The 53,261-nt window shown below is 64.5% G+C and carries 60 protein-coding genes (2 of these 60 running past the window's edge); 37 read left to right on the forward strand and 23 right to left on the reverse strand.

All coding sequences use genetic code 11. The features are described 5' to 3' along the window. From AC0L3B_RS28155 to AC0L3B_RS28165, 3 genes are all read left to right on the forward strand, one after another. Positions 1–1,474, forward strand: the 3' portion of a protein-coding gene (locus AC0L3B_RS28155) for a CheR family methyltransferase (RefSeq protein WP_473381447.1). Its footprint begins 1,694 nt before the window's first position; only the last 1,474 of its 3,168 coding nucleotides appear in the window; the start codon falls outside the window, past its left edge; its stop codon occupies positions 1,472–1,474. Beyond that, positions 1,474–2,220 carry a Crp/Fnr family transcriptional regulator gene (locus AC0L3B_RS28160; RefSeq protein ID WP_085351355.1) on the forward strand — a complete coding sequence of 249 codons (747 nt, stop codon included), beginning with the start codon at positions 1,474–1,476 and terminating at the stop codon, positions 2,218–2,220. Before AC0L3B_RS28155 ends, AC0L3B_RS28160 begins: the two co-directional genes overlap by 1 nt. A gap of 138 nt (positions 2,221–2,358) precedes the next feature. Beyond that, positions 2,359–2,571 carry a hypothetical protein gene (locus AC0L3B_RS28165; RefSeq protein WP_473381448.1) on the forward strand — a complete coding sequence of 71 codons (213 nt, stop codon included), beginning with the start codon at positions 2,359–2,361 and terminating at the stop codon, positions 2,569–2,571. Between the two features lie 46 nt (positions 2,572–2,617). Here the strand turns inward: AC0L3B_RS28165 and AC0L3B_RS28170 are convergent, their stop codons facing one another. Beyond that, positions 2,618–2,902 (reverse strand): hypothetical protein, encoded by a 285-nt coding sequence (locus AC0L3B_RS28170; RefSeq protein WP_204511416.1) that lies wholly within the window; start codon positions 2,900–2,902, stop codon positions 2,618–2,620. 310 nt (positions 2,903–3,212) lie between these two features. Here AC0L3B_RS28170 and AC0L3B_RS28175 point away from each other — a divergent pair, with 310 nt between their 5' ends. The 6 genes from AC0L3B_RS28175 to AC0L3B_RS28200 all read left to right on the forward strand — a co-directional run bounded on the left by AC0L3B_RS28175 (position 3,213) and on the right by AC0L3B_RS28200 (position 6,993). Further along, entirely contained in the window at positions 3,213–3,419 is a 207-nt protein-coding gene (locus AC0L3B_RS28175; RefSeq protein WP_018455208.1) for a hypothetical protein, read from the forward strand. Positions 3,420–3,421: 2 nt separating this feature from the next. Further along, entirely contained in the window at positions 3,422–3,622 is a 201-nt protein-coding gene (locus tag AC0L3B_RS28180; protein ID WP_026232903.1) for a hypothetical protein, read from the forward strand. Between the two features lie 80 nt (positions 3,623–3,702). Next, on the forward strand, positions 3,703–4,779 hold the full coding sequence (locus tag AC0L3B_RS28185) for a flavodoxin family protein (RefSeq protein ID WP_247336171.1): 1,077 nt from the start codon (positions 3,703–3,705) through the stop codon (positions 4,777–4,779). Next, positions 4,776–5,681, forward strand: a complete 906-nt coding sequence (locus tag AC0L3B_RS28190) for an NAD(P)/FAD-dependent oxidoreductase (protein WP_473381449.1) — start codon at positions 4,776–4,778, stop codon at positions 5,679–5,681. Before AC0L3B_RS28185 ends, AC0L3B_RS28190 begins: the two co-directional genes overlap by 4 nt. An 18-nt stretch (positions 5,682–5,699) precedes the next feature. Continuing rightward, the gene (locus tag AC0L3B_RS28195; RefSeq protein ID WP_085351359.1) at positions 5,700–6,644 is read left to right on the forward strand and encodes a cation diffusion facilitator family transporter; all 945 of its coding nucleotides are present in this window, start codon (positions 5,700–5,702) and stop codon (positions 6,642–6,644) included. Positions 6,645–6,804: 160 nt separating this feature from the next. After that, positions 6,805–6,993 (forward strand): hypothetical protein, encoded by a 189-nt coding sequence (locus tag AC0L3B_RS28200; protein ID WP_018455203.1) that lies wholly within the window; start codon positions 6,805–6,807, stop codon positions 6,991–6,993. A gap of 21 nt (positions 6,994–7,014) precedes the next feature. Here AC0L3B_RS28200 and AC0L3B_RS28205 read toward each other — a convergent pair whose 3' ends face one another. Beyond that, positions 7,015–7,272, reverse strand: coding sequence for a hypothetical protein (locus tag AC0L3B_RS28205; protein WP_240543306.1), 258 nt, complete (start codon positions 7,270–7,272; stop codon positions 7,015–7,017). 285 nt (positions 7,273–7,557) lie between these two features. Here AC0L3B_RS28205 and AC0L3B_RS28210 point away from each other — a divergent pair, with 285 nt between their 5' ends. After that, positions 7,558–7,932, forward strand: coding sequence for a hypothetical protein (locus AC0L3B_RS28210; RefSeq protein WP_018455201.1), 375 nt, complete (start codon positions 7,558–7,560; stop codon positions 7,930–7,932). A gap of 3 nt (positions 7,933–7,935) precedes the next feature. On the opposite strand, the gene AC0L3B_RS28215 is transcribed toward AC0L3B_RS28210, so the two are convergent. Next, entirely contained in the window at positions 7,936–9,267 is a 1,332-nt protein-coding gene (locus AC0L3B_RS28215) for a polysaccharide deacetylase family protein (protein WP_473381450.1), read from the reverse strand. A gap of 190 nt (positions 9,268–9,457) precedes the next feature. Beyond that, the gene (locus AC0L3B_RS28220) at positions 9,458–10,231 is read right to left on the reverse strand and encodes a polysaccharide deacetylase family protein (protein WP_204511408.1); all 774 of its coding nucleotides are present in this window, start codon (positions 10,229–10,231) and stop codon (positions 9,458–9,460) included. A gap of 116 nt (positions 10,232–10,347) precedes the next feature. Here AC0L3B_RS28220 and mgtE point away from each other — a divergent pair, with 116 nt between their 5' ends. The 4 genes from mgtE (at position 10,348) to AC0L3B_RS28240 (ending at position 14,333) form a co-directional block, all read left to right on the forward strand. Beyond that, on the forward strand, positions 10,348–11,769 hold the full coding sequence (mgtE, locus tag AC0L3B_RS28225; protein ID WP_018455198.1) for a magnesium transporter: 1,422 nt from the start codon (positions 10,348–10,350) through the stop codon (positions 11,767–11,769). A gap of 222 nt (positions 11,770–11,991) precedes the next feature. After that, positions 11,992–12,309 (forward strand): helix-turn-helix domain-containing protein, encoded by a 318-nt coding sequence (locus tag AC0L3B_RS28230; protein WP_018455197.1) that lies wholly within the window; start codon positions 11,992–11,994, stop codon positions 12,307–12,309. Positions 12,310–12,481: 172 nt separating this feature from the next. Continuing rightward, positions 12,482–13,300, forward strand: a complete 819-nt coding sequence (locus AC0L3B_RS28235; RefSeq protein ID WP_018455196.1) for an aldo/keto reductase — start codon at positions 12,482–12,484, stop codon at positions 13,298–13,300. A gap of 49 nt (positions 13,301–13,349) precedes the next feature. Next, on the forward strand, positions 13,350–14,333 hold the full coding sequence (locus tag AC0L3B_RS28240) for a hypothetical protein (protein WP_473381451.1): 984 nt from the start codon (positions 13,350–13,352) through the stop codon (positions 14,331–14,333). 1,181 nt (positions 14,334–15,514) lie between these two features. On the opposite strand, the gene AC0L3B_RS28245 is transcribed toward AC0L3B_RS28240, so the two are convergent. The 3 genes from AC0L3B_RS28245 to AC0L3B_RS28255 all read right to left on the reverse strand — a co-directional run bounded on the left by AC0L3B_RS28245 (position 15,515) and on the right by AC0L3B_RS28255 (position 19,640). Continuing rightward, positions 15,515–16,567: an HlyD family secretion protein gene (locus tag AC0L3B_RS28245; RefSeq protein WP_473381452.1), complete on the reverse strand. Its 1,053-nt coding sequence runs from the start codon at positions 16,565–16,567 to the stop codon at positions 15,515–15,517. Positions 16,568–16,627: 60 nt separating this feature from the next. Continuing rightward, positions 16,628–17,815, reverse strand: a complete 1,188-nt coding sequence (locus tag AC0L3B_RS28250; protein ID WP_473381453.1) for a glycosyltransferase family 2 protein — start codon at positions 17,813–17,815, stop codon at positions 16,628–16,630. Positions 17,816–18,926: 1,111 nt separating this feature from the next. After that, the gene (locus AC0L3B_RS28255; RefSeq protein ID WP_018455192.1) at positions 18,927–19,640 is read right to left on the reverse strand and encodes a DUF599 domain-containing protein; all 714 of its coding nucleotides are present in this window, start codon (positions 19,638–19,640) and stop codon (positions 18,927–18,929) included. Positions 19,641–19,764: 124 nt separating this feature from the next. Here AC0L3B_RS28255 and AC0L3B_RS28260 point away from each other — a divergent pair, with 124 nt between their 5' ends. From AC0L3B_RS28260 to AC0L3B_RS28275, 4 genes are all read left to right on the forward strand, one after another. Further along, positions 19,765–20,427 (forward strand): glutathione S-transferase family protein, encoded by a 663-nt coding sequence (locus AC0L3B_RS28260; RefSeq protein WP_085360925.1) that lies wholly within the window; start codon positions 19,765–19,767, stop codon positions 20,425–20,427. 324 nt (positions 20,428–20,751) lie between these two features. After that, on the forward strand, positions 20,752–20,955 hold the full coding sequence (locus AC0L3B_RS28265) for a hypothetical protein (RefSeq protein ID WP_007611353.1): 204 nt from the start codon (positions 20,752–20,754) through the stop codon (positions 20,953–20,955). A 159-nt stretch (positions 20,956–21,114) separates the two neighbouring features. Beyond that, positions 21,115–22,080: a hypothetical protein gene (locus AC0L3B_RS28270; RefSeq protein ID WP_026232899.1), complete on the forward strand. Its 966-nt coding sequence runs from the start codon at positions 21,115–21,117 to the stop codon at positions 22,078–22,080. A gap of 42 nt (positions 22,081–22,122) precedes the next feature. Next, positions 22,123–22,563, forward strand: coding sequence for a DUF1489 family protein (locus AC0L3B_RS28275; RefSeq protein ID WP_018455188.1), 441 nt, complete (start codon positions 22,123–22,125; stop codon positions 22,561–22,563). On the opposite strand, the gene panC is transcribed toward AC0L3B_RS28275, so the two are convergent. Next, positions 22,560–23,411 carry a pantoate--beta-alanine ligase gene (gene panC, locus AC0L3B_RS28280; protein ID WP_026232898.1) on the reverse strand — a complete coding sequence of 284 codons (852 nt, stop codon included), beginning with the start codon at positions 23,409–23,411 and terminating at the stop codon, positions 22,560–22,562. The two genes, AC0L3B_RS28275 and panC, sit on opposite strands and share 4 nt — an antisense overlap. 281 nt (positions 23,412–23,692) lie before the next feature. Between panC and AC0L3B_RS28285 the strand changes: the two genes are divergently transcribed. From AC0L3B_RS28285 to AC0L3B_RS28300, 4 genes are all read left to right on the forward strand, one after another. Further along, positions 23,693–24,616, forward strand: a complete 924-nt coding sequence (locus tag AC0L3B_RS28285; protein ID WP_018455186.1) for a division plane positioning ATPase MipZ — start codon at positions 23,693–23,695, stop codon at positions 24,614–24,616. Positions 24,617–24,961: 345 nt separating this feature from the next. Next, on the forward strand, positions 24,962–25,822 hold the full coding sequence (locus AC0L3B_RS28290; RefSeq protein WP_007603233.1) for an alpha/beta fold hydrolase: 861 nt from the start codon (positions 24,962–24,964) through the stop codon (positions 25,820–25,822). Between the two features lie 121 nt (positions 25,823–25,943). Then, positions 25,944–26,693, forward strand: a complete 750-nt coding sequence (locus AC0L3B_RS28295; RefSeq protein WP_473381454.1) for a vWA domain-containing protein — start codon at positions 25,944–25,946, stop codon at positions 26,691–26,693. 70 nt (positions 26,694–26,763) lie between these two features. Continuing rightward, entirely contained in the window at positions 26,764–27,489 is a 726-nt protein-coding gene (locus AC0L3B_RS28300) for a DnaJ domain-containing protein (RefSeq protein ID WP_018455184.1), read from the forward strand. Positions 27,490–27,713: 224 nt separating this feature from the next. On the opposite strand, the gene AC0L3B_RS28305 is transcribed toward AC0L3B_RS28300, so the two are convergent. Beyond that, positions 27,714–29,561: a serine hydrolase gene (locus AC0L3B_RS28305; RefSeq protein ID WP_473381455.1), complete on the reverse strand. Its 1,848-nt coding sequence runs from the start codon at positions 29,559–29,561 to the stop codon at positions 27,714–27,716. 384 nt (positions 29,562–29,945) lie between these two features. Between AC0L3B_RS28305 and AC0L3B_RS28310 the strand changes: the two genes are divergently transcribed. The 5 genes from AC0L3B_RS28310 (at position 29,946) to AC0L3B_RS28330 (ending at position 34,720) form a co-directional block, all read left to right on the forward strand. After that, the gene (locus tag AC0L3B_RS28310) at positions 29,946–30,284 is read left to right on the forward strand and encodes a phasin family protein (protein ID WP_007603238.1); all 339 of its coding nucleotides are present in this window, start codon (positions 29,946–29,948) and stop codon (positions 30,282–30,284) included. Positions 30,285–31,065: 781 nt separating this feature from the next. Beyond that, a complete protein-coding gene (gene clpS / locus AC0L3B_RS28315) occupies positions 31,066–31,398 on the forward strand; it encodes an ATP-dependent Clp protease adapter ClpS (protein WP_018455182.1) in 333 nt (110 codons plus the stop codon). Positions 31,399–31,688: 290 nt separating this feature from the next. Beyond that, complete coding sequence (gene clpA, locus AC0L3B_RS28320) at positions 31,689–34,094, forward strand: ATP-dependent Clp protease ATP-binding subunit ClpA (RefSeq protein ID WP_018455181.1); 2,406 nt, start codon at positions 31,689–31,691, stop codon at positions 34,092–34,094. Between the two features lie 81 nt (positions 34,095–34,175). Beyond that, positions 34,176–34,472: a hypothetical protein gene (locus AC0L3B_RS28325; RefSeq protein ID WP_245288412.1), complete on the forward strand. Its 297-nt coding sequence runs from the start codon at positions 34,176–34,178 to the stop codon at positions 34,470–34,472. Then, complete coding sequence (locus AC0L3B_RS28330) at positions 34,412–34,720, forward strand: cupin domain-containing protein (RefSeq protein WP_018455180.1); 309 nt, start codon at positions 34,412–34,414, stop codon at positions 34,718–34,720. Before AC0L3B_RS28325 ends, AC0L3B_RS28330 begins: the two co-directional genes overlap by 61 nt. 46 nt (positions 34,721–34,766) lie before the next feature. On the opposite strand, the gene AC0L3B_RS28335 is transcribed toward AC0L3B_RS28330, so the two are convergent. The 5 genes from AC0L3B_RS28335 to AC0L3B_RS28355 form a co-directional block, all read right to left on the reverse strand. Continuing rightward, positions 34,767–36,188 (reverse strand): MFS transporter, encoded by a 1,422-nt coding sequence (locus AC0L3B_RS28335; RefSeq protein ID WP_473381456.1) that lies wholly within the window; start codon positions 36,186–36,188, stop codon positions 34,767–34,769. A gap of 146 nt (positions 36,189–36,334) precedes the next feature. Continuing rightward, positions 36,335–36,556, reverse strand: a complete 222-nt coding sequence (locus tag AC0L3B_RS28340; protein ID WP_162496372.1) for a hypothetical protein — start codon at positions 36,554–36,556, stop codon at positions 36,335–36,337. Between the two features lie 26 nt (positions 36,557–36,582). Continuing rightward, positions 36,583–37,608 carry an aldo/keto reductase gene (locus AC0L3B_RS28345; RefSeq protein ID WP_085351373.1) on the reverse strand — a complete coding sequence of 342 codons (1,026 nt, stop codon included), beginning with the start codon at positions 37,606–37,608 and terminating at the stop codon, positions 36,583–36,585. Between the two features lie 116 nt (positions 37,609–37,724). Continuing rightward, a complete protein-coding gene (locus tag AC0L3B_RS28350; protein ID WP_473381457.1) occupies positions 37,725–37,961 on the reverse strand; it encodes a hypothetical protein in 237 nt (78 codons plus the stop codon). A gap of 98 nt (positions 37,962–38,059) precedes the next feature. Beyond that, positions 38,060–39,016, reverse strand: coding sequence for an AraC-like ligand-binding domain-containing protein (locus AC0L3B_RS28355; protein ID WP_018455176.1), 957 nt, complete (start codon positions 39,014–39,016; stop codon positions 38,060–38,062). Positions 39,017–39,213: 197 nt separating this feature from the next. On the opposite strand from AC0L3B_RS28355, the gene AC0L3B_RS28360 reads away from it, so the two are divergent. Beyond that, the gene (locus AC0L3B_RS28360) at positions 39,214–40,230 is read left to right on the forward strand and encodes a carbon-nitrogen hydrolase family protein (protein ID WP_473381458.1); all 1,017 of its coding nucleotides are present in this window, start codon (positions 39,214–39,216) and stop codon (positions 40,228–40,230) included. 27 nt (positions 40,231–40,257) lie between these two features. Beyond that, positions 40,258–41,298 carry a phenylacetaldoxime dehydratase family protein gene (locus AC0L3B_RS28365; RefSeq protein ID WP_247404152.1) on the forward strand — a complete coding sequence of 347 codons (1,041 nt, stop codon included), beginning with the start codon at positions 40,258–40,260 and terminating at the stop codon, positions 41,296–41,298. Between the two features lie 5 nt (positions 41,299–41,303). Here the strand turns inward: AC0L3B_RS28365 and AC0L3B_RS28370 are convergent, their stop codons facing one another. Next, on the reverse strand, positions 41,304–41,942 hold the full coding sequence (locus tag AC0L3B_RS28370) for an HAD family hydrolase (RefSeq protein ID WP_085351376.1): 639 nt from the start codon (positions 41,940–41,942) through the stop codon (positions 41,304–41,306). A gap of 233 nt (positions 41,943–42,175) precedes the next feature. Between AC0L3B_RS28370 and AC0L3B_RS28375 the strand changes: the two genes are divergently transcribed. Both AC0L3B_RS28375 and AC0L3B_RS28380 read left to right on the forward strand, forming a co-directional pair. After that, on the forward strand, positions 42,176–42,472 hold the full coding sequence (locus AC0L3B_RS28375) for a hypothetical protein (RefSeq protein ID WP_085351377.1): 297 nt from the start codon (positions 42,176–42,178) through the stop codon (positions 42,470–42,472). Between the two features lie 76 nt (positions 42,473–42,548). Further along, the gene (locus AC0L3B_RS28380) at positions 42,549–42,749 is read left to right on the forward strand and encodes a hypothetical protein (RefSeq protein WP_018455171.1); all 201 of its coding nucleotides are present in this window, start codon (positions 42,549–42,551) and stop codon (positions 42,747–42,749) included. Between the two features lie 42 nt (positions 42,750–42,791). Here AC0L3B_RS28380 and AC0L3B_RS28385 read toward each other — a convergent pair whose 3' ends face one another. Then, positions 42,792–43,832: a TRAP transporter substrate-binding protein gene (locus AC0L3B_RS28385; RefSeq protein WP_473381465.1), complete on the reverse strand. Its 1,041-nt coding sequence runs from the start codon at positions 43,830–43,832 to the stop codon at positions 42,792–42,794. A gap of 115 nt (positions 43,833–43,947) precedes the next feature. Here AC0L3B_RS28385 and AC0L3B_RS28390 point away from each other — a divergent pair, with 115 nt between their 5' ends. From AC0L3B_RS28390 to tsaA, 4 genes are all read left to right on the forward strand, one after another. Then, positions 43,948–44,892 carry a lytic transglycosylase domain-containing protein gene (locus AC0L3B_RS28390; protein ID WP_162496378.1) on the forward strand — a complete coding sequence of 315 codons (945 nt, stop codon included), beginning with the start codon at positions 43,948–43,950 and terminating at the stop codon, positions 44,890–44,892. A 106-nt stretch (positions 44,893–44,998) separates the two neighbouring features. Beyond that, the gene (locus AC0L3B_RS28395) at positions 44,999–45,739 is read left to right on the forward strand and encodes an AzlC family ABC transporter permease (RefSeq protein WP_473381459.1); all 741 of its coding nucleotides are present in this window, start codon (positions 44,999–45,001) and stop codon (positions 45,737–45,739) included. After that, a complete protein-coding gene (locus tag AC0L3B_RS28400; RefSeq protein ID WP_085395617.1) occupies positions 45,736–46,086 on the forward strand; it encodes an AzlD domain-containing protein in 351 nt (116 codons plus the stop codon). Before AC0L3B_RS28395 ends, AC0L3B_RS28400 begins: the two co-directional genes overlap by 4 nt. A 31-nt stretch (positions 46,087–46,117) precedes the next feature. Beyond that, positions 46,118–46,609, forward strand: a complete 492-nt coding sequence (gene tsaA, locus AC0L3B_RS28405) for a tRNA (N6-threonylcarbamoyladenosine(37)-N6)-methyltransferase TrmO (RefSeq protein WP_018455166.1) — start codon at positions 46,118–46,120, stop codon at positions 46,607–46,609. Between the two features lie 109 nt (positions 46,610–46,718). Here tsaA and AC0L3B_RS28410 read toward each other — a convergent pair whose 3' ends face one another. From AC0L3B_RS28410 to AC0L3B_RS28425, 4 genes are read right to left on the reverse strand one after another with little or no spacing between them, the layout of a single operon-like run. Beyond that, positions 46,719–47,147: an HIT family protein gene (locus tag AC0L3B_RS28410; RefSeq protein WP_018455165.1), complete on the reverse strand. Its 429-nt coding sequence runs from the start codon at positions 47,145–47,147 to the stop codon at positions 46,719–46,721. 52 nt (positions 47,148–47,199) lie between these two features. Continuing rightward, positions 47,200–48,444 (reverse strand): GNAT family N-acetyltransferase, encoded by a 1,245-nt coding sequence (locus tag AC0L3B_RS28415; protein WP_247399073.1) that lies wholly within the window; start codon positions 48,442–48,444, stop codon positions 47,200–47,202. A gap of 54 nt (positions 48,445–48,498) precedes the next feature. After that, complete coding sequence (locus AC0L3B_RS28420; protein ID WP_473381460.1) at positions 48,499–49,245, reverse strand: glycerophosphodiester phosphodiesterase; 747 nt, start codon at positions 49,243–49,245, stop codon at positions 48,499–48,501. Positions 49,246–49,250: 5 nt separating this feature from the next. Then, a complete protein-coding gene (locus AC0L3B_RS28425) occupies positions 49,251–49,718 on the reverse strand; it encodes a RidA family protein (protein WP_007611287.1) in 468 nt (155 codons plus the stop codon). Positions 49,719–49,952: 234 nt separating this feature from the next. On the opposite strand from AC0L3B_RS28425, the gene AC0L3B_RS28430 reads away from it, so the two are divergent. Together AC0L3B_RS28430 and AC0L3B_RS28435 are read left to right on the forward strand one after the other, a co-directional pair. Continuing rightward, positions 49,953–50,798, forward strand: a complete 846-nt coding sequence (locus AC0L3B_RS28430; RefSeq protein WP_473381461.1) for a cell envelope integrity EipB family protein — start codon at positions 49,953–49,955, stop codon at positions 50,796–50,798. Positions 50,799–50,863: 65 nt separating this feature from the next. After that, complete coding sequence (locus tag AC0L3B_RS28435; protein WP_085351382.1) at positions 50,864–51,265, forward strand: RidA family protein; 402 nt, start codon at positions 50,864–50,866, stop codon at positions 51,263–51,265. 9 nt (positions 51,266–51,274) lie between these two features. Here the strand turns inward: AC0L3B_RS28435 and AC0L3B_RS28440 are convergent, their stop codons facing one another. The 3 genes in view from AC0L3B_RS28440 to AC0L3B_RS28450 are tightly spaced (each overlapping or abutting the next) and all read right to left on the reverse strand, a layout consistent with a single transcriptional unit that may run on beyond the window. Next, on the reverse strand, positions 51,275–51,682 hold the full coding sequence (locus AC0L3B_RS28440) for an ACT domain-containing protein (RefSeq protein ID WP_085351383.1): 408 nt from the start codon (positions 51,680–51,682) through the stop codon (positions 51,275–51,277). Next, entirely contained in the window at positions 51,682–52,971 is a 1,290-nt protein-coding gene (locus AC0L3B_RS28445) for a DNA polymerase IV (protein WP_473381462.1), read from the reverse strand. The genes AC0L3B_RS28440 and AC0L3B_RS28445 overlap by 1 nt, the downstream gene beginning before the upstream one ends. Continuing rightward, positions 52,968–53,261, reverse strand: partial view of a DUF3572 domain-containing protein gene (locus AC0L3B_RS28450; RefSeq protein WP_027518410.1) — the 3' portion only. The gene runs 18 nt beyond the window's last position; only the last 294 of its 312 coding nucleotides appear in the window; its start codon lies off the right edge, out of view; it ends in the stop codon at positions 52,968–52,970. The genes AC0L3B_RS28445 and AC0L3B_RS28450 overlap by 4 nt, the downstream gene beginning before the upstream one ends.

The following is a 53,261-nucleotide window of genomic DNA, read 5'->3' on the forward strand; positions in this document are numbered from 1 at the left end:
GCTCCAACTCGTCCACCGCGATCTCCGCCTGGACCTGCGGGCGGTGCTCAGCCGCGCGGCGGAGACCAACGAGCCCGCCCATGCCGAACAGGTGCAGCTCGGCGCCAACGGCCAGCACATTCCCGTCGACATCACGGTGGAGCCGATCCAGGAGAGCGGCAGCGGCGATCGCAATTTTGTCGTCCTGTTCAAGGACGGCCCGGTGCGCGCCATCGATGCCGGCGCAGGCAAGCCCAATGCGTTGGTGCAGACCGAGCATGTCGAGCGTATCGAAGGCGAGCTGCGGGCGACGCGGGAGCGCCTTCAGGCGACCATCGAAGAGCTCGAAAGCACCAATGAGGAGCTGAAGTCCTCGAACGAGGAATACCAGTCCCTCAACGAGGAGCTCCAGTCCGCGAACGAAGAACTCGAAACCTCGCGCGAGGAATTGCAGTCGGTCAACGAGGAGCTGACCACCGTGAACGGCGAGCTGGCTCACCGCGTCCAGGAATTGACGCGCGCCACCAGCGACCTCGAGAATTTCCTGGAGAGCACGCAGATTGCCACCGTGTTCCTCGATAACGATTTGCGCGTGATGAACTTCACGCCGGCGATCACGCAGGTTCTGCATCTGGTCGAGACCGATAGAGGCCGCCCCATCGCGCACATCAAGGCGCGCATCCCGATCGAGGACCTCTATGACGACATTCGCGGCGTGCTGCGGACGCTCGTTATCGCCGAGCGCGAGCTGAGGGCGCCGGACAGCGGCACGCGCTACATCGTGCGCATCCTGCCCTATCGCAGCATAGACAATTTTATCGCCGGGGTCGTCATCACCTTCGTCGACATCACCGCCATGACCCGCGCCGAGGAGCGGCAGCGCCTGCTCCTGGCCGAGCTCCAGCATCGGGTCCGTAACACGCTCGGCGTGGTGCGCTCGATCGCCCGTCGCACGGCCGATACGAGCTCGACGGTCGAGGAGTTTGCCTCTCATCTCGACGGCCGGCTCAACGCTTTCGCCCGTACCCAGGCGCTGGTGACCCGCGATCCCGAGGGCGGCGTCGATCTCGAATACCTCGCCGTCGAGGAGATGCTGGCCTATAATGCCAGGGAGGGCGAGCAGGTACGTGTCAGCGGTCCCCCGGTGCGTTTTCAGTCGAAGGCAGCGGAAACCTTTGCCCTTGCCATTCACGAGCTCGCGACCAACGCACTCAAATACGGCGCCCTGAGCCGGCCGACCGGTCGCATCGAGATTTCCTGGCGCCTCGAGCAGGGCACCGACCCGGCGGAGCTGGTGTTCGAGTGGCGGGAGCGCGGTGGGCCGCCGGTTGCGCCGCCGCCGCACAAAGGATTTGGGACCGAGCTTCTGGAGCGCACACTCGCGTTCGAGTTCAAGGGGCAGACCAGGTTGGCATTCAGTCCCAAGGGATTGGAATGCACGATCACCATTCCCCTCAGCAAGCGGGCGTTTCATACACCTGCGGTGGCCAGCTGATGCCCTTGTCGACGCTAGATCGCAGCCAGGTGGACCCGGTCATTCGCCGGCTGAACGTGCTGAGGCCCTTGTCGACGGAGGCCCGCACCTCGCTCGAATACGCGATGCTCGAGGGAATCCAGCGCGCAGGAGCGGGCGAGGATCTGATCTCGGAGGGCGATCCGGTCGACAGCGTGCGCCTCGTGCTGTCCGGCTGGCTCTGCCGCTACAAGACGCTGGAGGACGGCCGGAGACAGATCGTCAATTTTCTCTTTCCCGGCGAAAGTTGCGACGCGCACGCGTTCCTGCTCTCGGTGATGGATCATTCCATCGCGGCGATGACGCCGGTCGTCTACACCGAAATCAAGCGCGCGCGGTTCGAGAGTCTGGTGGCGGGGGACCGTGGGCTCGCGGAAGCGTTCTGGTGCGAGACGCTCGTCAACAACGCGATCCAGCGCGAATGGGCCATCAACCTCGGCCGCCGGGTGGCCTTTGAACGCGTGGCCCATCTGTTCTGCGAGATCATCGAGCGGCTGCGTCCTGTCGGCATGGTCGAGGGCAATTCCTGCGTGATGCCGGTGACGCAAATGGATCTTGCGGACGCCACCGGCCTGTCGGTGGTCCATCTCAATCGCACGGTTCAGGAGTTGCGTGCTTCCGGTCTGATCGTGCTGCGCGATCGCACGCTGACCATCACCGATCTCGATGCGCTCAAGGATGCGGCGCTGTTCTCCCCGAGCTATCTGCAACTCTATCGACGGAGCTAAGCGTTTGCTCGCTTCGGGAACGGTCGTACTTGATCCAGGTTAGTGTTCGCGGATGTTTTTTGAGCGGATGGCTGGTTTTGAGTAATTGACGTAACTTACGTAAAGGCAGTTTCGTCCCGAATCCTGTATTGTCGTTCCATGAACGACGTCCTGCTTGCCCGCGCTGAGCGCGCGTTCGAAGCAAGCCGCGCCCTCCGGGCGCAGCGCAGAGCGGTCGCGGACCAGCTTGATGACGCCACGCGCGAGGTGCGCCGGGTGGTGATGGAAAGCGCGATGCTGCGCTCGGAGCTGAAGGCCCTTCGCGACAACCGGGAAGAGCAGGATCTCAGATACCGCGTGCCGCCGGCATAGGAGCCGACGACACCAACGTGCAGCATGCGCCGGGATAGGGCCCCAATCAACGCCGCTTCGCTGCTTTGGATCGCCTGTTGTAAGGCGAGCGGTTGACGGGCTTCAGCGAAATGCCTTCGCGTTGTGCCTTGCTGCGAATGGCCGCGACCGGACGCTGCAGCTTGATGCTCATGACGCCTGTGGGGGTGTTTCCTTTTGCGAGCTGTTTCAGCTTGCTCACGTCCGCGGGTGTCCACCGTTCGCGCGTCCGGCGCTTGTACGCGGGATTTGCCTTGCGTGGGCCTTTGCGGCCGATCGGTGAGCCCGGCCGTTTCCATGCTGCTTTCGCCATGATGATCCTCCTTCAAGTCCTTCATCAATCAGCGAATCAGCATTTCGGTTCCGGCGCAGACGAGATGGCGCCAGCGCGCGAAGGGAATGCGCGCATCCGTCGCTGCTCGGCCGCCTCGTTTCGCACCAGCAAAATCACGCACCGTTAACTTATTGAAATGCCGGAACCTGCGGTTGCGGCCGAAGCTGCCAACACTGCCGGGCTGGGCCGCCCCAACCGGCACGAAACTCTGGCCCCGGCGCCGACCTCCCGCCGGGGCCAATTCCTCCCATCCCAATTCCTTCCATCTGAAGGGCTTTGTGAAAGTACAATGACCGCGAAACGCAACCGCAGGAAACAGACCCAATCGCTCCAGGAGCGGTTGGCGGCATTCGCCCAAACCGCTCGCGAGCGCGCGCGCAGCCTGCCGCCCGGCAAGGAGCGCGACATGCTGCTTCAGCGCGCCAAGCAGAACGAGGTGACCTCGAACCTGACGGACTGGCTGAGCGAACCCGTGTACCCGAGACGGGGAGGGTGACGATGCGGAGCATCAAGCACTACCGCGCGTTCCAGATCGATCCGGACGGGCATGTGTTTGGATGCATCAACCTGGTCTGCGACGATGATGAGCAGGCCAAGCGCGAGGCCGCCTCGCTCGTGCTGGTGCACCGCATCGAACTGTGGCGGCTGGACCAGCGCATCGCGCAGTTCGATGTGCCGCCGGAAGTTGTCCGCCAGTAGAGCAGCGACACGAGAGCGAGAAGGAACCGCGCGCTGCGCCCCGGGTTGGTCGAACTGTACCGACCTCGCGAGGAGCCAGCATGACGGAAGCCGACATTCGCAAGGGGATGCCGCCCGTCAAGCTCTCGCGCGAGGCCTTCGAGCACCGCTACAGGAGCCGGTTCGTCGATCCCGCCTTTGCACCGCTCCAGCGCGAGCTCGACGCCATCGTCGGCGCAGCCTGGGATGCCTACAGCAATTCACGCAAGGCCCCGCTGACGCGAAAGGCGGGCGCGGGATTCTCCGATCCCGATTACGACATCGCCATCGACTGGCTCGATGCGCGCGCGAAGATCCTGGCGGCGCAGCGACGCCATGACGATGCGGACGAGACGCCGCGCATCCTCATCATCAACGGCTCGGCCCGCAGCGAGCACACCTGTCCCGGCGAGATGTCCAAGACCTGGCGTCTGGTCGAACTCGCCGAGCCGGTCTTTGCCGAGCTTGGGTTTGCCGTCGACATCCTGGACCTGTCGCGCCTGGCCTCGGAGTTCGGCAAGACGATCCATCCCTGCAAATCCTGCGTCGGAACCGCGATGCCGCTCTGCCACTGGCCGTGCAGCTGCTATCCAAACTATTCGCTGGGGCAGACCGACGACTGGATGAACGATATCTATCCGCTGTGGGTCGCGGCCCACGGCATCCTGATCGTGACGCCGGTGAACTGGTATCACGTACCCGCCGGACTGAAGGCGATGATGGACCGCATGGTCTGCGCCGACGGCGGCAATCCCGATCCGACCTCGACCCACGGCAAGAAGGCGGCCGAGGCGAAGGCGCTGGAGCTGAAGGGCTGGCCTTATCCGCGCCATCTCGCCGGCCGTCATTTCGGCCTCGTCGTTCACGGCGATGCGGTCGGTGCCGAGGGCGTGCGCCGGGCCTTGTCGGATTGGTTGACCGATATGCAGTTGATCTCGGCGGGCCGCTTCGCCGAGCTCGATGGCTATGTCGGCTACATGGAGCCATACGCCACCTCGCACCGCGACCTCGATGACGACAGGGCATTCCAGACGGAGGTGCAGAACGTCGCGCGCGCACTCGGCAACGCGGTCCGCCTGGCGCGGAGCGGACAGCTTCGCGAGCCCGGTGCGGGCCTGTCGGATCCAAACCCCAAATGATGGCGAATGATCAGCCGTATGATTGCCTGATCGTCGGCGGCGGCCCGGCCGGGCTGATGGCTGCGATCTACCTCGCGCGATTTCGGCGCCGCGTCTGTGTCGTGGACGCAGGCGCGAGCCGGGCGGCGCTGATCCCGCGCAGTCACAATGTGCCGGGCTTCGTCCACGGCCTCTCCGGCACTGACCTGCTCGCGCGCATGTCCGCGCAACTGGGCGAGCTCGCGGTCACGCGCGTTGATGCCGAGGTCACCAGCTTGCGACGACACGATCACGGTTTTCAGGCGATCTGGAACGGCGGCGCGCATACGGCCGCCACCGTCATCCTTGCCTGCGGCATCGTCGACGCCCATCCGCCGTTCGACGAATGGCGCGCGGCCGTCGCGGACGGGCTGTTGCGCTACTGTCCCGTTTGCGACGCCTTCGAGGCGATCGACCGTCGCATCGGCATCGTCGGTCCGCTTCACCGCGCCGCCGGCAAGGCGCTCTTCATGCGCGGCTACTCGCGCGACGTGACGCTGCTGGCAACGGGCGAGGATGACGGGAAGCCCGCGGCAGCGGAGCTCAATGAAGCCGGTGTCGAGATCGTCGTCGCGCCCGGCCTGCGCCTGAGGCGGCGAGACGACGGCGTTGAAGCCGTCTTCGCCGATGGCCGGACGGCGCAATTCGAGATGGTCTACCCGGTGATGGGTGCGGAAGTGCGCTCGCATCTCGCGATGACGCTTGGGGCCGAACACACCGCAGACGGCTATCTGAAAGTCGACGACCATCAGCGCAGCTCGGTCGACGGGCTCTACGGCATCGGCGACGTCGTCACCGACCTGCACCAGATATCGGTCGCGTTCGGCCACGCCGCGCTCGCCGCCTGCACGATCCACAACAGCCTGCCGCGGCGGCTGGCATGAGGAACGGGGTATCGGACATTGGCAACAGAATCATCCTCGAAGACCGCGGTCTATGCGGCGCTCTTCGGCAATGTCCTGGTCGCGGTCACGAAGATCGGCGCCGCCGCGTGGACGGGAAGTTCGGCCATGACGAGCGAAGCGGTGCATTCGCTCGTCGATACGACCAATGAGATCCTGCTGCTCTACGGCTACCGGCGCGCGAGCCGCTCGCCCGACGAATCCCATCCGCTCGGCTATGGGCGCGAGCTGTATTTCTGGAGCTTCATCGTTGCGCTGCTGATCTTCGCCCTGGGCGCCGGTGTCTCGCTGTATCAGGGCATTCTGCATGTCGCCGCACCCGAGCCGATCGAAAGTCCGATCGTCAGCTTCGTGGTGCTCGGGCTGTCGTTCCTGTTTGAAGGCGGTTCCTGGCTGGTTGCCCTGCGGCGCTTCAGCTCCGACGGCCAGCGGTTCGGGTATTACCAGGCTTTCGTTCGCAGCAAGGATCCTCCGGCATTCATGGTGCTGCTCGAGGACAGCGCGGCGCTGGTCGGCATCGCCATTGCCGCGGCGGCCACTGCCGCGGCCGTATGGCTGCGCCAGCCGGTCTGGGACGGGATCGGTTCGATCATGATCGGGATATTGCTGGCGATCGTGTCGATCGGTCTCGCGCGCGAGAGCAAGAGCCTGCTGATCGGCGAGCCCGCCGATCCGGAGCTTGCGCGATCCGTCCTCGATATCGCAAGGCGGTCGCCCGGCGTGCTCAGGGCCAACGGCCTGCTGACGGTGCAGCTGTCGCCGGTCGAGGTCGTTGCGGCCCTCAGCATCGAATTTGCGGATGACAAGCGCGCCGACGACATCGAGCGATGCGTCGTTTCGATCGAGACCGAGATACGCAAACGTCATCCGAGCGTGGCGGCGCTGTTCATCAAACCGCAGACCGATGCTCGCTATCGGGCGGTGCGCGCGAGGCGGTACGGCTAGCTTCGCGAAGTTCCCCCGAGGTCGCAATCGGCACGACGGCAGGAACGATCACAACATCCCGCTGGTTGACCGGTGCGGGTCGGCGGCATGGACGAGTGCGTCGCCATGTGCCGCTCCTGCGCGCAATCCTGCCGTGCGATGGCGGCCTGAGGACAAGCCCATGCTGGAAGAGAAACTCACGGAAGCCATCGTCGAGGAGCTGAAGCGGCAGGCGGCGAACCGGCCGCAATCGCTGAAGGTCGAACGGGCGCACGACGCGAAAGCCTCGGAGGAGCTGATCGTCAACGGCAAGATCGACTTGGCCGCGCTGGTCATGGTGATCGCCGGATCGGTCGCCGGCGGGCCTTAGGTCCGGCCGTCAACGGCGCCCTCAGCCATATTCCTCGCCGATGCCGTATTCCCGGTAGATCTCCAGCGGATCGAGGTCGGGAAAAAGCCGGCATTTGGCCTGGGCGAGATGCAGGGTCACCGCCGCCGGCTCCTTGCCGTTCGCGAGCATCTTGCGGATGTCGTCCATATGCGCGCTCGGCTGGTGCTTGGTGTCGAGCTGCTCCAGCGCGACCAGCGCAGTCGCCAGCGCCTCGGTCAGAACCCAGTCGTCGTGGCCGGTGATTCCCTTCTTCGGCATCGGCAGACCCCACATGTGGCGACCCCAGTCTATCGGGACTTCCGCCAAATCTCCAAGGAGCCGTTGCAGCCAACAGGCGCGCGGACGGCTCGACGGCCGGGGCTCCGGCTTGCATTATGGCCGGGCGTGGCTAAAAGGCGGCATCGCCGGGGCAAGAGTATCTTTGTTGAAACAAAGTTGGCGTAGACGGGGCTGCATGGCATTCAGGCCGGCTGTTCCGGTCTGGGCTCCTGATCCCCGCATTTGCAACACGGTCGGTTGCGCCACTTCAAGGCTTAAGCCCGCATGGTCTTTTTAAGCTTCGTCTATCGCTTCGTGACCAACTTCGCATTCATGGCGATGGTCTATTTCAGCCTGAATTTCATGGAGAAGTACCAGAACCGGGCGATTATCGCGATCCTGGTGCTGGTCTATACCGGCATGCGCGCAGCTTCGACGCTGCGGGCGTTCTACTTTTACCAGAAGATCGAGAAGCTGGAAGCCGAGACCAAGCGCCTTCAGGCTCCGCTCAATGACGGCACTGGCGGAACGAGTGTGCGCAAGCAGGTCGTGGTTGACGTCGCCCGGCTGCGGCGCGACGGCGAGGTCAAGTCCTATATGGACCTGTTCTTCCTGGCGCTGATCGTATTGCTCTGCGTCGCCAACATCATGCGACAGTAAGCTCTACTGCGCGCGCTTCTTCAGGCTTGCCACACGGGTCGGGCGCGGCGCTGTGCTCTTGGGCGCGGCGCTCTTGGGGGCAGTGCTCTTGGCTGCAGTGCCCTCGGTCTCTGCGGCGTGGTTCGGTGTGCCATGAGCAGCGCGCGCGGTGCGGCGAGCGTGCCACTTGCCGGCTTTGACCTTGGCCGCAGGAGGCGTCTCGGCCGCCATTGCCAGGCGCGTCGCGGCGCGCCGCGACAAGGTTGTCGACAGCAGCACCTCGACCGAGCCTTCCGGGATCGCAAAGAGATCGCGGCCAGGCACGGGCAGGGTGGCCGCGACATTGGCGAGCGCCATGGTCTTGCGCGGCAGCAGCGGTTGGTGCGCGGCCTGTGCGTTGAGGTCGGCCAGCGAGGGTGCCGGAAGCGTCTTGGTCTGCGCGAACACGAAGTTCGGCACGGCCGGCCAGCGCGCGATCGGTGTGGTCTCGGTCGGCGGATGCAGCAGCCATTCCACCGGCGTTGTCGGCGTCGCCAGCTGCTCGGCGGTCGCGGGCACCACGTGCACGATGCGATAGCCGCGCGCCTTGAGGTCGCGGATGATCTTCGGCAGCGCCGCCACCGTGCGGGCCTGGATGTCGTGCAGCAGCAGGATGCCCTTGCCCTTGGCCTCAAGCCGCTGGATTGCGAGCTGATAGACGCGATCGGGCGACACATGGCGCCAGTCGTCCGCCGGGAAATCGGCGCTCCAGACCTGGATGCCGCGCGAGATCAGAACGTTCTCGACGCCGTCGGCGCGCATCAGGCCGGGAATGCGGAAGAACGGCGCGAGCTTGGACGGATCGGTCATTGCGGCCGATGTCCACTCGATGCCGCCATTGATCTGCGCCTCGGCCTTGTCGAGCGGCATCCGGTCCATTGTGAGCGGATGCGTCATGCTGTGGGTGCCGACGGTATGGCCAGCCGCGACCAGCTTGCGCACGCCTTCCGGGTTCGCCTTGGCCTGTTCGCCGATGATGAAGAAGGTCGCCTTGATGCACTCGTCGGCGAGGATCTGCAGCACCTGATTGGAATATTTCGGCAACGGACCGTCGTCGAAGGTCAGGACGACTTCATGGTCCTTCAGCGGCAGCGTCTCGCGGTACTGCATGGTGCCGATGCGGGGATGCTCGTGCGGATCGACCACGAGCGTGCGGGACGTCCCGAGCGCGTCCGGATGGCCGGGGCAGTCGGCCGCAATGGACGGCGAGCCGATGGCCAGGACACCAAGGAATCCGCCAAGGAAGCTGCCAAGGAAGCTGCCAAGGCAAAGGACGATCCACGATCGCGTCCGAGCAACAACGCTACTTCCGATCATGAACCCCGTCTGCCCTCTTACGCGATTGCCGCCATAGTAGGTCGGAGACATCAGCAAACGGTTCAGGCGCAAGAACCGTTACCCAGAACCCTGCCGCGACAAGTCCCCTTGATACTTGCATGGCGTAGCATGAACAGACTGTTAATAGGGCCCAAATCACCCCATTTTGCACCGGCGTGACATTCCGGCATCAATGCGCGTCGGCACTCTTCTGTGATGCGCCCGCCGGCACGACGTGAACCACCCGATAGCGGTTCTCCCTCAGATACCGCAGGAAGGCCGGCATGATCGCAGCCGTACGCGCCTTGGGATCGTGGAGCAGGATGATACCCTTGCCGGCGGCGGCGAGCCGCTCCGTGACGAGCTTCAATTCCTGCTCCGGCGTCATCTCGTTCCAGTCGCTGGCCCACAGGTCGGCCCCGAACACTACGATGCCGCGGGACTGGAGCAGGTCGAGCTCGGCTGGCGTCGCCTCGAAATAGGGGAAGCGGAAGAACGGGGTCGCGGGCGTCGTTGTCGAGGTGCCGTGCAGAGCCAGCTCGACGGCCGCGATGCCGCGGTCGATTTCGCTCTTCGCTTTGTCGAACGGAATGCGCGCCATGAACGGGTGCGAGAAGGTGTGGTGACCGATGCTGTGGCCCTCGCGCGCGATGCGCTTGACCATGTCAGGGTGTTCGGAGGCGTGCAGGCCGATCAGGAAGAAGGTCGCGCGCACGCATTCCTGCGCCAGTGCCGCCAATACCTTCGACGTCGTCGGCGGATGCGGGCCGTCGTCGAAGGTCAGCACGACCTCGTGATCGGCAAGCTCCAGCGTCTGCGGAAAGCTCTTCAGGCCCACGCGCGGCGTGGTCTTGGCGTCGACGCTCAGAATGCGGGAGGTGCCGAGCGCGTCCTTGCGCGGGCACTCGGCGGCTTCACTCGAGGCGATGCCGGTGAGGGCGGCGAGGGCTGCGCCTGCCGACATCGAGGTCCACCTCAGTCGAAGCATCTTTGTCATTGCGCTCAGAGTTGCCTTGTGGGTATTGCCTGAACCGTCAGCTCAGACCACTCGTTCCAACCTGTCGAACGGCGAGGCGCGCCATGGATGAACATCTGGACGGTGCCGCATCTGCCGCGGAATCGGTACTCGACCACGTGCCGATGCGCAATGAAGACGGCGAAATTCGTCACGAATTCGTCGCGGAAATTACCCATGCGATCGAGGCCGGCGACAGCGCCGCGCTGCGCGCCTGCGTTGCCGAGCTGCACGAGGCCGATCTCGGCGATCTCATTGGGGCTCTCGAGCCCGACGATCGGGTCCGCCTGGTTGAGCTGACGGGGCGCGATTTCGACTTCTCCGCGCTGAACGAGCTCGACGAGGGCGTGCGCGAGGAGATCCTCGAGGAACTGCCGCCGCAGACGGTCGCGGAAGGTGTGCGCGAGCTCGAATCCGACGACGCGGTCGAGCTGCTGGAAACGCTCGATCAGGCCGATCAGGAGGAGATCCTCGAGAAGCTGCCGCTCAAGGAGCGCGTCGTGCTCGAGCGCAGCCTGCTTTATCCGGAGAACTCCGCCGGCCGCCGGATGCAGACCGAGTTCATCGCCGTGCCGCAGGATTTCACCGTGGGGCAGGCGATCGACTACATGCGCGAGACGCCGGATCTGCCAGACCGCTTCTACGAGATCTACGTCGTCGACAAGGAGCAGCACTGGCAGGGCGCGGTCTCGCTCGACGTGCTGCTGCGCGCCCGCCGCCCGGTGGCGCTTGCCGAGCTGACCGACGAGGATCGCCGCCGCGTCTCCGTCCTGGAGGACCAGGAGGAGGTGGCGCGCATGTTCGGCAAGTACAATCTCGTCGCAGCCCCGGTGCTCGACACCCAGGACCGCCTCGTCGGCGTCATCACCGTCGACGACGTCGTCGACGTCATCGAGGAAGAGGCGGACGAGGACCTCAAGGCGCTCGGCGGCGTCAACAGCGACGAAGAGCTGTCCGACACCGTGTTCACCATTGCACGCGCGCGGTTCAACTGGCTGCTGGTCAATCTCGCCACCGCCTTTCTGGCGTCGTCCGTGCTCGGCCTGTTCGAGGGGCAGCTCGAGAAGATGGTGGCGCTCGCCGTGCTGGCGCCGATCGTCGCAAGCCAGGGCGGCAATGCCGCGACCCAGACCATGACGGTCGCGGTGCGGGCGCTGGCGACGCGCGAGCTCGGCTCCTCCAATGCCTGGCGCGTGGTGGTGCGCGAGGGCCTGGTCGGCCTCGTCAACGGTCTCGCCTTTGCCGTGATCACGGGCGTCGCTGCGGTGGCCTGGTTCAGGATCCCGGGCCTCGGCCTGGTCATCGGGCTCGCCATCATCGTGAACCTCTTCGCCGGCGCACTCGGAGGCATCCTGATCCCGATGGCGCTCGAACGTGTCAGGGCCGATCCGGCCGTGGCCTCCGGCACGTTCGTGACAACGGTCACTGACGTCGTCGGCTTCTTCTCCTTCCTCGGCATCGCGACGTTGTGGTTCGGGTTGAGGTAGGGCTACACGCACTCTCGTCTCCCCGGCGCGCTGCAACGCCCTTGGCGTTGCTGCGCAACCGGGACCCAGAAGCGGCACAGTATTGCAGCGACATGGGCCCCGGCTCTGCAGCGCACCGCTGAAGAAGCGCTGCGCTGCGTCCGGGGCACGAGACCGTATACGCAGCCATCATCTTTAATCCGAACTTAAGCGAGCTGCCGCATCATCGCCTTGCTTGGGGGAATGAGCATGCGTGTGCGGTTGAAGGCGGACGGACGGATCGTCGAGTTGCGGGATGGGCAGGAGTTTCCGGTCCAGCCGTTTCCAATCCAGCCCGTACCTAACGCAGCGCCGCCCGACACCAGCTCGCTCGCCGTGCGCGATTTGCGCCGCCGTGCCTGCCTGACCCAGATGGAGTTCGCGGCCAAGCTCGGCGTTCCCGTCGAGACCATCCGCAATTGGGAGCAGGGCAAGCGGGCCCCGCGGGGACCCGCCCGCGCGCTGCTCGCTGTGATCGCGCATGCGCCTGACACCGTATTCCAGGCGCTCGCCAAAGCCTGAGCTCGAGGCCTAACCTCAAGGCCTGACGTCAAGGCCTGGCACGAACCTCCCGTTAGCATTGCGCGCAAGATCCGACCCGGCGGCCGGTGTCGCCCGTTGGCAGTGTTGCCAGCCGGGTTCATAATGACGCCTGGATCATGATTTGGGGCGACCGCGACAGAGAGGATTCCTCATGCTGTTCGTCGAGACCAATGGCGCAAGGATACCGGCGATCGGGCTGGGGACCTGGGAGCTGAGCGGGCGCATGTGCACCCGTGTGGTCGAGCAGGCGCTGCGGCTCGGCTATCGCCACATCGATACCGCACAGGTCTACGAGAATGAGCGCGAGGTCGGCGACGGCTTGCGCGCCTCCGGCGTGCGCCGCGACGACATCTTCCTGACGACAAAGGTCTGGACCAATCATTTCGCGCCCCACGATCTCGAGCGCTCGGTCAAGGAGAGCCTGGCGCGCATGCGACTTCCCTCCGTCGATCTCCTGCTGCTGCACTGGCCCAATTCGCACGTGCCGCTGGAGGAGACGCTGGGCGCGCTGTCGCATGCCAAGCGCATGGGCCTGACCCGCCACATCGGCGTTTCCAATTTCACCGTGGCGCTGATCGAGCAGGCGGTGGCGTTGTCGCCGGAGCCGCTGGCCTGCAACCAGGTCGAATACCACCCTTATCTCGACCAGGCGAAGGTGAGGGCGGCCTGCGATCAGCACGGGCTCGCTCTGGTCGCCTACAGCCCGATCGCCAAGGGGCGGATCAAGACCGACCGGACGCTCGCCGAGATCGGGCGTCTGCATCACAAGACGCCGGCGCAGGTCTGCCTGCGCTGGCTGGTGCAACAGAATGTCGCTGCGATCCCGCGCACCTCGCGCGTCGAACGCCTGTCGGAAAACATCGAGATCTTCGATTTCGAGCTTTCGGACGACGAGATGGCCCAGATCGCCGCGCTGGCCAGTCCCAGGGGCCGCCTGACCGATTTCGCCTTCGCGCCAAAATGGGATTGAGAGGGGCCTGCCGTATGCTAGGACCAGCTTGGCAACCTGAAGTCAGGCGATGGAACTGCGGAAGATCATACGGACGGACATTGCAGCGTCGGCGATCGCCCATCTGACGCTGGTCGCGCTGATCATCGTGATCAGCGAAGTCCATCCGTTTCACGCCAGCCCGCCCGAATCGGTTTCCGTCAGCATCGTGACGCCGGAGCAGGTGAAGCAGGAGGAGGCCAAAGCCGAGGAGAAGACCGGGGAAAAACTCAAGGAGAAGCCGCCGGAGCCGACCCTTGACCTGAAACTGCCGAAGTTCGATTTGAACGATAAGGACAAGGCGGCGGCCGCGCCGAAGCCCGAGGCGAAGCAGCAGGCTGCGGCACAGTCCTCGAAGCAGCAGGCCTCGCCTGAACCGCCGCAGCAGAAACAGCCGCAGCCACAGCCTTCACAGACGCCGCAGCAGCGCGAGGCAAATGCGCAGCCGCAACCGCAGCCTCCACAGCCACAGCCTCAGCCATCGCAGTCGCCGCCGCCTCAGGCGACGCCGCAGCCCCCGGCGCCACAGCTACTGCCACAAGCGATGCAGCACCCGGAGGCCGCGCCGCCGCCGTCCTATCAGGCGCCGGAGCCCGACGTCACTGTCAAATACGGCGTCATGCTGGGCCTGCCGCCGGAATTGCCGACGGAGCTGCCGAAAGACGCCTCCAAAGACGATGGCGGCGATGCCAAGGATTCAATCGCGGCGAAGCTGCCGGTCGAAATCATCGCCGAGCTGCGTCGTCATTTGCGAAGCTGCGCCAAGCTGCCGGCTGGGGTCGCGCCGACCGACAACGTCAACATCAAACTGCGCACCGTGCTCGCGACCGACGGCACGCTGGCGCGCGAGCCGATCCTGATCGAAGCCCCGCCGTCCGCAAAGGGCGTCGCGCTCGTGAAGTCCGCCATGAGCGCGCTTCAGGCCTGCCAGCCCTACAAGATGTTGCCGGCCGACAAATACGGGGAATGGAAGGTGATGGACCTGCCGTTCAGCCCGCGGGATTTCGGCGGCTAAACTCTCGCTTGGGCTACGGCCTTGCTTTGTCGCTCTGCTGTCAATCCATCTTCGCAAATATATTCCCACTTTGCCGAAATTCGGACACGGCGTATGTGTTGGCCATCCCGGCTCATCCTTGAGGGGCGATCTTGTGGTCGTCATGTTCGCGAGCCGGCTTGCGGTGGACGCGGCAGCGTTCGGGTGCGGGAGGCCAAGGGCAGGGCGGATTGCTCTCTGTGAGCCCAAGGCTTCGTGCCGACGAGCGGCGCTGCAAAGCTTCGTCACGGCGCCGCCTGTCAAACCGCCACAGACGAGACGCCGGCAGCGAATACAACCTCAGCCTGAGTCGGGCGGCGAAATTGAAGCGCAGCCGCCGCGCGTGCACGGCGATTGCCGCGTCGGCGGGAGCATCAAAATGCAAAGATAATCAATGCCACCAGCAAGACGTTGAACATGCCCAACGTGAGTACGGCGATATCGAAAACGCGGATCAAGCTGATCATGGTGTCCTCCGATACACGCCAACCGGGTGCTATGATGCCTCCGCTACGACCGGGTGTCTATGCAGTTTGTGCCTGCTCGGCGACCATCGCCACAATGTCGGCCACCCGCGTTGCGTCCAGAACGCCGTGTGTGGGAGCGCGGGCGCGCTTGGGAAAAGTGGTGAAAATTCCGCCTTCGTCAACTCGCGCGGCATTGTTGACCGATTGAGTTGCAACCATTTGTCTCAAACTTCACTCGCCCTGTGGAGACAGGCGAGACCGTTGAAACTATCGTAGTTACAGTCGGGCATCGTGCTACCGACCAAGGCAGCTCTACCTGGCTGCTGAAGCTACCCTATGCTTATTCTCTGTCCAACTCTGCTCGCCGCAGTCGCACTTGAGCGACGGATAAGCCGAGATCGCCGCTAATCCTTACAAGTCAGCCGGAGCACACGCTGGGGACACCACCATCTCGACCCAACACCTTGTGCACCGCGCGCTAGTGCCCACGATCTCGCAAGCTGGGTCGGCCGACACAATGTCGCGGCAGCACTTCGGGCACGTATATCCCGCGATGTTTGGCGTGAAGTCATACTCCGGACCAACATAGGCGCAGATCATGTGGTGGAATACTGGAAACAACATCAGCGCGGAGGAGCCGCAAGCCGGGCAACCCGTTTGGTTCGCTTCGATCTGCATGCTGCACCTCGCTCCCTCTCACAGCTCGTCGAGCCCGAATAGTTTCACCAGCATGGAAGCGATGCGCGCGCTGAGTTGTGTGTAGTGCATGTGAACGTCGACGGCCGAGTTCAGCGCCGGGGGATGCGCGCCTGGGCTGAACCGAATTCGCGCGATTTGCGAGGCGGTACGCTCGCGCGCCGCCGATGAGCCCGCTCCGGGGTACACGTCTGACACCGGCAGAATTTCCACGATCTCGCCCAGAATTCGCCGGTTGCCGAACAGGACAAAGACTTCGTTGCCGACTTTCGGGTCGGACAGGCGTTCGTTGGGAACGTACCAGTCGACGAAGACATCGGTGGGGTCGAGAATTTCTGCGATCGGAGTGCCCGCCACCAGTGACTGGCCGGCACGCGCTGGATTGTTCGCGACGATGCCAGCTATGGGTGAAAAGATTCTTCCGTCGGCAAAGCTGCTTTCAACCTTTTCGAGGCGATCAGAAAGTTGCCGGCTGAATTCGTCGAGAGCGGCCAATTGAGTGCTGGCCTCGGCGGCTTCCGCCTCCTGCGAGACCACGGCTTTGTTCGCCAGGGCGCGCTCCCGCGACATGTCAATGCGGTAATTCAGGCTCGCGGCCGATGAGGTTGCGATAAGTTGGACAGCTTCCTCAGCAAGCTGCAGATGTGAGCGCGCCGCGTCGAGAGATTCGCGCGCAACCCGGGCTTTGACACGCAGTTCCGCTTTGCGGCCGGCGATGTCCGCGAGCGAGCGCATATAAGTAGCGACGATTTCATCGTGCTGCGGAGACCGCACCCTTCCGATTTCTTCGCCTGCCTTGACCGATCCACCTCTCACCACGGTGATGCTGTTGATCTGCACGATGTAGGGCAGTGAAACCAAATATCTTGGCGAGGACACGCTGCCCGGGCCGCCGAGATAGAGAATTGGCCTCCCGAAATAGACGACAAAGAATGCGAGTATGCCGAATACGATTGTCGCATAGGCGGCGCGGACGGTCCGTCCGGCCGCGCGCCGACGGCTCTCGATAGGATCGGGAATATGCGGATCGAGTCGCGTCAGGGCCACCGTCATTTGGCCACCTCTTTTGTCCGATCTCCGAATAGTGCACGGCGAACGCGCGGTGGCACGAAATCATCGTTCCGCGACGAGGCAAAGATGATTTCCGAAGAGTGCGCACTTCAGATAGACGCCCTGGTACAAGGGAAAGATCAGCGCCATCTTCCAGCCAAAGTTTCCGACGGATCGTTGGAATAGGGCGAACACAAGTGCCATAGTGAATACCGAGATCCAGAGCAGCAGCAGGAAGATCGCCGAGAGAAACAACACGGCATCCGGGCCGAACAACAGCACAATGTAGGCCAAGTAGAACGGCAGGCTGAGCGTCGGAACGAGATCGAAGACGATGAAGTCCAGCCTTTGGATCGTGTCCGGTAAACGCTCTAGCGGATGGCGAAAACTCAGCTCGCCATACATCATGAAACGGATGCGCAGAGCATCGCGATCCCAGCGCGCGCGCTGGCGCAACAGACTGATGCCGCTTGCGGGGCCGGCTGTTTCCGCCCAGGCGTCGGACACGAACCGAATGACATAGCCGAGCCTGCGGAGCCGTAAGGTGTACTCCATATCTTCGCCAGGGCCGACGTCGAGCCCGCCCTGCTGCGTGAAGATATCCCGCCGATACATGGAACAGGCGCCGGACAGACACGCGATCGCATCCACCACGTCGAGGATCGACCGCCCCGCAGTGATCGACATCAGGTATTCGACGCTTTGAAGTCCTGTCCATATCGAATCGCGCTCATTGCTGATCGCGATGTTGCAACTTGCGCCGGCGACGAGCGGATCGCCGAACGCAGCCGCGAGGCGCTCAACCGCGTTCGGTTCGAAGACAGTGTCGGCATCTACGGTCAGAAGAAGATCGCCGCGGGCAAACCGTGCTGCAGCGTTGATGGCAGCGCTGCGGCCGCAGCGGGTCCCATGGCAGATGACCATATCAACTAGCCCCTGCGCTCTCGCCCGCTCCGCGACCGCGCGTGTTTGGTCGGTGGAGCCGTCGTCGACGACGATGATTTCGACAGGTCGCAGGGTTTGCCGGCGCAGCGAGCTGATCGAAGGAGCAAGCCCGGAGCCGCCGTTGAAGGTCGGGATAATCACGCTTACCGTCGCCTCGCAAACCGTCCCACTGGCGCTTCGCCGCTTCGAGCTGAACAGAGCAAGAGACACCAGCGATAAGGTGTAGCGGGGTATGTCGAATATCAGCAGCGAGAAGGCGAGCAGAAACAAACTCGTTCCGGCGAGCACTTCTACCATTTCGGACATGCCGGCCACCTCCGCTGCGAAAGGACCATTCCGAGCATCCGACCAAACAAGGCGCGCAAGGCAATTATCAGATGGGAAAATGAAGACCATCGCGTTGATGGTCGAGTGGTAAATTGCGTAAACATTTGCTTTGTGTGTCTGCGCTATTCACCTCCAGCATCGGCTTGGCCAATTGACGATGGAAGCGTGCTCTCGAGTTTTGATTTTGTTGGCCTGCTGGCATCAGCATTGCGGTTTCATGCTGTTGCCGGGTCGATAAATCCGACAAGGTGACCGGTCCGGCCAACCTTTCAGGCGCAAGACGGCCTCAGTCTGGAGGGCTGAGGCCGGGGGCCGTTGATGTACCGTTGGGGTCGGTACTCTTCTATTTTAATCATGGCGAGACCACTTTGCGGTATTGTCCTGAAGGACAAGCAATCAGCACGTTGTTCCTCTCACACATCTGCGGACCGCCCGACGGGTATGACGGACCGTCGTCCGTGCTACGCACACGCCGTTGATACGTGTCCTACCGACGCCGCAGGCAGCAGCAACTTCCGTAACGAGGCTTTCGGGCTGTGCAATCGGGGCAGGTGTCATCGCCTGAGCCGATACTGCGAAGCAGAAGGCGAATGTGGCAATTCCGAGCGACTTGATCATATCGAGCTCCCTGGAAGCGCCCAACCGCCCGGCCGGCGCGGCGGAGCGATGACGCGACTCTCTCAAGTTGATGCCCGCGTCTGTAAGAGAATTGAGATAGATCAAAGCGACTTTAGGGAGTTCCATGCGGCAATCGCTGCACATAGCAGATCGAGACGCCGGCTTAGGACTATGACCGCAGACTTCCCTGTGCCTCTTGGGACAAGAGGGTGAAGTGGCCAGACTCGGGCAAAATGCGCCGCGAAGGTGCGAAGCTATAGTCGCAATTCAAGATGCGAGCTGGAAAAGTGGCGCTGCCGCCTCATGCTCCGTCATTGCGAGCGCAGCGAAGCAATCCAGTCTGCCGCCGCGGGGGGATTCTGGATTGCTTCGCTGCGCTCGCAATGACGATGTGGAGAGAGGGTGCGCCACATTCGCTCTTGTGGACGCACCGCTACTCAGCGGTGCACTGCAGAGCCGCAACACGAGCGCGTCAGGGACCGCGCCGCGTCTCCTCGCCATTCACCACCTCCGGCGCCATCGCTTCCCACGCGCTCGAGGCGAACTGCCGCCGCCAAGTCACGATCACCACGGTTGCCGTGGTCACGAACAACACCCAGGGGCTGACGAACCAGCCGAGATAGCCGAGTGCGAAGAAGAAGGCGCGCTGGCCGCGGTTGAAATGGCGGCCGGCGGATTCGAACAGGCGCGAGGTGCGGATCACATGAGCTTCGGCCTCCGGCGTGTCACGCTGCGCGGCTGCCGGCATGCCGCCGAACAGGATCGCGACATAGTTGAACAGGCGGTACGACCAGGCGAATTTGAAGAAGGCATAGACGCAGATCAGGACGAGGCCGACGCATTTCAGCTCCCACATCGCCGGCGAGGTACTGAGATCGATCGGCAGCTTGCTCAAGATCGTGATCGCGTCGTTGGTCGCGTGCAGCAGCGCCAGCGCGCCGCCGAGCGCGATCAGGCTGGTGGAGGCGAAGAAGGCGGTGCCGTTCTGCAATGAGGCCATGATCTGCATGTCGACCATGCGCGCGTCGCGGTCGAGTAGCCGGCGCACCCACACCTCGCGGTAGCGGTTCATGCGCGCCGACAGGCTGTCGCGGCCATAGGCCGATTGCTCCAGCGTCAGGGCGTAGACCAGCCATTCGATGATGAAGAAGCCGACGGCTGTGATGTCGACCCAATGCCTGCTCATGTCAGTCTCCCGGAGAGGATCGCAACGCTTGCCACGCATGGCGAGGTGCAGCAACGATTGATTGGCGGCAGGCGATGGCGTTAAAAGCGGCTCGCTTCAAGGCGTATCGAGAAGGACTGATGACATGGCTGCGCTGAAACTCGCAATCGGCAACAAGAATTACTCGTCATGGTCGATGCGGCCCTGGCTCGCGCTCCGCGCCAACGACATTCCGTTCGTGGAGACCCTCATCCCGCTCTACACCGACAATCCCGCGGACAAGGAGCAGATCATCTCGTTCAGCCGCGCCGGCAAGGTGCCGGTGCTGGTCGATGGCGACATCACGGTGTGGGATTCGCTCAGCATCATCGAATACATCGCCGAGCGCTATCCGGAAGTGAAGCTGTGGCCGGACGAGGCCGCCGCGCGCGCCCATGCCCGTTCGGTGTGCGCCGAGATGCATTCCGGCTTCATGGCCCTTCGCAACGAATGCGGCATGAACCTGCACCGTCCGGTGCGCCCCGTGACGCTGTCGGCGGACGCCGAGGCCAATATCGCGCGCGTGCAGGAGATCTGGCGCGAATGCCGGGCCCGGTATGGCGCCAATGGACCGTTCCTGTTCGGGCGCTTCGGCGCAGCGGATGCGATGTATGCCCCGGTCGTGCACCGCTTCCGCACCTACGCGATCCAAGTCACGCCGGAGACCAAGGCCTACATGGACACGATGCTGGCGCTGCCGGCGTTCCAGGAATGGACCCGGGACGCGCTCGCCGAAACGCTGGTCATCGAAAAGTTCGAGAACGTGTAATCCGCGGTGATCGGCCTCGCTCGACGCCGAGCAAGCCGGCGGCGCTCAATCGCCAGAGTCGTCGGCAGAGGGACCTCACGGCCCAGGAACCTCCCAAGGTGGTGGATCACGCCAGCCCCGACGACCGTTTGCCCCATACCCCCGGAAGAACCGGTTCCGGCGGTATCGTCGGCTGACGGCATCACTCTGAAATAACTGCAAAATTCGCACGTTTGCCATGTCGCATACTGCTGGCCAAAAACGCTCGTCGCATGCTATACAGCGGCCGGGTTTCCGGCCAGCCGACGCAGTGGGACCACGGGCGTGGCAGGCGTTGTTTGAGTGATGGAGAGGGTGTTGAAGCACAAATTCCCTATTGGCGCGCGCGTATTGTTCACCGCCAGCAATGTCGCACGCCCCGCTGCCAGCGGCTCGTATGAGGTCATCCGCCTCCTGCCGACCGATGGTGACGACTGTCAGTACCGGATCAAGAGCTCGACCGAAGCCTTCGAACGCGTCGCCAAGGAAAGCCAGCTCGCGCTGTCCTGAAGGCCGACGCTATCCGCGCATTGGCGCGTCCCCGGGAATTTGTATTCTGCCGCCGTCAAAAGGCCCGCTTCACCTTCAAAAGGTGGGCCGGGGGCAGTTGCCGACTCTCGGTACTCGCTTTGACCATTCGCTCTCTGCTCGCGTGAGGGGACGTCGCGCATGAACTGGGCATGGGCCTCGTCGTTTGACCAAATCTGGAGCTCGCCGGCCCTTCCAATGTGGATGATGCTGGCGGCTGCCGGCTTCTTCGGACTGATTCTCCTGGTCACGCTGCTGCGCGCCGAACGATCGGTCGCCAACGGCGCGCTGACCGTCATTGCGCTGCTCGCCATTGCCATCGCGCTGGCTGCTGTTGTGCGCGTCGATGGACCGGCGGGGCAGACCACGCCGACCGAGGCGCGCGCACAGGCGGCGATGACCGCGAGCCTGCCGGCGCTGTCCTGTCTCGACGATCTCGCGGGCGATGCCGTGGCCATGGGCTGCGAGAAGGCGCTGTTCGGCGCGCCTGACGCGGCGGCTGCGGCCGTCTCCACGACCGCGGCCAGGATCGACCGGCTGACGGCGCTCGGCGATGCCGCGACCGCCGAGAAGAGCCTGACGCCCGACATCAAGGTGCTGCGCAAGTCGCTGGAGCGTGATCGCTACGGCCTGGTCGCGCATGTGCTGGTCGCGCGCGATGGCTGCACGCAGTTTGACTGCGCGGCCTTCCGCTCGCTGACCGACCAGCAGCGGGTCGCCGCCAACATGGATTCCCATCTCTACGACACGCTGGTCGCGCGCTACGCCCCGACCTGGAATGCGCCTGCAGCAGCGCAATCGTTGCCGGCCACTGCCGCACTTGCGGGGCTGCCGCCGTCGATGCCGACGGGCAAGCCGACCAATGCGGAGTTCCCGAGTGCCTCGTCGACGCCGCCGGTCAGCATCATGAATCCCGAGCCGCCGACGCGTCAGGCGGCGCCCACCGCAAACGCGGCGGCTCCGCGCGCCCCCGCAGCGGCCTCGGCGCAGGCCGCAGCTCCCGCCGCGAAGAAGCCGCCTGCGCCGAAGGCTGCGCGGGCGCCGGCGGCAGCACCGGTTCCGCTCACGCCGCCGGCCGCGGCTGCCCCGGCTGCGGATAACAAGTAGATCGGCATTCCAAATGCGTGGCTGTCCGGCTAATGCTGGGGCATGCCACTACATCTGATCAAGCTCGCCGTCGGCTGCGAATCCGTCAAGGAATTGAAGGAGTGGACCGCCGAACGGATGCAGACCGCCAAGAAGAAGGGTCTGCCGCAACATCACATCCACATCACCCGCATGGTGCCCAAGCGCGACGCCGAGATCCTGTCGGGTGGGTCGCTCTATTGGGTGATCAAGGGCGAGGTCGCCGCGCGCGAAAAGATCATCGGCATCGAGCCGTTCCGCGACAAGGACGGCATCGGGCGCTGCCGGATCGTGATGCAGCCGAAGGTGATTCCGGTGTCGCCGCGGCCGATGCGCCCGTTCCAGGGCTGGCGCTATCTCGCCGACGATTCGGTGCCGCCCGATCTCGGCAGGTCCGCCGCCGGCTCGATCGCGGCGATGCCTGAGCCGATGCGGCGCGAGCTGCGCGATCTCGGGCTGCTCTAAACCGCGATATTGTCGATCAGCCGGGTGGTGCCGAGCTTGGCCGCGACCAGGATGCGCAACGGTCCGTCGTTGCGCGAGCTGACCTGTGCCAGGGTCGCTGCATGGCGCACTTCGAAATAGTCGAGCTCAAAGCCGGCCGCCGTGATCATCGCGGCACCGCGCGCCATTGCGGGCGCGACCGCTTCGCCGGCGCGAATGCGCCCGGCGCTCTCCTTCATGGCGCGGTATAGCGTGGTTGCGGTCTGCCGCTCCTGTGGCGACAAATAGACGTTGCGCGAGGACATCGCGAGCCCATCGCGCTCGCGCACGGTGCGGGAGCCGATCACCTTGACGCCGAGCTCGAGGTCGCGAGCCATCTGCGCCACCACCCGCAACTGCTGAAAATCCTTCTCGCCGAAGATCGCGACATCCGGCCGGCACTGGGTGAACAGCTTGCCGACGACAGTGGCGACGCCGGCGAAGAAATGCGGGCGGAAGCGGTCTTCGAGGCCAGCCAGCGCCGGTCCCTCCGGCACGATGCGGGTGGCAAAGCCCTCCGGGTACATGGCCTCGGCGCCGGGATGCCAGACGATATCGACGTCCTCGGCGGCTAGCTTGGCGAGATCGGCCTTCCAGGTTCGCGGATAGGCGCCAAAATCCTCGGTCGGCGCGAACTGGGTCGGGTTGACGAAGATCGACACCACGACGCGGCTCGCGCGCCGCCTGGCGAGGCGTACCAGCGACACATGGCCGTCATGGAGCGCTCCCATGGTCGGGACCAGCGCGATCGTCGCCTTTCGCTTGCGAAGATTGTCGACGGCGCGTCGCAAGGCGGGGACCGTGCGGGCGATCAAGGGGCTGCGTGACATCAGAACTCGACGCGATCGGGAATCGACGGGCGCGTTCCGGCGCCCGGCAGGCTAACCTTAACAAGCGGCGACCATGGACGCCATGCATCCGGATGCGGCACAGCATCCCGCGCAAAGCCGCGCAAGCGTCGCGGCATTGTGGGCTGGATCACAGACGCGAAGCGGCGCCGCGATTCATGATGAAGGTCAGCGCGCCGCGATTTGTCTTGCCTGTCACGCATTTCACTTGACCGCAGACGCGGCCAACTCGAAGATATTCGTTAGGGGTGTTGAGGATCGCGATGCTTGTGCAAGCTAGCCAAGGCCAGTCCGGCTCGGCGCATGTGGTCGTGCTCGGCAACGAGAAAGGCGGCTCCGGCAAGTCGACCACCGCCCTGCACATCGCAGTCGCGCTTCTCAAAGCCGGCCAGCGCGTCGCCACCATCGACCTCGACTGCCGTCAGCAGAGCTTTACTCACTACATCAACAACCGTTCCGCCTGGGCGCGCCGAACCAAGCTCGACCTCGAACTGCCGTTGCATCGCTGCATCAAGCTTGGCGAAACGATGCAGGTTGCCGAGAACGAGAATTCGGAGTTCCTTCAGTTCATGGAGGCGGTCTCGGCGGTCGAGAGCAGCTTCGACTTCATCGTCATCGATACGCCCGGCACCGACAGCTACCTGATGCGGCTTGCGCACTCGATGGCCGACACGCTGGTGACCCCGATCAATGACAGCTTCCTCGATTTCGATGTGCTCGGCACTGTCGATCCCGCCAATTACGCGGTGACAGGCGAGAGCCACTACGCCGAGATGGTGCGGGATGTCAGGCGCAAGCGCCGCCAGCTCGACGGTGCGACCACCGACTGGATCGTGGTGCGCAACCGCCTGTCGATGCTCGGCTCCCGCAACAAGCAGCTGGTTGCCGATGGGTTGAAGGATTTGTCGCTGCGGCTCGGCTTCCGCTACGTCGACGGCTTCGCCGAACGGGTCGTCTATCGCGAGTTCTTCCCGCGCGGTCTGACCGCGCTGGACGAGATCGACGAGGCCACGCTCGGCATGCGGCCAAATCTCGGCCATCTCACCGCACGGGAGGAGGTGACGAGCCTGCTCCGCCAGCTCAAGCTTCCGCTCGACGAGCGCGGACGTCGCCGCGCGGCCAATCGCGCCGAGTGGTTCAACCAGGTCGACAAGCCGCTCGAGGTCCACGACATCCTCGGCGCTTGAGGCGGCGGTACATCGCTACTTCCAGTCGATCAAGAGGCCGGTCTCCCCCGGGGAACCGAGCCCGCGCTCAACCGTTTTCACCCCGTGTTTACTGCAAAACGGAACCCGATCGAGACAGGTTGCGTCGGATGGTGACGTGCACCCTGACGTAGCCGTGTGAGAGCGAGATGCCCAAGAAACGTGTGCGCCGCACAATGAAAGGGCTGCCGGTTCACAATATTTGGCCTTCCTGTCACGCGGCTGTGACATATATTAGGGAATAGGCGACCAGGGGCCGAAGAGCTCCGGAAGAACACGATTTTCAACAGGGATTCAGGCCGCAAGAGCCTGAGGCTGAGGACGAAAATGAAGCGTGGAATTGCCGTTCTGGTTTCGGTCAGTGCCCTCTGTGGCGTCGCCTATTTCACGGCGAGCAAGTGGGCAATCAGGCACGAGACCATCACCTTCTACGATGCCTCGCGCGACAACCGTGCGGTGCCCGTCGATATCGCGATCCGTCGTGACAAGGAAATGCAGGCCAATGCCGGCATGATCACGATGCCGGTCGCCGTGATCAACCACGGCAACACCGTCAAGAACACCGAGTACGGCTTCCTCGCCAACATTTTCGCCGCGCGCGGCTACCTCGTCGTCAGCCCGCAGCATGATTTGCCGACCGATCCACCGATGGTGACCAAGCCCGGCGAGATCTATGTCGGCCGGCTGCCGCAGATCCTGCGCGGCGTCGCCAACATCCATCTCGCCATGCAGGAGATGAAGAAGGTTCAGCCCAACGCCGACTACGAAAAGGTGACGATGGTCGGCCACTCCATGGGCGGCGACATCACGATGTATTTCGCCAAGCAGTATCCGGATGAGGTCAAGAAGGTCGTCACACTCGACAATCTTCGCGTGCCCTTCGTCACCGCCGGGAAGTTCAAGATCCTGTCGTTCCGCTCCACCGATCCGCAGTTCAAGGCCGATGCGGGTGTGATCCCGACCGACGAAGAATGCGAGAAGGCCGGCATCCAGGTCGTGAAGACCGAATTCCAGCACAACGACATGCGCGACACCGGTCCGGATGCTGCCAAGAACTCGATCCAGGGCATGCTCGACAAGTTCCTGAGCGCGACCGACAGTGAAGTGGCGCCGGTCGACACGCAATCGTCCCCGCCCAAGATTCTCGAGCCCGGGCCGGTCGCTTTGATGGCGCCCGCCAAGAGCTGACGCCTTCCTCGTCGTCGATACCGATTTCAAAGCCTCCGCCGGCTGCCGCCTGCGGGGGCTTTGCGCATTGACCGGGCTGCATGTGCTGACCACATTAGCCGCTCACGCAAGGGTCAAGGAAATGTCCGGCGAACCCATCAAACCGCGCGGCCGCGATGCCGTCTCGGCGCAACCAGGCGACGCTGTGCCGCAGGCGGGGACCTCGACCTCGGAGGACATCGCCGCCTTCGTCGCCAACGCGCGCGCGCTGTCACCGCATGCGCCCGGTGCAAAAGGGCGGCTGATCTTCGCGCTGGATGCGACGATGAGCCGGCAGCCGACCTGGGACATGGCTTGCGCGCTTCAGGCCGACATGTTCCGTGAGACCGCCGCGCTCGGCAGTCTCGACATCCGGCTCGTCTACTATCGCGGCTTCAACGAGTGCCGCGCCACGGGATGGATCTCCGACAGCGCCAGGCTGGCGGCGCTGATGAGCAAGATCGATTGCCGTGGCGGCGACACCCAGATCGGCAAGGTGCTGAGCGAGGCGCGGCGCGAGGCCGTCGCATCCGGCGTGCGCGCCGTCGTCTTCGTCGGCGACGCCATGGAGGAGAACGTCGACCAGCTCTGCGCCAAGGCAGGCGAGCTCGGCATGCTCAAAGTGCCTGTGTTCGTCTTTCAGGAAGGCCATGACGCGGTGGCCGAGAAGGCCTTTCGCGAGATCGCGCGCCTGACCGGCGGCGCTTGGTGCCGGTTCGATCCGGGCGCGGCGGCGCAGTTGCGCGAGCTGTTGCGCGCAGCCGCCGCCTACGCGGCCGGCGGACGCGAGGCGCTGTTGCAATTGGCCAAGACCGCCAGTGGCGCGGCCAGGCTGATCGGCCAGATGAAGTAGCGCTGGCGCGCGGTCGGCGGGGGCGCAAGGACTCGATGCTTTTTGGCGGTAGGCCGACTATATTCGGGCCATGACCCTGATCGCCGGCGCTATCGCAATTATCACCCTTTATTTGCTGCTCCAGATGTTCCGTTCGGCCAATCCGGCCGTGCTGGCACGCGCGATCAGGTTCGGTGGCGGCGTGGTGGCGCTGGCTGTCGCAGCGTTCACGGGCTTGAAGGGCGAACTGGTGGTGGCGATCCCGCTCGGGATATTCGGCGCCGGGCTCTTGGGCTGGACACCGATGGCAAACGCCGGCTTCGGCAATATCGGCGGGCTGTTCGGCGGGGGCGCGACGCGCCCGGCCGGTCAGGCCTCGCGCGTGCGCTCGCAATTCCTGGATATGCGGCTCGATCACGATTCCGGCCAGCTCGGAGGCCAGATCGTCGCCGGGCCTCACGCCGGGCGCGATCTCGATGAGTTTGATCTCGCGGCCCTGCTGGCAATGGTCCCGGCGTTCGACGCCGAGAGCGTGGCCCTACTTGAAAGCTATCTGGACCGCCGGTTTCCCGCTTGGCGTCAGAACGCGCAGGGCGACGCGGCAGGGGGGCAGCGCCGCACGGTGGCGAGCGGTAAAATGACGACGGAGGAGGCCTATCAGATCCTTGGCCTGCAGCCGGGGGCGGGGCGTGACGACATCAGCCGGGCTCACAAGTCCCTGATGAAGAAACTGCATCCCGACCAGGGGGGCTCGACGTATCTCGCTGCCCGTGTAAACGAGGCCAAGGATACTCTGCTTCGCACGCATAACGGCTAACTCCGGCACCACGCTACAAACGCTCGTCCCGTGTGAGCTCTGCTTGCTCTGTTTGCCGTCGCCCCGATGCCCGCCATTGTCGGCGTGGTCGATCCCTTGCGTAAAGTTTTAACCGTAAATCCTTGACGAGAGGTTGTCGTGGAACAGCCTCGTCGGTCACCGCATCCCGAAAATGAAAATGCCCGCGCAAGGCGCGGGCATTTTCATAGGAGCGGTGCGAAAGTTCAGTTGCGGACGGTCATGCAGGAGATATCGGCGCGCTTCAGGGTGCGGCAGACGGCTTCGGCCTGGTCGCGGTCGAGCCCGGCGAAGCGGGCGCGGTAGAGCTTGCGATTATCTTTCGCGACGACCGGCTCGGTGAACGGGTCGGCCTTGCTGAGCAGGCCGCGAGCCGAGCTGCGCGCCGCGTCGATGCGCTGCTGGGCTTCGTTCTCGCTCTCGAGCGCGCCGACCTGAACGATCCAGCCGCTGTGGGTAGCAACCGGCTTCGTGGTGGCGCTCATCTGGATCGGCTGCAGCGCCGGGTCGGCTGATGCGAGCTTCGCAGCAGCCGGGACGGGTGCGGCGGCGGTGGCGGCCGGCAAGACGCCGAGGGTGCCGTTGCCGGTGCCGAAGCCCGCCGGCTGCCGCGGCAGCTCGGCACGGGTGATCTCGGCCCTCGGAGCTTCCGGTTGGCTGGCCTCGGGCTTGTTGATGAGGTCTGCGCGGGCGACGACGGCACCGGAGGTTTCGGCGACTTCGGAGCGGGATGCGATCGTGCTCGTGACCTGCGGTGCGATCTGAGCCGGGGCGGCGGAGGCGACCTTCACCGCGCCGGCCTTGACCTGGACGGTCTTGACCCGGACCGGCTTCATCGGTTCGGACGAACCGGGGATGATCGAGAGCGGCTGGCTCGAGATCACGCCATTGGTGAGCGGCGCAGGCTCGATCTTGGATTCTATCGGCCGAACTTCAGGCCTATTGGCTTCAGATCTGGGCTGAGCCGGCGGCACCGCGGCAGCCGCAGCCGCAAGCGTCGAAAGGCGCGCGGCGAGACGCGACGGGGCTGCTTCGGGAGCAGGGGCAGCCGACGCCTGGACCTGCGGAGCGGAACGGGCCGGGGTTTCCGATGTATCGGCGACTTCGGCAGCGGCGTCGGAGCCGTTGCGTTCGGTGACCGCGGCGACGGTGTGGGTGGTCGCGGCCTTATCGAGGTTCTCCGCGAGCAGGTTACGCATGATGGCGTCGCGCGAGCCGCCGCTACGGCCGCCCAGCACCACGCCGATCAGGTGGCGGTTGCCGCGGCGCATCGAGGTCACGAGATTGAAGCCGGAGGCGCGAGTATAGCCGGTCTTGATGCCGTCCACGCCCTCGACATTCCCGAGCAGATGATTGTGGTTCCGGATCGACTGTCCGCGCCAGTTGAACGTCGAGGTCGCGAAATAGCGATAGTAGCGCGGGAAGCGCTCCTGGATGGCGCGGCCGAGCGTGGCCTGGTCGCGCGCGGTCGTGACCTGCTCGTCGTTGGGAAGACCGTTGGCGTTGCGGTAAACCGTCCTGGACATGCCGAGCGAACGCGCCTTGCGCGTCATCATCTGGGCGAAGTCGTCCTCGTCGCCGCCAATCGCTTCCGCGATCACAACGGCTGCGTCGTTGGCGGAGCGGGTGACGAGACCTTTGATCGCGTCCTCGACGCGGATGGTCTGGCCGGCACGCAGGTTCAGCTTGGTGGGATCCTGATCGGCGGCGTGCTGCGACACCGGCATCTCGGTGTCGAGCTTCATCTTCCCGGACTCGAGGCGCTCGAACAGCAAATAGAGCGTCATGATCTTGGTCAGCGAGGCCGGATGGCGGATCCCGTCGGGACTCGTGGCCTGAAGCACGGAGCCGGAGTTGCCGTCGACGATGATCGACGCGAATTTCGGGCTGGAACTCTCGGACACATCGCGCTGTACGCGGTGGTGCGCGGTGTGACGCCGGTGGCGCCGCGCCTCGGCAGCATCGGTGGTGAAGATGACTGCACTCGTGACCGCAAGAAGCCCAAAAACGCCAACCCGCGCCAAGCGCGAGGAAGACAAGTTTTTACGAAGCATGAAACCCCGTCCCCGTTTCTGACTTGATCACCGGCTCGTGAGGCGAAATTGTGCCCAAGGGACCCGGGATCATTACCTGCTCAGGCTGTCCTCCGCAGATGTTCGCCGCGGGGGACGTTGGACCTGAGCCGCTGTTCTGGCTAAGGTGATGTTCTCCAACGGCTTTTGGCCGCTTGTGGAAGTTGAACACGTCCAGGGAATCAAGGTAGGGGGCCGCGGTTTCCAAAAGCTTAAGGAACAATTGCGGGAAACCCCGGGAATCTTGGCAAATTTGCCCGCAATTTTGTGCGACGCACAAAATTCTTGACTTTTTTGTGCGTTGCACTAATCGTGAGCAGAGTCAGGGAGCCGGGGCTTCCGACAGGCTAGGGAAAAGGATTCCGAATGTTCAAGGTTGAAGACTTTCAGGGCTACGGGAAAGAGCACTTCGAGCAGTACGTCGCCTCCGCGACGTCGATGCAGCACGGCCTTCAGGCGATCGCCAGCGCTTATGGCGACTACACCAAGAAGTCGTTCGAAGACACCAAGTCCTTCGTCGAGAAGCTTTCCGGCGTGAAGTCGCTGGACAAGGCCGTCGAAGCGCAGACCGAATTCGCCCGTTCCGCCTACGAGTCCTTCGTCGCGGAATCGCAGAAGATCGCCGGCCTTTACAGCGACCTCGCCAAGCAGGCGTTCAAGCCGGTCGAGACCATCGTGTCGAAGTTCACCCCGGCCGCCAGCTAACGTTTCCTGACGTCCTGGAATCAAAAGCCCGGCTGCACTAGCCGGGCTTTTTTTGTTTGTCTCGAAGTGTAGGTCTCAGCGCGCCACGCGCAGCTTCCACAGCGTGCCGGTTTCCTTGAACATCGAGACGTCTGATCTGCCTTCGTCACCAGATAGAACTTGTCGGAGCGGCTCGCGCAATACTGCAGCACGCGGGAGGTCGGGTCGCTCCGGTGTTCACCTGCACCGTATGGATCGTGATGTTCGCCGCCTTGGCGTTATCGCACAGCTTCTTCTGCCGCGCGTCGATCTGCGAGGCGTGACGATCCCCGGAAATCTGTGCCTTTGCCCGTTTTCGCGTCACGCCATTGAGGGGCAATTGGTCCGTAGAAAACCGGAGATAGCCCGCGCGAAACCGCCGCAGCCGCGTTGCTGGCCGGGTTCCTGGTGAACATCTTCTAAACCGGCGGGGCGGAAGCTTTTGTCAAATCAGTCCGGATTGATTAACCTTGGTGAGGATCGCCCGGACCGGGAATCGGGACCGCCATGGCCGCATCGGCCGAGCTGCCGCACGCTTGCGGCGAGCCGGGGGCAGGCCCATATTCGGTGAGGCCGATCCGGTTTGGACCGGACCGGCTGGAAGCGGCGATCCAAAAGGCGGTGCGCCTGTGCGAAGCTCCGAAGGCCGGGGCTGCGCGGCGAACCGTCATACGCTTCCGTGGGGAATTTGAACGCCTGAGCCATGCCGCAACTGTCTTCCAGACCAGATCCGTCCGCGGCCGCCGCCGCCCACGCTGCCCTGATGAGCAACGACGAGAACCGTTCCGGCGGTCCTTCCGCGCCAAACACGTCCGTCATCACCAAGGTCAAGCCGAAGACCAAACGGCCGAACCTGTACCGTGTGCTGATCCTGAACGACGATTACACGCCGATGGAATTCGTCGTTCATGTGCTGGAGAAATTCTTCCAGAAGGACGCCGAGGCCGCAACCAAGATCATGCTGCACGTTCATCATCACGGGATCGGGGAGTGCGGCGTGTTCACCTACGAGATCGCCGAGACCAAGGTAACGCAGGTGATGGATTTCGCTCGCAAGCACCAGCATCCGCTGCAATGCGTGATGGAAAAGAAGTAAGACACGTTACGGCGCATTCGAAGCCGGTTCTTGTGCATGTCGCAGTGTGATTGCCGCGTGATGTCTGCGCGCGATGTTCGTTGCAGAGGGCAAAACTACGGAATTTCGGACCGGTGCTGATCGTGCCCAAACCGGAACGGGTTTTGCATCAAAAAATACCGTAGCTGTGCAGCCGCCTGAGTCGCGGAACCGGTCTTTCGCCGCGATCTTGTATAACTATATGTGACAAAGGTTGTTGTTGCCTGACCGGGCGATGGCGATCATGATGGTGGGGGCCATAGAGGACGCGAATGCCGACTTTTTCCCAAAGCCTTGAACAATCCCTGCATCGTGCACTGGCGATCGCAAACGAGCGTCATCACCAATACGCGACGCTCGAGCATCTTTTGCTCTCCCTGATCGACGACTCCGATGCAGCCGCCGTCATGCGCGCCTGTAGCGTCGACCTCGACAAGCTCCGTACGAGCCTCGTCAATTATCTTGAGACCGAATTCGAGAACCTGGTGACGGACGGCGCCGATGACGCCAAGCCGACCGCAGGCTTCCAGCGCGTGATCCAGCGCGCGGTGATCCACGTGCAGTCGTCCGGTCGCGAAGAGGTGACCGGCGCCAACGTGCTGATCGCGATCTTTGCCGAGCGCGAGAGTCATGCCGCGTATTTCCTGCAGGAGCAGGACATGACGCGCTACGACGCCGTCAATTATATCAGCCACGGTATTGCCAAGCGGCCAGGCGTCTCCGAGGCGCGGCCGGTGCGCGGTGTCGACGAGGAGACCGAGACCAAGGGCAGCGAGGACGCCAAGAAGAAGGGCGAGGCGCTCGAGACCTATTGCGTCAACCTCAACAAGAAGGCGCGCGACGGCAAGATCGATCCGGTGATCGGACGCAATTCCGAGATCAACCGCGCGATCCAGGTGCTGTGTCGCCGGCAGAAGAACAATCCGCTGTTCGTGGGCGAGGCCGGCGTCGGCAAGACCGCGATCGCGGAGGGCCTGGCCAAGCGCATCGTCGACAGCGAGGTGCCGGAGGTGCTGGCGGCTGCGACCGTGTTCTCGCTCGACATGGGCACGCTGCTCGCCGGTACGCGCTATCGCGGCGACTTCGAGGAACGCCTGAAGCAGGTGCTGAAGGAGCTCGAGGCGCATCCCAACGCCATCCTGTTCATCGACGAGATCCACACCGTGATCGGTGCGGGCGCGACGTCGGGCGGGGCGATGGATGCCTCGAACCTGCTCAAGCCCGCGCTCGCTTCCGGCACCATTCGCTGCATGGGCTCGACCACCTACAAGGAATACCGGCAGCACTTCGAGAAGGACCGCGCGCTGGTGCGGCGCTTCCAGAAGATCGACGTCAACGAGCCGACGGTCGAGGACGCGATCGCAATCCTCAAGGGCCTCAAGCCGTACTTCGAAGACTACCACCGGCTGAAATACACCAACGAGGCGATCGAGGCTGCGGTACAGCTCTCTTCGCGCTACATCCACGACCGCAAGCTGCCGGATAAGGCGATCGACGTGATCGACGAATCCGGCGCGGCGCAGATGCTGGTCGCCGAGAACAAGCGCAAGAAGACCATCGGCATCAAGGAGATCGAGACCACGATCGCCTCGATGGCGCGGATCCCGCCGAAGAGCGTGTCAAAGGACGATGCCGAGGTGCTCAAGCATCTCGAGCAGACCCTGAAGCGCACGGTGTTCGGTCAGGACAAGGCGATCGAATCGCTCGCCGCTTCGATCAAGCTGGCGCGTGCCGGCCTGCGCGAGCCGGAGAAGCCGATCGGCTGCTACCTGTTTTCGGGTCCGACCGGCGTCGGCAAGACCGAGGTCGCAAAACAGCTGGCGGCGTCGCTCGGCGTCGAGCTGTTGCGCTTCGACATGTCCGAATACATGGAGCGGCACACCGTGTCGCGCCTGATCGGCGCGCCTCCCGGCTATGTCGGTTTCGATCAGGGCGGCCTGCTCACCGACGGTGTCGACCAGCATCCGCATTGCGTGGTGCTGCTCGACGAGATCGAGAAGGCGCATCCCGATCTCTACAACGTCCTGCTCCAGATCATGGATCACGGCCGGCTCACCGACCACAACGGCAAGCAGGTCAACTTCCGCAACGTGATCCTGATCATGACCACGAACGCGGGCGCGTCCGATCTCGCCAAGCAGGCGTTCGGCTTTACGCGCTCGAAGCGCGAAGGCGACGACCACGAGGCGATCAACCGGCAGTTCGCGCCGGAATTCCGCAACCGTCTCGATGCCGTCGTGTCGTTCGGCCATCTCAGCGTCGAGGTGATCGGTACGGTGGTCGAGAAGTTCGTGCTTCAGCTCGAAGCGCAACTCGGCGATCGCGATGTCACCATCGAACTGTCCGACCCCGCCAAGACCTGGCTGGTGAAGCATGGTTACGACGAGCAGATGGGCGCACGTCCGATGGCTCGGGTGATCCAGGAGCACATCAAGAAGCCGCTGGCCGACGAGGTGCTGTTCGGCAAGCTCAAGGGTGGCGGCCATGTCCGCGTCGTTCTGGTCAAGGACGAGGCCGACGAGACCAAGGACAAGATCGGCTTCGAGTTCGTCGAGGGTCCGGTCACGCCGAAGCAGGAGAAGCTCCCGGGTGCCCGCAAGCGCCCGCCGGGCAAGTCCAAGCCCGGTGGCCCCGGCGGCTCGAAGGGGCCGACCAAGAGCCCGCTGGTCAAGGCTTGATCTGCGCGCGATGAATTGAAAAGGCCGGCTGAGAAGCCGGCCTTTCTCGTTGGCAGCCAAATATAAGCAAGAAGATCCGGTATGACCAACACGCCTTCTGCAAACTCGTCGTCAGCTTCCTCGATCCCCGCCGACGATCCCGGCCGCGCCCTGACGGTCGCCGATCCCGACGGCGCTGACGTGCCGCATATCTCTGTGGCCGGCGGCACCTACACGGTTCTGGTGTCGGGCGCGCAGACCGCAGGACGCTATTGCCTGGTCGACATGCTGGTGCCCGCCGGCGGCGGGCCCCGCCGCACCGCCACGACTTCGAGGAGATGTTCACGCTGCTCGAAGGCGAACTTGAATTCACCTTTCGCGGTAAGTCCCATACCGTAAGTGCGGGGTCGACCGTCAACGTCCCGGCCAACGCGCCGCACGCGTTCAAGAACGTGTCCGGCAAGACGGCCCGTATGCTCTGCATGTGCGCGCCAGCGGGACAGGACGAATTCTTCCTGGCGGTTGGCTTTCCCGTCGAAGGCCGCACATCGCCACCGCCGAAGCCGACCCCGGAAGAGATGGCCGAGAAAGGCAAGCTGATCGCAGCACTGCTGCCGAAATATCGCACCGAGATGGTGAAGATGTGAGGCGCGGCGGACGCAGCCGAAATCGGCCTTCCCAAATGGTCGCGCGCTATTCGCCGCGCAGGCGCTGGTCGTCCTGCACGCGAACATGCTCGGCGCCGCGCGCACCCGCGGACGACAGCCGCAACATGCTCAGCGCTGCGCCGCAGAGCGCGAAGCCGACGCCGGTCAGCAACGCGATCCTGGTTCCCTCGATCGGATAGCGGCCGAGGAAGAGTGCCACCAGCGCTGCGCCGGTGGTCTGCCCAAGCAGCCGCGCCGTCCCCAGCATGCCGCTGGCGCCGCCGGCACGCTCGCGCGGGGCGGCCGCGATCATGGTGCGGTTATTGGGGGTCTGGAACAGGCCGAAGCCGGCGCCGGCCAGCGCCATCCGCCAGACCACGTCGAGCGGCGTGGGCGCAGCCGGCAGCAAGGCGAGCGCAGCGAGGCCGCAGGCGAACAGCGTAAGGCCGATGCCGCCGAGCAGGCCGGCCGGATAATGCTCCACCAGGCAGCCGGCGAGGGGGGCTGCGAACGCCACCGCGATCGGCCACGGCGTGATCAAGAGGCCCATATGCACCGCCGAATAGCCGAAGCGGCTCTGGAGATAGAAGGGGATCGCGACGAAGGCCAGCATCTGCCCGCAGAACGAGGCGATCGAAGTCGCAATCGACAATGCGAACACGGGGATGCGCAACAGGTCGATCGGCAGCAGCGGCGAGGCCATGTGGGTCTCGCGGTAGATCAGCAGCGCGCCGGCGACGAGCGCGATGGCGAACTGCACGAGGCAGGTGATCGCGGCTTCGCCATGACCGACGCTATCGACGGCCGCGATGCCGACGCCGAAGGTGATCGCGGACAGCCCCGCGCTCTGCCAGTCGAAGGAATGGCTCGCAGGCCTGGTGTGCGGCAGGCTGCGCAGGCCCAGCACCAATGTCACCACGCCGAGCGGAACGTTGATGGCGAACAGCCAGGGCCAGCTGCCGAACGCCAGGATACCGGCGGCGAGCGTCGGGCCGACCGCGGCTGAGAAGGCGACGACGAGAGCGTTGAGCCCGATGCCGCGGCCGAGCTGGCTGCGTGGGTAAGTGAAACGCACCAGCGCTGCGTTGACGCTCATGATGCCGGCCGCGCCGAACCCCTGCACGATGCGTGCAATCGTGAGGAGCGGCAGCGTGTGCGCCAGCGCGCAGAGTGCGGAGGCAAATGTGAACAGCACCAGGCCGACCAGATAGACGCGGCGATAGCCGACGATCTCGCCGAGCGAAGCCAGCGGCAGCAGCGAGATCGTGATCGCGAGCTGGTAGCCGTTGACGATCCAGATCGAGAACGCCGGGCTGGCGTCGAGGTCGGCCGCGATCGTCGGCAGCGCGACGTTGGCGATGGCGCTGTCGACCACTGCCATGATAATGCCGAGCGCAATGGTCAGGACCGCCTGGCCACGCTGCGGCTGCGGCAGGCCGTCGGCGTGCTCCATGGAGGCTGGCAACATGATGGCGGCGTGCTTGATTCGAGCCGTGGTTCGTCTCCGGATTAGGAAATTGCGAGATGCATCGCAACCCGGCAGGATACGGGCGGTTCCTGCGCCGGGAGCGGGTCTCCCGGCAGCGCGGGCATGGGTCGGCATGGCCTCGCGGCTCACCAGCGGGAGGTCGACTTCCCGAACACATAGAGCGCGCCGAGCCCAACCGTCACCGCGGTCGAGACGATCAGGATGGTGCGCTCCCAATCGATCCGCTCCGCTCGGCGCGGTTGAGATTGAGAGCGGTGAACAGGGCCTTCATGGCAAATCGGCGCATCGGCTGCCTCGCGTGAGCGCACGATGCCACTGTCGGCGCGGGCCGGCTTGATGCAGCTCAAGCCGGACTGCGCCGGCGTGCCGGTCTCTACACCGCCGGCGGATTGCGGTCGGTGAAAGTTGTGCGCTGGTGCCAGTAAGGATAGGGCAGCGTCACCTTGCTCGCCGCATCGAGCTTGGCGATCTGGTCCTTGGTCAATGACCAGCCGACCGCGCCGAGATTTTCGCGCAGCTGCGTCTCGTTGCGCGCGCCGATGATCAGCGTCGAGACGGTCGGACGCTGCAGCAGCCAGTTCAGCGCGATCTGCGAGACGCTCTTGCCCGTTTCCCTGGCGACCTCGTCGATCGCATCGACGACGCGATAGACGTGCTCGTCCGGCACGGGCGGGCCGAACTCGGCCGTCTTGGGCAAGCGGCTTACGTCAGGCTTTGGCTGGCCGCGGCGGATCTTTCCGGTGAGGCGTCCCCATCCGAGCGGCGACCAGACCACCGCGCCGAGGCCCTGGTCGAGGCCGAGCGGCATCAGCTCCCATTCGTAGTCGCGCCCGATCAGTGAATAATAGGTCTGGTTGGCGACGTAACGCGGGAAGCCATGCTTGTCGGCAACGCCAAGCGATTTCATCAGGTGCCAGCCCGAAAAGTTCGACACGCCCACGTAGCGGATCTTGCCGGCGCGCACGAGCACATCGAGAGTCGCGAGCACCTCTTCAGGCGGGGTGAAGGCGTCGAAGCCGTGAAGCTGGAACAGGTCGATGTAATCGGTGCCGAGCCGGCTCAGCGAAGCGTCGATGGCTGTAAGCAGATGCTGCCGCGACGACCCGATGTCGTTGGGGCCGTCGCCGAAGCGGAACGTCGCCTTGGTCGAAACCAAAACCTTGTCGCGGCGGCCCTTGATGGCTTCGCCGAGAACGCGCTCGGACTCGCCGAGCGAATAGACGTTCGCGGTGTCGAACATCGACACGCCGGCATCGAGGCAGATATCCAGAAGGCGCCGGGCTTCGGTCGCGTCGGTGGTGCCCCACGCAGCGAGGCGGCCCACGCCGCCGAAGGTGCCGGTCCCAAGACTCAAGGCGGGCACCATGAGGCCCGAGCGGCCCAAGCGTCGGTATTCCATCGATTTGCTCCTCGGCTGGCCGCTGATTGATCCCCGCGACCTCTGTGCCGGATCGTAATGCAAGGCTGCGCCGTGTCCTACCTCGCGCTCACATACCGGCCTTGCTTGGAAACGGCCTAGTCGTGCAGACGCATGTCATCGAATGCCGCGTCAGTCACGCGCGGGCTGGCCGTCGTCGCCGGAAGCGGAGCCGCGCCCCTCGTTACTGGTGATTGAAGGCAGGTGGCCTCGTTCTCGCGCGCCGGCCGCGGCAGGAGCGTCAGGCTCCAGCCCACCGCAACAAGCACCGCGAGCCGGATCGCGATCACGCCGAGCAAGACTTCCGATCCGCTTATCGTGGCGTTGGTTCTCATGTGCAGAGCCTGATCCCGGCTGCAGCACCTGACAATCTGGAATTCACGAGCACGGCCTTCGCCTGAAGCGAAGGCTCGGGCCATTGGCTGCCCGGACGTCAATGCCGCGACTGGCTCTGCCGGAAGTCGCGCGGTGACATCCCGAAATGCTCGCGGAAGACGCGGCCGAAATGCGAGAGGTCGTTGAAGCCCCAGGCGAAGGCGATCTCGCTGATGTGGCGGTGAGCGAGCACGGGGGAGGCGAGGTCGCGCCTGCATTGAGCGAGGCGCTCACCGAGGACGTAGCGCTGGAACGAGGTGTCCTCGTCAGCCAGGAGATCGTTGACATAGCGGGACGAGATGCCGAGCGCCGCTGCGGTCTCGGACAGCGAGAGGTCGGGATCGGCAAGATGAGCCCGGATATGCGCCTTCAATCGGTAGAGCAGGGCGGAGCGATGCGTCGAGGACGGCAGCGGCGTCTTGCCCAGCCGCTCGCCCAGCGCCATCGCCAGGACATCGACGGCCTGTTCCGACAGAGCGGCGGCGTGGTGCAGATCGATCTGATCCGCGCTCTGGCAGAGCCGGTAGATGAAATCGTAGGCGATCCTCTGCAGTGGCGAGTCCGGCCCGAAAGAGGTGGCAGTAAGAGTTTCGGTCGCGCCGAGCCGGCGCTGCAGCATCTCGCGCGGCACCTTGAAGATGGTCTGCGTGAAGATGCCGTCGAATTTCAGCTCGTAGGGACGGGTGGTGTCATAGAGCGCAAACTCTCCCGGACTGACCACGGCCTCGCGGCCGTCCTGCACCACGCCGCCGGCGCCGCGATTGCCGAGCGCGATCAGGATGAAGTCCTGATCCGAGCGCGCGATGCGCGACGGCGTGCGCAACACGTGTTGACGGTCGGAGCAGACCTCGGAGCATTCCGCCTTGCCCAGTGGCGCCCGGGTGACCGTGCCGCGAAAGGCGCTGCCAAGATCGGACCTGCAGTCGAGCCCGACGAAGACGTCGCAAACGATTTCCTGCCAGAGCGCAAGCCGGCGGTGGCCTGGGCTGTCGTCCGTGGTGAACTGGATTGGCATCTGCAGAGCCTGCCTTTCACATCCCGCAAAATCGCGTGTCGGCGCTGGTCCCGACTGACGAAGGCAAATCCCGTACCGGGTCGGTGAATCCCGTCCGGTCGAGTTTTTGTTCCGCCGCGGTCGAGCGCCCGCCGCCCGGCTTGGTCAAATAGACTGCATCGGACCTGGCTTCCGATCAACCGGCAAGGGAGGCGGGAATGGGCATCGAACATCCGAAATACAAGGTCGCGGTGGTGCAGGCGGGGCCCGCCTGGCTCGATCTCGACGCCTCGATCGACAAGTCAATCGCCCTGATCAGGGACGCCGCCGAGAAGGGCGCCAAGCTGATCGCTTTTCCGGAAGCCTTCATCCCCGGCTACCCCTGGCACATCTGGATGGATTCGCCGGCCTGGGCGATCGGTCGTGGCTTCGTGCAACGCTATTTCGACAATTCGCTGTCCTATGACAGTCTGCAGGCCGAGCGGCTGCGCGACGCCGTGCGCAAGGCCAAGCTCACTGCCGTGCTCGGTCTGTCCGAGCGCGACGGCGGCAGTCTCTATCTGGCGCAATGGCTGATCGGGCCCGATGGCGAGACCATCGCAAAGCGCCGCAAGTTGCGGCCGACCCATGCCGAGCGCACGGTCTATGGCGAGGGCGACGGCAGCGATCTCGCCGTGCACGCGCGGTCCGACATCGGCCGCATCGGCGCCCTGTGCTGCTGGGAGCATCTCCAGCCGCTGTCGAAATACGCCATGTATGCCCAGAATGAGCAGGTCCATGTCGCGGCCTGGCCGAGCTTTTCGCTCTACGATCCTTTCGCGCCGGCGCTCGGCGCCGAGGTGAACAACGCCGCCTCGCGCGTCTATGCGGTCGAGGGCTCCTGTTTCGTGCTCGCGCCTTGCGCGACGGTCTCGCAAGCCATGATCGACGAGCTCTGTGATCGGCCGGACAAGCACGCGCTGCTGCATGCCGGCGGCGGCTTCGCTGCGATCTACGGCCCCGATGGCAGCCAGATCGGCGATAAGCTCGCGCCGGACCAGGAGGGCCTCTTGATCGCCGAGATCGATCTTGGCGCCATCGGCATCGCCAAGAACGCCGCTGATCCAGCCGGGCACTATTCGCGCCCCGACGTGACCCGGCTCCTGCTCAACAAGAAGCGATACCAGCGCGTCGAGCAGTTTGCGCTGCCGGTCGACACCGTCGAGCCCACGGACATTGCCGCGGCGGCGAGCTGATCGCCGCAATTGAGGGGAGGCACGATCATGGAATCCGCAATTCCTCTGCATCTCGAGACGCCGCGCACGCGCCACAAGCGCGTGCCGGACGATTACCAGCCGCCATACCCGTCCTTCGTGGCGCGCTATAAGCCTTCCGTGAACCGGGTCGTGATGGCCTATTTCGGCCTTCAGTATCGCGGCACGGCGGCAGCTGCTGCAACGGACGCTCTCGCCGAAATCGCGGCGCGGTTTGCCGCGGAAGGCGGTCCTTCGCATTGGGACCGGGCGCAATATGTTGATCAGGCAGGCTACGAGAACGTCGTCTCGGTGGCCTATTGGGACGACATTGCGCGGTTCGACAAATGGTTTGCATCGGCGCGCGAGGCCTGGACCGGAGCGCAGCCCGAGGGCATCGGCACGTTCATCGAGGTGCTGCGCCCCACGGTGGCGCGGCACGAGACGCTGTTTTCCTCGCTCGGCCGGCCCGAGGGCGTCGCCGCAATCTCCGGCGGCATGAGCGGCGAGGTGCAGGAGCACGCCTATTGGGGCGGCATGCGCGACCGCATCCCGCTGTCACAGACCGATCCGATGTCGCCGGGCGGCAATCCCGAGCTGATCCGCGACGGCGCGCGGCTGCGCGTGAAGGCGCACGACAATCTCTGTCTGATCCGATCAGGCCAGGATTGGAGCGATACCGAAACCTCGGAACGAAAGCTCTATCTCGACGACGTCGAACCGGTGTTGCGCGAGGGCATGGATTTCTTGCGCGATGACGGCCTTGGCATCGGCTGTTACGCCAACCGTTACATGCGCGTGCTTGCAGCCGGCGGGGACGCGAGTGAAAAGTCCTACGGTCAAAGCTGGTGGAAGAGCCTGGCGGCGCTGGAGCGGTGGGCGGAATCGCATCCGACCCACGTCAGGATATTCGGCGCCGCGATGAAGTACCTGTCGACGCTCGGCCCCTCGGCAAAACTGCGGCTCTACCACGAGGTCACCGTGGCTGCTGCCGACGAGCAGTTCTTCGAGTACCTGAACTGTCACGCCAAGACCGGCATGCTGGCGGCGGTGGAGACCGTCGCCGCTTGATAGAGTTAGATCACGCAATGGCCGAGCAGCTCGGGATGCGCGGCGCAGATGTGATGCGCGCCGGCGTCCCGCAGCTCGGTCTCGCTGCCGTAGCCATAGAGCACGCCGATCGCGGTCATGCCGTTGGTGCGGGCGCCGACCACGTCATGGCTGCGGTCGCCGATCATGATCGCGCTGGCGGGATCGACCCTGGCTTCGTCGAGCGCGTAGCGCAGCAGGTCGCGCTTGTCGACGCGCGTGCCGTCGAGTTCGGAGCCGAACACCCGCTCGAAATACGGTTTCAGGCCAAAATGCTCGACGATACGGGTGGCGTAGACCGCGGGCTTGCTGGTCGCCACGAACATGCGCGGTGTTGTCGCGGCAAGCGTTGTCAGCGTGTCCACGATACCGGCATAGGCTTCGTTCTCGAACAGGCCGACGTCGCTGAAGCGCTCGCGATAGAGCAGCAGCGCCCGGTCGGCGAGTTCCGCGCTGCCCGTGAGCTTTTGCAGGCTGGCATGCAGCGGCGGCCCGATGCACCAGGTCAGCTCGTCCTCGCTCGGAACCGCAACGTTGAGCCGCTCCAGGGCGTACTGGATCGAGCGCGTGATCCCGGGCTTCGGGTCGGTCAGCGTGCCGTCGAGATCGAAATAAATGGTCACCATATTGTCGCGCCTGTGTTGATACCGCCGCCTATTGCCAGACCTAAACGAGGCCGGGGGCCAAGGCAAACGCGCAACCATTGTCACGCCGAAAATCGCCTTCCCGATACCGCGTATCCCTTAAAGCTCGCTATTCGCGGGAGGGAAGCGTAGAGTCGCGCCATCACCGCCTTTCCATTGGCATCGACCGGTGACTGAGGGTCACCAGCGCTCCCGCCGACTGAGCAGGAGCGTGCATGACTCGATTTCGTCTGGTCGACTGGATCCGCCGGAGAGCGCTTCTCGTCGCATTGATGCTTGGCACATTGATACTTGGCACACTGTCGCAAGGCGCTGTCGCGGCAGGACCGGACTGCCGGGCGATCGAAAGCACGAGCGGACGTCTCGCCTGCTACGATGCTGCGTTTCCTCCGAAGGAAAAAAAGCCCGCTGCTGCGGAAGGCGATGGGTCCCGTGCTGCCTACAAGGACCCGTTCGTGGCGGAAGAGGCCAGAACCGCGGCGAAGCTGAAGAACATCTGCCGCGGCTGTTGAGGGTTGCTCGTTCGCCGCGCTCGTCGATCAACGAGTCCGGACGAGGGATCGAGACGATTTTTTCAGGAGAGGCCGGATGAGCGAGCGACTTGAAACCCTGAAGAAGGCCCGTGAGCGCATGATCGAGGACAGGGACGCGCATGCGAAAGTGCTGGCCGCCCCCTTTGTGCGCGACACGGCCGAGCGAGCGCGCAACAAGTTTATCGAGATCCAGGCGCTGATTGATGCCCTCGACCGCGCCATCCGGGGCGAAATCCCGGTTGCGGTCAAAAACTAAGGCGGTAGGCAGCGAGACCAGCGGAGCGCCGCTACCGCTCCCTCATTGCTGTCTCGCCCATTCAACGATGGCGGTCGCCTCCGCGCCTGCCCGGGTTTCCCAGGCGGTGATCGCGCCCGTTGCTGCCTTCCGCAGCCCCGTGACAAGGGACGCAGGCGCCGGCTCGGCGATATGGACGCCATTGTCGCGCATGCGCGCATAGTTCTCGATGGTGCGGTGGCTCAATAGCGCCAGCTGGCTCTGCTCAGTCTCGGCCGCCGCCGCCAGCACCTCGCGCTGCATCGGTTCGGACAGTTCGGCAAAGGCGTCGCTGCGGACGAAGGCGATCGAGATTGGCATCGCGTAGTTGATGGCCGTGAAATGCGGCAGGAAGTCCCACAATTTGCGTCCCGCGCCGCCGTCGCCGGAGGTGAGGAAGGCATTCAGCCGGTGTTCCCTCAGTCCGGCGAGCGCCGCATCCATCGGCAGGAATTGCGCGTTCGCGCCGGCTGCGCGCATGACCTCGGTGGAATTGGCATCGTAGGTTCGCAGATTCAGTTTCGGCAGGTCGTCAGCACCGTCGAGCGACTGCTCCGACCAGAGGCCCGTGGCCGGCCAGATCGTCACATAGAGCAGCTTGAGGCCGCGCGCAGCCAGCGCCTTCTCATAGAGCGGTCGCGCCCGCAGATTGGTGGCCCGGGCGAGATCCACCGATTGCACGAGAAAAGGCAGGGTGGACAATCCGAGCACAGGGTCGAGGCCCGAGAGCGCGCCCGCGAAGGCATCGCCGCCCGCGATCCGGCCGTCCAGCGCCGCGCGCGGCATCTCGCCCGAGTTGATCTTGAGCTGGTTGTCGAAGGCGTTAGTCACGGTCACGAAGCCGTGGGTACGGTCGGAGACGCGGCTGGCGAAAGTCGCCAGCCCAATCCCGGAGATGTTATTCTCAGGGTATTCCGTGGTCATCCGCCAATTGACTTGAGACGCGACTTGAGACGTCACCTGCGCGGCGGCTGGCGCGACGCTCAGGATGAGCGCGGCGAGGACAAGGATCGCGCGGATCCGTTTGGCGGGGTAACGCATTGGGAGAAGCAGGTCAGGCAGCATAATATTGGCGACCCGTCGAACCATGGCACGATGCCACAACATTGTTGATCACACTGTCGCATGCCGCGCCGAGGCGCGCCACCGCCGTGCCTGCGCGCGATGGGTGCAGATTGCGATGTGCATCATCTCCGCGCTGCTTGTCTCGTCGACCCAGGCCGCGGCATGGGACAGTTCGCCCGCCAAGACCGACGTTGCCATCCCAAGCGTCGAAGAACTCGCTGTGCAGCCGGAGAAGCCCGGTGCGCGGGAGAGCGACACGCGGGAGTCGATCTGCCTGATCATCGAGGCCGCGGCGCGCGATGCCAATCTTCCGCTGGAGTTCTTCGCCCGCGTGATCTGGCAGGAAAGCCGCTTCCAGACCGATGCGGTCGGGCCGGTGACGCGCAGCGGCGAGCGGGCGCAGGGGATCGCGCAATTCATGCCGGGCACCGCGAGCGAGCGCGGGCTGCTCAATCCCTTCAATCCGGTGCAGGCGCTGCCGAAGTCGGCGGAATTCCTGAACGAGCTGCGCAACCAGTTCGGCAATCTGGGGCTGGCGGCGGCCGCCTACAATGCCGGGCCGCGCCGGGTGCAGGAATGGCTCGCCGGCACCGGCGGCATGCCCGAGCAGACCCGCAATTACGTTCTTGCGATCACCGGCACGAGCGTCGATGCGTGGGCCAAGGCAGGCGCGACCGGCAAGGGGCCGCCCAGCGTGCCGCCGACGAGCTGCCGCGATCTGATGGCGCTTTTGAAGCGCGCGCCGAATGCCTTCGTCGCCGAGCTCGAGCAGCATGTGGAGCTTGCGGCTGCAAAGGTCTGGGGCGTGCAGCTCGCCGCGGGCTTTGACCGCAACCGCGCGCTGGCGATGTACTCCCGCGCGGTCACGCGGCTGAGCGCCGTGATCGGCGAACGTGATCCGAGCCTGCTCAGCTCGGTGATGCGCAGCCGCGGCACGCGCGCCTTCTACCAGGTGCGCATCGGCGCCGATACGCGGAGCGAGGCGGATGAACTCTGCGGTCGCATCCGCAAGGCCGGCGGGGCGTGCTTCGTGCTGAAGAATCGCGGTGTGAGCGGGTAGGGCATCTGTCCCAGCGTGCATGCCAGCCCCGCCGTGCGCTTTCTTGACGCGAGGCGCCGCATTGCCCGTTATGCGGGCACGATTCCTCATCCGGCCAAGACTCCCCGTGGCGCTTCCTCCGCTCAATTCACCTCAATGGCAAAGTCCCTGGCGCGCCTTTGCGTGGGGGCTGCGCTCGATCACGCAGACCATCCTCACGCTCGTGCTGTTCGTGACCTATCTCGGCATCGGCGCGCTCGCCCACGACACACATTTCAGCCTGCTCTGGGCGCTCTGCTCGACGCTGTTCGTCTGGGCAGGTCCGGCGCAGATCATCCTGATCACCACGCTTGGCTCCGGCGCGACGATCGTCCAGTCCGCGATCGCGGTCACCGTCAGTGCGATCCGGCTGTTTCCGATGGTGGTCTCGGTGCTGCCGTTGATGCGCACGCCGACGACGAAACGGCGCGAGCTGTTTTTCGCGGCGCATCTCACCGCGGTGACACTGTGGGTCGAATGCCATCGCTTCCTGCCGCAGGTACCGCGTGAACGCCGGATCGCCTTCGTCAACGGACTTGGCTTCGGTCTTGTCTCGGTGTGTCTCACCGCCAATGCGGTCGGCTATTTCCTTGCCGCCAATCTGACTCAGACGCTTGGCGCGGCGATCCTTTTGCTGACGCCGCTGTCCTTCCTGTTCTCGACCGCACGCAACAGCCGCGAGGTCGCCGATGTCGTCGCCCTCGCGCTGGGCATATTGCTGTATCCGCTGGCCGCGAAGATGAACTCCGGCCTCGACATCCTCGTCAGCGGCCTCGCGGCTGGCACGATTGCTTATGGCGTGCATTGGTGGCGGGAGGTGCGCGCATGAGCTTTGCGCAGCTCATTGGCGACTGGCACGCCCTGGCGGTGCTGTTCGTCGCCGGCGTTGTTCCCAACCAGATATGGCGCATGCTGGGCCTGTGGTTCGGCGGCGGCATCGACGAGGGCTCCGAGCTTCTGGTCTGGGTACGGGCGGTCGCCACGGCGATCCTGGCCGGCGTCATCGCCCAGATCGTGGTCGAGCCCCCTGGGGCGCTTGCGAGCGTGCCGGACGCCCTGCGCTACGGTGCGGTCGGCGCCGGCCTCGTCGTCTTCCTGCTGGCCCGCCGCTCGATCTTCGCGGGCGTGGTCGCGGGCGAAGTCTTCATGCTGGCCGGCAAGTGGTGGTTGGGCTAAAACCGCCGGCGAACAGCAGGGAATTGGACATATGGTTCGCGAAAACCAGCTCCGCGAGGGTGAAGTCTCCATCGAGCTGCCGCCGACGCAAGATGCCGGCCTCGTCTTCATCGGCCGCATCCGCACGCCCTGGAGCTCGCGGATGGAGACCCCGCGGCAGGGCCGGACAGACGGCCCGATATGTCGGCTCGAGATCTTCGAGCCATTCGTGCCGGCGATCAAGGGCGTCGATTTCTACAGCAATCTCGAAGTGCTTTACTGGCTCGACAAGTCGCGCCGCGACATCGTCCTGCAAAGCCCTAAGAACAACGAGAAGACCCGCGGCACGTTTTCGCTGCGCTCGCCGGTGCGCCCTAATCCGATCGGCACGTCGATCGTGAAGCTGGTCGGCATCGAGGGCAACGCGATTCTGGTGCGCGGGCTCGATTGCCTCGACAACACGCCGCTGATCGACATCAAACCAGATCGTTGCGAGTTCACGCCGCTGGCCGCCCCGCAGCCTGGAGATTTTCAGACGGAGTGAAGTGTCTCCTCCGTCATTTCGAGGAGCTCTTGCGACGAAGCAATCCAGACTGTAGCCGCGGAGGCAGTCTGGATTGCTTCGCTGCGCTCGGAATGACGAGTGGAGAGCGTCAGCCCGCCTTCAACGCCGCGATCAGCTTGGTCGCGTTCTCTTCCAGCACCTTGACGTCTTCCTTGCGGCTGGCGGGCGGAAGCATCGCCACGCCGTCGTGGCGCGGCATCACGTGCATGTGGAGATGAAACACCACCTGTCCGCCGGCCGCCTCGTTGAACTGCTGCACGGTGATGCCGTCGGCCTTGAACGCCGTCATCGCTGCGGCAGCGATTTTGTGTGCGCCGCGGGCGACGTGGGCGTAGTCGTCCGGCTTGATGTCGAGGATGTTGCGGGCAGGAGCTTTTGGAATCACCAGCGTGTGGCCCGGTACCCGCGGCATGATGTCGAGAAAGGCGAGCACGTGCTCATCCTCGTAAACCTTGTGGCAGGGGAATTCACCGCGGAGGATCTTCGCGAAGATGTTGTCGGGGTCGTAGGCGGTCATGGCGGCGGCTCCCTGGAATTTTGCGCTTACTGTCACCAGCCGCAACGAACCGTCAAGGCGCCTCGTCGGCGCCTTTGCGGAACGGGCCGAGCTCGGCCAGCTCCCGTCCGGCTTCTGCAACATAGGCGCGCTCGCGCTTGAGGTAATCGTCGATGGCGCGGCGCAAGCCCGGATCAGCGATGAAGTGAGCGGAGTGGGTGGTCCGCGGCAGGTAGCCGCGTGCGATCTTGTGCTCGCCCTGCGCGCCGGCTTCGACATTCGCCAAACCGCGTTTGATGGCGAAGTCGATCGCCTGGTAATAGCAGACCTCGAAATGCAGGAAGGGATGATGCTCGACCGCGCCCCAGTTGCGGCCGAACAGCGTGTCCGAGCCGATGAAGTTGATCGCGCCCGCGATCCAGCGATCGTTGCGGCGTGCCATGACCAGCAGCACGTCCTGGCTCATGGTTTCGCCGATCAGCGAGAAGAATTCTCGCGTCAGATAAGGCCGGCCCCATTTGCGCGAGCCGGTCTCCATGTAGAATTGAAAGAAGGCCTCCCAGGCATCTTCGGTGATCTCCTTGCCCGTGAGGCAGTGGATGGTTACCCCGGCAGCCAGCGCATCGCGCCGTTCGCGCTTGATCGATTTGCGGTGGCGGGAGTTCAGCGTCGCCAGGAAATCGTCGAAACTCGCAAAGCCTTCGTTGTGCCAATGGAACTGCTGGTCGGTGCGCTGGAGGAAGCCGTGCTCGGCGAGCAGCTTCCACTCCGCCTCGCGGGCGAAAGTGACGTGCACCGAGGAAGCCTTGCTGACACCGCACAGCGCCACCAGCCCGCTCGCCAGCGCTTCCATGATGTGCTCGCGGTCAACGCCGTCGCGGACCAGCAGCCGCGGTCCCGTCGCCGGCGTGAACGGAACCGAAACCTGCAGCTTCGGATAGTACCGCCCGCCGGCGCGCTCATAGGCATCGGCCCAGCCGCGGTCGAAGACATATTCGCCTTGCGAGTGCGATTTCAGATAGCAGGGCACGACGCCGGCGACGCGACCGTCGACCTTGGCCACGAGATGCCGCGGTCCCCAGCCGGTGCGGATCGTGGCCGAACCCGATTTCTCAACGGCCGATAAAAACGCGTGGGACACGAAGGGGTTATAGCCGGGCTTTGAGAGGCCGAGGGAATCCCCTGGAAGTCCGGATGAGGTTCCCTTGCCATGCCCATTACAAGACTTGCCGCCGGGATTGGCGCAGGCGTCCCAGTCGTCCGGCGATACTTCGCCAATGGAAGGTACGGCCTCAAGGGTGATTTCGGATGGTGCCATCGTGCCCAAGATCGTGCATTGCAGCAGCGACTTCAAGAGTGGGAAACATCAAGCCTAGGGTACGAAGCCCTCGAAGATCATCTGATCCGCATATTGCGCGACCCGCGTCCGCTGCTCGGTCGTACGCACGGTCCAGCCCAGTAGAGCGCAGCCGAACACATTGCGGGCGATCCAGGGGGCGGGGGCGGGCAGGTCGTCGACCCTAAAGGCGACGAACTGCGGCTGGGTCTGAAAGCCATGGCGCAGGTACAGCATGCTGTCGCGCTGCTGCTGCGTCAGGTGAGCCCAGTAGTCGTCCTGATAGCTCCGTTGCGCGACGATGCCGCGGGGGCGGGATGGCAGCAGCTCGCGCAGCGCCAGCACCTGGTCCGGGTCGAACGACATGCCGACCGCTGGGCCATCATAGGACGCGAGCACCTCGGCCATCCGCTTCACCAGCTTGCGGTCGCGGTCAAAACGGCTCTTAACCTCGATCACCAGCGGCACGCGGCCGCCAACAAGGGCGCAGAGGTCGCTGAGCGACATCATCCGCTCGGCCGTGTCCTTGAACGTGAGCGCCTTCAGTTCAGTGGCGGTTTTCTCGACCAGCGGGCCGGTGGCCTCGGTCAGGCGGCCGAGCGCATGGTCGTGATGCACCATGGCCTCGCCGTCGGCGGAGAGCTGGATGTCGACCTCGATGGAGAAATTGCCCGCAATTGCAGCCTTCACCGCGCCCGGCATGTTCTCGACGATGCCGCGGGAAATGTCGTGCAGGCCACGATGGGCGACCGGGCGGGCTGTCAGCCAATCAGGAGCGCGCATTCGCCTCAGGCGACCTCAAACACGCCTTCGACCTCGACCGCCGCATCCGCGGGCAGGGAGGCGACGCCGACAGTGGTGCGGGCATGACGGCCCTTGTCACCGAAGGCGGCGACCATCAGGTCGGAGGCGCCGTTGAGGACCTTCGGCCCGTCCAGGAAGTCCGGCGCCGAGTTGATGAAGCCGCCGAGGCGCACCACGCGCACGACCTTGTCGAGGTCGCCCAGCGCCGCCTTGACCTGGGCCAGCAGATTGACGGCGCAGCCGCGGGCGGCCGCGGCGCCGTCTTCGATGGTCACGCCGGCGCCGAGCTTGCCCTTGGCGATCAGCTTGCCGGCGGGATCGAAGCAAACCTGGCCGGAGACGAACAGCAGATTACCGGTGCGCACGAACGGCACGTAGTTTGCCACGGGGGTGGGGGCCTCGTGCAGCTTGATGCCCTGTTCCGCCAGCTTCTGCTCGACCGTGCCCGCCATGTCCGACCTCGTTGTGCAAAAATCCATCCACCCGGGCGCATCCCTTGCAGGCCGGGCGGGCCCTGTTTCGCCCATCGTGCCGCCACATGCAAGCAACCGTCGGGGGTGGCATTTTGTTGAGGCAGGGCAGGAGGTTCAACGCAAAGGCCGCAACTTTACGTGAAACGGCCTCAGTTGCGACGCAATGGAACGGTCATTAAAATGTCGAATCTGCGCTTTCCTCAGGAACCAGACATGCTGCACCTTTTCCGGACTTCGCTCGGTGTGACGGCGCTCGCGGCGGCCGCTCTCGGCTCCGGAGGCGGGGCGTTGGCCGCGAACGGTCCGTTTCTCGCGCATCAGGCGCTCTATGATTTGAGCCTGGTGAAATCGCGCTCGAATTCGATCAACAGCGCGCGCGGCCGCATCCTCTACAATTTCACGGGAAGTTCGTGCGAGGGCTACACCTCCGAATTCCGCCAGGTTTCCGAGCTCGACAGCGGCGAGGGCAAGGTCACGCTCAGCGACCTCCGCTCCAATTCCTGGGAGGACGCCGGCGGCAAAAGCTACCGCTTCAAGATCGAGACGCGGATGAACGAGGCGGATGCCGGCCGGGTCGACGGCTCGGCGGAGCGCGACGGCGACCACATCAACGTCAAGCTGAAGCTGCCGGCGCCGAAGACTTTCACGCTCGACGGCAAGATCGTGTTTCCGACCGAACAGATCCAGCGCATCATTGCCGCCGCCAAGGAGGGCAAGTCGCTGCTCGAGCTCTCCGTCTATGACGGCTCCGACGATGGCCAGAAGGTCTACAACACGCTGACCGTGATCGGCCAGCCGATCCCCGCCGAACGCGAAGGCTCGCCCGATCCCTCGACGTCCGACGAGCACATGAAGTCCCTCAAGCGCTGGCCCGTCACCGTCAGCTATTTCGATCGCGAGGCCCAGCAGAAGGAAGGCGAGCAGACGCCGGTCTATGCGATGGCGTTCGAGCTCTACGAGAACGGCGTCTCGCGCCAGCTTGTGCTCGATTACAACGATTTTGTGATTTCGGGCGCGATGGGCAAGTTCGACGCGAAGGACAGCAAGCCCTGCAATTGAGGGCTGGCCTGCAACGCGGTCTCTGGCTACGCTCCTCCCAACCACAAACATCCGGGAGGCTCGTCATGCCCAAGCTCGATCATCTCCGTCCCAGCGGCCTGCATCACAATCCCGCCTATTCGCATGTCGTCACCGCCACGGGGGCGCGGACGATTTACATCTCCGGCCAGGTGTCGGTGGATGAGGAGGGGCGGATCGTCGGCGAGGGCGACATCGCCGCGCAGACCACGCAGGTGATGCAGAATCTCGGGCACGCGCTGAAAGCAGCCGGCGCGAGCTACGCCAATATCGTGAAGATCACGACCTTCGTCGTGAACTACAAGCCGGAGCTGCGCCCGATCATCGGCAAGGCCCGCTCGGCCTTCTTCGAAGGCATGGAGCCGCCGGCGAGCACGCTGGTCGGCGTCTCGGCGCTCGCCGCGCCGGAATGGATGATCGAGATCGAGGCGGTGGCTGTCGCGGATTGAGATCTTTCGCTACAAGTGTGTTGCGTTGGACATCTCTCGCAGAAGAACCATCGCGTCGTCAGCCCTGTCTGCCGGCACAAACAAATGATCGTGGTGGAACGCCGAAACGGCGTTCACGCTGATGCCGGCTGCGGCGAGACGTGCCGTGATCGCCGCCAGGAAGCCGACCGCATCGAGTGCGGAGTGAACCGTCAGGGTGATCAGGCACGATGCAAATGCGTGGCGTAGTCCTGCCGCTTCGGCCTCTTCGCGCAGGAGCACCAGCGTCGTTCCTTCCTGCTCGCAAAACGTCAGCAGTGGACTGAGCGCTGCGGGAACTGGCTCGTTCGTCGGGATCGTGCAGAACACGAAGATGCCCGGCCGCATCTCCGGCTTCATGTGTCTCAGCAGTGCGTGGAGGTCGCGTTCGCCTGTCATCACTCCTGCGCCTTTTCCGGCCCCTCATACGCGATGCCGCGGATCACTGCGGCGCTGCCGAATTTCTTGCGCAAGCTGTCCACCGCGCGCTCGGCATGGGCGGCGCGGCGGTCGAGCATGTCGGTGTCGTCGGCGACTGAACCCTCGCGCAGGGCGCTGACGCCGGCGCCCATCAGGCGGAAGGCGGTGCCGTCGATCTCTTTCGCCAGCATCTCGCGGCAGATCAAGAAGATCTTCGCGGCAAGCTGCGTCGGGGCCGTGATCGACTGCGAGCGGGTGCGCTGGCGGAAATCGGCGGTCTTCAGCTTCAACGTGACGGTCAGGCCGGCGAGCTCGCTGCTCTTAAGGCGAGACGACGTCTTTTCGCACAGCCGCCACAAAATCTTCTCCAGCGTCGCGAAGTCCCGGATGTCGGTCTCGAACGTCGTCTCGCTCGAAATCGTCTTGGCGCCCCGATCGGGCTCGACGCGGCGGTCGTCGATGCCGCGCGCGAGTCGCCACAGCCTGCGGCCGTCACTCGGAAACTGCCGCATCACCTCGATCTCGTCGGCCTTCTGCAGGTCCGCGATGATGCGGAAGCCGCGTTGCACCAGACGCTCCTGCGTCGCGGGTCCAACGCCGAAAATGAAACCGACCGGCTTCTCCGCCAGCATCAGGCGCGCTTCCTCCTGGTCGAGCGCAGCAAACCCGCGCGGCTTGTCCAGGTCGGAGGCGATCTTCGCCAGGAACTTGTTGCAGGAGAGGCCGACCGAGACGCTGATGCCGATGTCGCGCTCGATGTTGCGTGCGAACCGCGCCAGCACCTTGGCCGGGATCATGCCGTGCACCCGCTCGGTGCCGGAGAGATCCAGGAACGCCTCGTCGATCGAAAGCGGCTCGACCAGCGGCGTCAGCGCTTGCATGGCCTGGCGCACCTCGCGCCCGACCCGGACATATTTCGCCATGTTCGGCGGGATCACGGCGGCATGCGGGCAGGCTTCCAACGCCTTGTACATCGGCATGGCCGACCGCACGCCGTAGGTGCGGGCGATGTAGCAGGCGGCCGACACCACGCCGCGCTTGCCCCCGCCGATGATCACGGGCTTGTCGGCGATGTCGGGATTGTCGCGCTTCTCGACGGTCGCGTAGAAGGCGTCGCAGTCGATATGGGCGATGGTCAGGCTTGCGAGCGCGCGGTGGCGGGCGAGGCGGGGGGAACCGCAGGCGGAACAGCGCCGCACGCCCATATCCAGATCGGCCGAACAATCCCGGCAGAAGCAGCGGGGCCCGGCCGTCTCCAAGGAGGTCACGGCACGTCGCGCTCCCAATTGGGGTCGCCGAGCGCGTCGCCGAGAACCTGCCGCGCTGCGGCAACGTTGGTCGGATGCAGTTCCGCCGTGCTGGCAAAAGCCTTCACGGTGGCGTCGTCGCGCATCACGAAATCGAGCACGCTCAGCAGGAAATTGGGGTCCGAGGCGGCATTGCGCAGCATCTCCGGGCCGACCCCTGTCTCGGCCAGGAACAGGCCCAGCCGCTCGGGTTCGCCCGCGACGAAAGACAGCGCCTGAAGCGCAACGATTTCAGCGACTTCGCGCGGGTT

The sequence above is a fragment of the Bradyrhizobium sp. Kon56 genome (assembly GCF_055807635.1).

What these genes read in the sequence shown, in the direction of transcription:
- AC0L3B_RS28380 (WP_018455171.1), top strand. Translation starts at nt 42,549, where the DNA reads ATGAGCGAGCGACTTGAAACCCTGAAGAAGGCCCGTGAGCGCATGATC.
- AC0L3B_RS28200 (WP_018455203.1), top strand. Translation starts at nt 6,805, where the DNA reads ATGCTGGAAGAGAAACTCACGGAAGCCATCGTCGAGGAGCTGAAGCGG.
- AC0L3B_RS28410 (WP_018455165.1), bottom strand. Translation starts at nt 47,147, where the DNA reads ATGACCGCCTACGACCCCGACAACATCTTCGCGAAGATCCTCCGCGGT.
- AC0L3B_RS28285 (WP_018455186.1), top strand. Translation starts at nt 23,693, where the DNA reads ATGCTTGTGCAAGCTAGCCAAGGCCAGTCCGGCTCGGCGCATGTGGTC.
- AC0L3B_RS28190 (WP_473381449.1), top strand. Translation starts at nt 4,776, where the DNA reads ATGATGGCGAATGATCAGCCGTATGATTGCCTGATCGTCGGCGGCGGC.
- AC0L3B_RS28305 (WP_473381455.1), bottom strand. Translation starts at nt 29,561, where the DNA reads ATGCTTCGTAAAAACTTGTCTTCCTCGCGCTTGGCGCGGGTTGGCGTT.
- AC0L3B_RS28230 (WP_018455197.1), top strand. Translation starts at nt 11,992, where the DNA reads ATGAGCATGCGTGTGCGGTTGAAGGCGGACGGACGGATCGTCGAGTTG.
- AC0L3B_RS28400 (WP_085395617.1), top strand. Translation starts at nt 45,736, where the DNA reads ATGAGCTTTGCGCAGCTCATTGGCGACTGGCACGCCCTGGCGGTGCTG.
- AC0L3B_RS28325 (WP_245288412.1), top strand. Translation starts at nt 34,176, where the DNA reads ATGACCAACACGCCTTCTGCAAACTCGTCGTCAGCTTCCTCGATCCCC.
- AC0L3B_RS28420 (WP_473381460.1), bottom strand. Translation starts at nt 49,245, where the DNA reads ATGCGCGCTCCTGATTGGCTGACAGCCCGCCCGGTCGCCCATCGTGGC.
- AC0L3B_RS28180 (WP_026232903.1), top strand. Translation starts at nt 3,422, where the DNA reads ATGCGGAGCATCAAGCACTACCGCGCGTTCCAGATCGATCCGGACGGG.
- AC0L3B_RS28350 (WP_473381457.1), bottom strand. Translation starts at nt 37,961, where the DNA reads ATGAGAACCAACGCCACGATAAGCGGATCGGAAGTCTTGCTCGGCGTG.
- AC0L3B_RS28435 (WP_085351382.1), top strand. Translation starts at nt 50,864, where the DNA reads ATGCCCAAGCTCGATCATCTCCGTCCCAGCGGCCTGCATCACAATCCC.
- AC0L3B_RS28210 (WP_018455201.1), top strand. Translation starts at nt 7,558, where the DNA reads ATGGTCTTTTTAAGCTTCGTCTATCGCTTCGTGACCAACTTCGCATTC.
- mgtE (WP_018455198.1), top strand. Translation starts at nt 10,348, where the DNA reads ATGGATGAACATCTGGACGGTGCCGCATCTGCCGCGGAATCGGTACTC.
- AC0L3B_RS28245 (WP_473381452.1), bottom strand. Translation starts at nt 16,567, where the DNA reads ATGACGGTGGCCCTGACGCGACTCGATCCGCATATTCCCGATCCTATC.
- tsaA (WP_018455166.1), top strand. Translation starts at nt 46,118, where the DNA reads ATGGTTCGCGAAAACCAGCTCCGCGAGGGTGAAGTCTCCATCGAGCTG.
- clpS (WP_018455182.1), top strand. Translation starts at nt 31,066, where the DNA reads ATGAGCAACGACGAGAACCGTTCCGGCGGTCCTTCCGCGCCAAACACG.
- panC (WP_026232898.1), bottom strand. Translation starts at nt 23,411, where the DNA reads ATGTCACGCAGCCCCTTGATCGCCCGCACGGTCCCCGCCTTGCGACGC.
- AC0L3B_RS28205 (WP_240543306.1), bottom strand. Translation starts at nt 7,272, where the DNA reads ATGCCGAAGAAGGGAATCACCGGCCACGACGACTGGGTTCTGACCGAG.
- AC0L3B_RS28345 (WP_085351373.1), bottom strand. Translation starts at nt 37,608, where the DNA reads ATGGAATACCGACGCTTGGGCCGCTCGGGCCTCATGGTGCCCGCCTTG.
- AC0L3B_RS28175 (WP_018455208.1), top strand. Translation starts at nt 3,213, where the DNA reads ATGACCGCGAAACGCAACCGCAGGAAACAGACCCAATCGCTCCAGGAG.
- AC0L3B_RS28335 (WP_473381456.1), bottom strand. Translation starts at nt 36,188, where the DNA reads ATGTTGCCAGCCTCCATGGAGCACGCCGACGGCCTGCCGCAGCCGCAG.
- AC0L3B_RS28170 (WP_204511416.1), bottom strand. Translation starts at nt 2,902, where the DNA reads ATGGCGAAAGCAGCATGGAAACGGCCGGGCTCACCGATCGGCCGCAAA.
- AC0L3B_RS28265 (WP_007611353.1), top strand. Translation starts at nt 20,752, where the DNA reads ATGGAGAGGGTGTTGAAGCACAAATTCCCTATTGGCGCGCGCGTATTG.
- AC0L3B_RS28310 (WP_007603238.1), top strand. Translation starts at nt 29,946, where the DNA reads ATGTTCAAGGTTGAAGACTTTCAGGGCTACGGGAAAGAGCACTTCGAG.
- AC0L3B_RS28220 (WP_204511408.1), bottom strand. Translation starts at nt 10,231, where the DNA reads ATGTCGGCAGGCGCAGCCCTCGCCGCCCTCACCGGCATCGCCTCGAGT.
- AC0L3B_RS28360 (WP_473381458.1), top strand. Translation starts at nt 39,214, where the DNA reads ATGGGCATCGAACATCCGAAATACAAGGTCGCGGTGGTGCAGGCGGGG.
- AC0L3B_RS28415 (WP_247399073.1), bottom strand. Translation starts at nt 48,444, where the DNA reads ATGGCACCATCCGAAATCACCCTTGAGGCCGTACCTTCCATTGGCGAA.
- AC0L3B_RS28390 (WP_162496378.1), top strand. Translation starts at nt 43,948, where the DNA reads ATGTGCATCATCTCCGCGCTGCTTGTCTCGTCGACCCAGGCCGCGGCA.
- AC0L3B_RS28370 (WP_085351376.1), bottom strand. Translation starts at nt 41,942, where the DNA reads ATGGTGACCATTTATTTCGATCTCGACGGCACGCTGACCGACCCGAAG.
- AC0L3B_RS28440 (WP_085351383.1), bottom strand. Translation starts at nt 51,682, where the DNA reads ATGACAGGCGAACGCGACCTCCACGCACTGCTGAGACACATGAAGCCG.
- AC0L3B_RS28365 (WP_247404152.1), top strand. Translation starts at nt 40,258, where the DNA reads ATGGAATCCGCAATTCCTCTGCATCTCGAGACGCCGCGCACGCGCCAC.
- AC0L3B_RS28215 (WP_473381450.1), bottom strand. Translation starts at nt 9,267, where the DNA reads ATGATCGGAAGTAGCGTTGTTGCTCGGACGCGATCGTGGATCGTCCTT.
- AC0L3B_RS28290 (WP_007603233.1), top strand. Translation starts at nt 24,962, where the DNA reads ATGAAGCGTGGAATTGCCGTTCTGGTTTCGGTCAGTGCCCTCTGTGGC.
- AC0L3B_RS28185 (WP_247336171.1), top strand. Translation starts at nt 3,703, where the DNA reads ATGACGGAAGCCGACATTCGCAAGGGGATGCCGCCCGTCAAGCTCTCG.
- AC0L3B_RS28160 (WP_085351355.1), top strand. Translation starts at nt 1,474, where the DNA reads ATGCCCTTGTCGACGCTAGATCGCAGCCAGGTGGACCCGGTCATTCGC.
- AC0L3B_RS28165 (WP_473381448.1), top strand. Translation starts at nt 2,359, where the DNA reads ATGAACGACGTCCTGCTTGCCCGCGCTGAGCGCGCGTTCGAAGCAAGC.
- AC0L3B_RS28425 (WP_007611287.1), bottom strand. Translation starts at nt 49,718, where the DNA reads ATGGCGGGCACGGTCGAGCAGAAGCTGGCGGAACAGGGCATCAAGCTG.
- AC0L3B_RS28260 (WP_085360925.1), top strand. Translation starts at nt 19,765, where the DNA reads ATGGCTGCGCTGAAACTCGCAATCGGCAACAAGAATTACTCGTCATGG.
- AC0L3B_RS28300 (WP_018455184.1), top strand. Translation starts at nt 26,764, where the DNA reads ATGACCCTGATCGCCGGCGCTATCGCAATTATCACCCTTTATTTGCTG.
- clpA (WP_018455181.1), top strand. Translation starts at nt 31,689, where the DNA reads ATGCCGACTTTTTCCCAAAGCCTTGAACAATCCCTGCATCGTGCACTG.
- AC0L3B_RS28235 (WP_018455196.1), top strand. Translation starts at nt 12,482, where the DNA reads ATGCTGTTCGTCGAGACCAATGGCGCAAGGATACCGGCGATCGGGCTG.
- AC0L3B_RS28385 (WP_473381465.1), bottom strand. Translation starts at nt 43,832, where the DNA reads ATGCTGCCTGACCTGCTTCTCCCAATGCGTTACCCCGCCAAACGGATC.
- AC0L3B_RS28330 (WP_018455180.1), top strand. Translation starts at nt 34,412, where the DNA reads ATGTTCACGCTGCTCGAAGGCGAACTTGAATTCACCTTTCGCGGTAAG.
- AC0L3B_RS28255 (WP_018455192.1), bottom strand. Translation starts at nt 19,640, where the DNA reads ATGAGCAGGCATTGGGTCGACATCACAGCCGTCGGCTTCTTCATCATC.
- AC0L3B_RS28270 (WP_026232899.1), top strand. Translation starts at nt 21,115, where the DNA reads ATGAACTGGGCATGGGCCTCGTCGTTTGACCAAATCTGGAGCTCGCCG.
- AC0L3B_RS28250 (WP_473381453.1), bottom strand. Translation starts at nt 17,815, where the DNA reads ATGTCCGAAATGGTAGAAGTGCTCGCCGGAACGAGTTTGTTTCTGCTC.
- AC0L3B_RS28375 (WP_085351377.1), top strand. Translation starts at nt 42,176, where the DNA reads ATGACTCGATTTCGTCTGGTCGACTGGATCCGCCGGAGAGCGCTTCTC.
- AC0L3B_RS28240 (WP_473381451.1), top strand. Translation starts at nt 13,350, where the DNA reads ATGGAACTGCGGAAGATCATACGGACGGACATTGCAGCGTCGGCGATC.
- AC0L3B_RS28355 (WP_018455176.1), bottom strand. Translation starts at nt 39,016, where the DNA reads ATGCCAATCCAGTTCACCACGGACGACAGCCCAGGCCACCGCCGGCTT.
- AC0L3B_RS28275 (WP_018455188.1), top strand. Translation starts at nt 22,123, where the DNA reads ATGCCACTACATCTGATCAAGCTCGCCGTCGGCTGCGAATCCGTCAAG.
- AC0L3B_RS28430 (WP_473381461.1), top strand. Translation starts at nt 49,953, where the DNA reads ATGCTGCACCTTTTCCGGACTTCGCTCGGTGTGACGGCGCTCGCGGCG.
- AC0L3B_RS28295 (WP_473381454.1), top strand. Translation starts at nt 25,944, where the DNA reads ATGTCCGGCGAACCCATCAAACCGCGCGGCCGCGATGCCGTCTCGGCG.